Here is a 57671-nt window from a genome sequence, read left to right as displayed (position 1 = left end):
GGCGTGTCTTCATTCTGTCCAGTCGATGAAGGCGCGACGCTCGCAGTCTTCAACTGGGCAGAATTTGCCTGCCCTGTCCGGGATTGAGCGTGATCTGGCAGACCGGCTGTCTGGCGCGTCATATGATCGCTGAATGTTGGCTGGGCCACTGTCCCGGGCAGATCGCCTGTCGATGACTGGATGGAAGACGGGGGACGCCTGGATGTCGCGACAGAAGAACTGGACTTTCCGGATGAGGCTTTGGTTACCTTCAAAGAGGTTTCTGTAAGCAGCGATGTCACCAGACTTGCCATAACTTAATCCCAGTCGAATTATGCAATAAGAGTAGATGCAAATTTCGGGCCAACTTTGAGAAAATGTTTTTAATCGGCATATGGCGAAGATTTTTTTGATCTGATAAATTTATAACATACGGAAAATATTGAATTTTATAAAATTCAAATGGCAGGATAAAAGGAGAAAGTTTTCCTTGGATGTGGAAAGCTGAGGAGGGATGGCAGGAAGGGGGCGGCATTATGCAGGCATGAAAATGCCCTGGTGGGCAAAATATGCCGAGCTGTCGCAGTCTGTTTTTTCTGAAACCAGCAGCCGCAAAGTATAAAAGTAAATATTGATATGACATGACCGCAGATTTCCGGGAGAATTTATTAACATCGATAAAAAAACGTAATCGAATGAAGGTTGGCACGCTTTCTGCATGGATAAGGGGTGTTGAGGTCGTCGGCGCCGCGCTGCCGGGGCCGCCCTTTAGGAGTGATCCATGTCGATTTTCAATTCGCTTACAACGGCTGTTGCAGGTATTAACGCTCAGTCAACAGCTTTTACAAATCTTAGTAATAATATCGCGAACAGCCAGACTGTCGGTTACAAGGCGTCTGACACAAGCTTTCAGGACACGGTTTCCAACAACCTTGCTTCTTACGCGCAGGGGCAGGCTGTTTCTGATGGTGTATCAGCTTACACAACCTCCCAGACCCAGCAGCAGGGCACGATTACAGCCAGTACGAACACGCTTGCTCTTGCGATTTCAGGAAACGGCTTCTTTGATGTTTCGCAGCCATCTGGTCAGGCGACTGCCGGTAAGGAAACATTCTCCAATCAGCAGTATTTTACACGAAACGGTAATTTCTATCAGGATAAGAATGGTTATCTGGTCAATACATCCGGCTACTATCTGAACGGGTATATGGCGGATGCGAAGACTGGCACTCTTAGCAATACACTGACACAGATCCAGATTTCCGATGTGGCGTTTCGCCCGACTGAAACAACGACGCTGACGATGAGTGGTGGTATAACCAGCGGGCAGACATATCCGGTTGATGCGACTACAGGTGCATCCACTCCTCAGACCATTTATGATTCTACATCGCAGGCGCACGGATTGAGCGTCAAATGGGATTCCACGACGACGTCAGCAGACAATACGGGTGGTTCTACTTATACTGTCACGGTTGCAAATGCTGATCCCACCACAGATAAGACCATGATTGTTGGTAGTGGCAGTGATTCGACATCTACGTCTACATACACTGTTGATTTCGACTCAAGCGGAAATCTGAAGGATGTAAAAGACTCTACGGGCGCATTGATTGGTACGGGTTACACAGGGTCAACTGCTACTCTTCCTATTACACTGAGCTATACTAACGGTGCGGCCTCACAGTCGATTGATCTTGATCTTGGTACCATCGGCAGTAGTTCCGGCACCACAACGTCAGTAGCCAATTCGACGACGCCAACAATTGACAGTGACAGCGTAACGACAGGCACTTACCAGGGTATTTCCATGGAGACTGACGGTTCGATTATGGCGACCTTCAGTAACGGTGACACCCAGCTTGTCGGTAAGGTTGCGTTGGCATCCTTCGTGAACCCGGACGGGCTTATGGCTGTTGACGGACAGGCCTACCAGGCAACTTCAGCTTCTGGTTCCGCAACAATCGGGGCTGTGGGATCAAACGGTACGGGCGTTCTGAAAACGTCGTCTACCGAATCTTCCACGACGGATCTGACGTCTGATCTGTCCAGTCTGATCGTCACTCAGGAAGCCTATACAGCCAACACGAAGATCGTCACGACGGCTGACACTCTGCTGCAGGCGACGATTTCGATGATCCGCTAACGGCTCATTAACCTGTTTTTCACCTGAGTGGGTCAAGCTGAGCAAAAGATCGGTAGTCCCGCCCGGTTCAACAAAGCGCCGCGTCGCCAAAAAACTTGGGCGTGGTGCGCCTTGCGCCATTTTGATTGGTGGGCGAGGTTTTGTCGGAGTTCAAGGTCATGGATCTGAACAATGCTCTGTCCATCGCCACCAGCGGGCTGGAAGGCAATCAGTACGCGCTTGGTGTGCTGTCACAGAACGTCTCCAATGCCAGCACGGCTGGTTATGTGGAAGAGGTTGCAAACCTCAACTCTGCAGATACGAGGGGCACGGGTTCCGGCGTTTCGATCGGTCTGACAACGCGTAACGTCAATAATGCGCTGCAGAGCAGTCTTTACACGCAGAATGCGCAGGTTGCTGCATTGACGGTGCAGAATAACTCCCTCTCCGCCATCACGGCGCTTCAGGGATCGACCAGTTCAGATTCAGGATCAAGCGCGACCCTGTCTGACGAGGTCGGCAATCTTTCAAACGCCATCACGGCACTTGTTTCAACGCCTTCCGATGCAACGGCGAGAAGCACTGTCATCAGTAACGCGCAGACACTGGCGACATCCATCAATACGCTGTCGTCAACCTATCAGGCGCAGCGTCAGGCGGCGCAGGATTCAATTGTCTCTGAGGTATCGTCAGTCAATACGGATCTGACGACCATTGGTGTTCTGTCGAAGCAGATCATGTCACTTAAAGTGCAGGGAATGAGCACGGCAGATCTGGAAAACCAGCGTGCCGCCGCCATGTCTGATCTCTCATCGTATATGTCTGTCACATATACCGAGACGTCCAAAGGGGACATGCTGGTCAAGACGGCCGACGGGACGCAACTGCCGACCTATCCGAAAGACAGTAATAACAGCGTTCTGTCGACTTATCCCACGACTGATTCCAATAGTACGGGAACATCCACGCTGGAACCAAGTTCGACCTGGCCGTTGACGACAAGTGATGTAACCATCACTGCGACCTCTTCCATCACGGCTTCGGATACCAGCAGCTATATTCCAGCCATCACGCTGGTTGGCAGCACGACCGATCTTACGTCTCATCTGACGGGTGGTGAGCTTGGCGCCAATATCGACCTGCGTGATAATGTTTACCCCAAGATGCAGGCTCAGCTGGATTCCTTCTCATCTACTCTTGCAACGCGCTTTAACGAGCAAGGGGTTAAACTGTTCACAGACGCTTCCGATGATGTGCCAGGATCAAGCACAACAGCCATTCCTCCTGATGGTATCGTAGGATTTTCCAGCACCATTCAGGTAGGGGCGGCGATTGCTGCTGATCCATCTTCATTATCTGAGGATGGATCGACAGATACTGCTCTGGCCCTATTGCAGACTACACTTGGATCAGACTCTCCTGCGGCTCCAGGTTCGGGGCTTGGTGTCGATGGCAATATTTCTACCGGCTATAGCGGGAGTCAGACACTTGCCAATCTTGCGACCTCTCTGACCTCCGCCCAGGCACAGGTGGCGTCATCTGCGACATCAAATCTCACGACAGCCACGTCCGTGCAGTCTTCGTTGACCACAAAAGTCTCGAATGTGTCGGGAGTGAATGTGGATAATGAGATGTCCAATATTATTGCATTGCAAAATGCCTATACAGCAAATGCAAAAATTGTCACAGCTGTGAAGACTATGTTCACGGCGCTTCTGGATGCGGTGTAAAAATCATGAGCACATCTGTTGGTCTTTATGGCGCAAGTGGCACGGCATATGTGTTGCAGCAGGCAGTCAGCACTCTGACTGACCAGCAGACAGCGCTGGTTGCGCAGGCGACAACGGGAGTGGCGTCCGACACATATGCTGGTCTGGGAAATCAGCGAGGGCAGGCGTTGAGTCTGCAACCGCAGATTACTGCGATTTCCACTTGGCAAACTTCCATCAGTGGCGCGCAGACGAATTTGAGTGTGACCCAAAGCGCTCTGACACAAATCGCATCGCTCAACACCACATTACAAAATGATCTGCTTTCTCTGAATGGGACGTATGGAAAGGAAACTCTGGCTACAGTTGCAGCCAGTGCACAGACAGCCTTGTCTGAATTGGGTGATTATCTGAATACCCAAGGTAGCAACGGCTATGTCTTTGCCGGAACTGATGTCAATAATGCCCCGGTTACCGATGCGGAAGGGCTGGCGAGCAGCACTCTGGCCACGGTGACTTCCGATGCCGTTAGTCAGCTGGATACGCTGGGCGCTTCATCGGTTCTTGAAACAGCGACGGCGTACGCCGCAAGTGGTGGAACTTATACGTCTGAGGACGGCACAACGGTCGATCTGTCGGTGTTTTCTTCTGCTCTGTCCACCGATCCCAGTTCCGCAAAAGGGCTTGAGACAAAAGCTGTTGTCGGACAATCGGCAGTCACCAGTGTGGGAATGGTTGCTACCGAAGGCACAACGCCGACGAGTTCTCAAACGACAACAACTGGATCCGCCATCCGGGATCTGATGCGTAATCTGATGATTGTCGCGTCTCTTGGTAATGCTGATACGTCCAGCAGCAACTTTTCTGATCTTGTGAAACAGTTGAAATCATCAACCGACACGGTGGGAACTGAGTTGAGTAATCAGGAGGGTTCTCTTGGACTTATGCAAAGCTCCCTGACCACGCAGTCGACAAACCTCTCAACAATGAGCACCATGCTCACGTCTCAGTTGTCGAACATCAAGGATGTTGATATTGCAGCTGTTTCTGTTCAGACAGGTAATGTTCAGGATCAGCTTCTTGCATCTTATACGCTGATCTCTGATCTCAAAGGTATGACGCTCGCAAGCTATATATAATGAATGGCTTTTGAGAATGGTTTGTGGAAGGGCGTTTTTGAGTTCTTCTGCAGACTGTTCAGAAGCCAATCATGGCGTCTCCACCGAACGTGAACATTCCGCTGTTGCGATTATCATTGAATGGTGTCGTTCCATTCAGTGAACGATCGAAGCGGACTTCCGGACGGATTGCGAAATAACCATAGTCTTTGCTCAGTGATGTTTTGTAGGTTACGCCTAACGTAAGCGCACCGTAAGTGGTGGGCGGAGCGCTCTCTGTTGGTGCTGAACGTCCTGCAATGGCGTTCATGTAGCCTTCATTGCTCAAAAAATTGGCGACCATCAGTCCTGTATTGTCGCGATAAATCTCACCTCGATAATTGAAGGTCAGGTTTTTCATGAAATTCCAGCTGAGATAAGAAACAAAACTTTCTGTGTCAGCTCTTAGCCCGTCGTCATGCATATAGTTGAATTCACCAGTCAAAGTAACAGTGGGTGTAATTTTATAGATAGCTGTAAGGTCATTCCAGAAACGCAGGTCTTCATTTGCGCCATGTTCAAAGGCTATACGTGAATCCTCAGAGCCAAAACGGCTTAATTCCGTTATGGTCAGTTTTCCGTGCGCAAGATTGTTCAACGTGATGCCCGCATACCCAGCCGGCGCGCTGTTATTGTCCCGTCGTCCGAATGTCGTCTGGTTGCCGGTATCAATACCAGTGAGAACGTCAATCATCGGTGTGACGTGAATGGTGGCCATCATGCCGACATGCTGGAAAGGCACTGAATACTGGCCCGTATAACTGAATGTATAAAATGGCCGTGCGGTCGGGTCGAAAGCTTCCAGCCCCATGGGCGCCTGCAGGATGCCGGCGTGCATATCGACGCCCAGCTTGGTGAACCACGGGAGATGGGCGTCCACCTGGGCATGGGAAGGGATGATCTGATAACGCGAATTGAAAGCCCGGTCAGAAATACCGAGGAGATGGTAATATCGTGAGTCCGAACCGTAGGAGGCTTCGAGGGTAAAACCGAAGCTATATCCATCGGTCGTTGTATCGATATCGTGCGCCAGTGTCAGAGCAAACTGATTGAGCTGCGCCTGATTGGCATGGTCGCCGATAAAGTTGCCGAAATTGATGCCATTATCGGGTCGGGCCGGGTTGGCGGAAATGCCGCCATCGATACGACCAGCCAGAGTGATGCCTCTCCACCATTCCTCGAAGCCTGTTGCTTCAGTGCTTTTGGTAAATAATGGAATGGCGGCGTAGCCGGAAACGGAACCGCCTGTCGTCAGAAGGGCCAATGCAGGGAGAAGCGCTGATTTCCATTTTGATAGCGGCATTTCTATTCCTGTGTCGCGTAGAAAATGCAGTTATCGACGGGTCGCGCATTTCCGTATGACACGACCATAAGGAACAGTGCGTTTGGACGCGAAGAAAAAATATAGATAATATCTCCTTATATTATCTATAGATATAAAAATACTATTGGCTATGACTTCTGATGTCAGGCGTTGCTTCCGAGCATTCGGGTGGTTTTCACTGATGTCTGATTTCCCTTGCGCCTCTGCTGTGAAGGCGCATTTTTTCAGATGGTGTCTGGCTGAGTTTATGAAGGGAAATCGTTCAAGGCCTGGGAGGTGATTGCCTCTGGCCATCCAACAGTAAGGCCAGAGGCGCTCGTGAGCCCTGCGTTATTCAGAAGCGGGCTGTTCGCCAGTGTCTTCTTCGGTCTCAGTCGTCGTAGAAATCTCTGTCTTACCAACAAGACCCCGCGCAAACTCCTGCGCGGAAAAAGGACGCAGATCCTCAGCCTTTTCCCCGACGCCGACAGCATGGATCGGCAGTTTGAACTGGTCTGCCAGCGCCACCACGATGCCGCCACGAGCCGAGCCATCCAGCTTGGTTACGATCAGACCTGTGACGTTCACCAGTTCGCGGAAGACGCGCACCTGTTCAATGGCGTTCTGTCCGGTCGTCGCATCGAGCACAAGAATGACGGAGTGGGGCGCGGTCTCATCGAATTTCTTCATCACACGGATGATCTTGGCCAGCTCTTCCATCAGAGCGCCCTTGTTGTGCAAGCGTCCGGCTGTGTCGATCAGAAGTAGGTCCGCGCCTTCTTCCTTGCCACGCTTGAGGGCTTCGAAAGCAAGTCCAGCAGCGTCGGCCTCAGGCTTACCTGCAATGACCGGCACACCTGTCCGCTCACCCCAGACCTGAAGCTGCTCGACAGCTGCGGCGCGAAAGGTATCGCCCGCCACCATGATGACTTTCTTGCCCTGCTCGCTGAAATAGCGACCCATCTTGCCGATGGTGGTGGTTTTACCGGTGCCGTTGACACCAACCATCAGCACGACATGAGGTTTGAGCTTCGGGTCCGGTTCAAAGGGGATCGCCACTGGCGTCAGGACGCGGGCGATTTCATCCGCGAGTGTCTGCCGGATTTCATCATCGGTCACTTCCGCCCCGAAACGGGTGCTACGGAAGGACTCGATCACGCGCTCGGCCACTTCCGGACCAAGATCGGCAGCGATCAGGTGTTCTTCCAGATCTTCCAGTGCCGCTTCATCAAGCTTGCGCTTGGTGAAGACGCGGCTGAGTTTCTGAGTGGAGCGCGACAGCCCCTGCTTGAGACGGGAGAAAAATCCGAGTGCCATGACTATACGATCTCCGCCACAAGGCCTTTTTCGTCAACCGCTACCGGACGCAGAACCTCAATGCGTCCCATCTCGGACTGTCCCTGCGCCAGTCTGACCGGCGCAAATTCCTCGCTGTGGCCGCTTTCCGGAGTTTCCATCAGGACGCGCAGTTCACGACCGAGCAGGCTCCTGAAATAAGTCTGCGCCGACTGCTCACCCACCGCACGAACCCGGGCGGCGCGCGCCTTGCGCTCGACAACCGGCACGGCGGGCATTTTCGCCGCAGGGGTGCCGGGACGGGCGCTGTAAGGAAAGACGTGCAGATAGGGGAGGGCGGCCTGCTCAAGGAAGGACAATGTTTCCTCGAACAGAACCTCGTCTTCGGTCGGGAAGCCGGCGATCAGGTCCGCGCCGATACCGATCTCGGGACGGATCGACCGCGCCCGTTCAATGACAGACGCCGCATCCGCGACCAGATGACGCCGTTTCATCCGCTTGAGGATCATGTCCGACCCGGCCTGCAGGGACAGATGCAGGTAAGGCATGAAGCGCGGTTCGTTTTCCAGCAGACGCCAGATATCCTCGTCGATCTCTACCGGATCGACCGATGACAGCCGCAGTCGTTCCAGTTCAGGCACCAGCGCCAGCAGGCGACGGCACAACTGGCCGAGTTGCGGCGTGCCGGGCAGGTCGTCACCCCACGAGGTGATGTCTACGCCGGTCAGTACGACCTCACGGTAGCCGGACGCCACGAGCGCGCGCACCTGCTCCACCACCACCCCCACTGGCACGGAGCGGGAAGGCCCACGTCCGTAGGGGATGATGCAGAACGTGCAGCGATGGTCACAGCCCTGCTGCACCTGCACGAAGGCGCGGGTGCGTCCGGCGAACTCAGTCACCAGATGCGCGGCTGTTTCCTTGGCGGCCATGATGTCGGACACGGCGTTACCCGAACCGAGAGCAGGCAGGCTCCAGCTTTCCGCCTTCAGCTTGTCCTCGTTGCCGAGCACCCGCGTCACGCCGGGAATGGACGCCCAGCGATCCGGATTGATCTGCGCGGCGCAGCCGGTCACGACGATGCGGGCATCCGGACGCTCACGGTGAGCGCGGCGGATGGCCTGCCGCGCCTGCCGCTCGGCCTCGTTGGTCACGGCGCAGGTGTTGACGATGATGACATCCTCCAGCGCCGCCGCGTGGCCACGCATCACCTCACTCTCGTAGGTGTTGAGGCGGCAGCCGAAAGTCAGGATATCCACGCCCTGTGTTGCATTGGGCGTGTCGTCCACCGGCATGTCCGGAGGGGTGTCAGTCATTTTGGATAGGCCTCGAGATCGACGGTCCCTTCAAAGGCAAGCTGGGCGGGACCGGTCATCAGCACATGATCGTCAGCATCCCATGCGATAACCATCTCCCCGCCGTCAACCTCTACTGTCATCCGGCGTTCACCCAGACCACGCCGGGCCGCGTTCACCACGGCCGCGCAGGCCCCGGAACCGCAGGCGAGTGTAAAGCCCGCGCCACGCTCCCAGACCCGCAGCCGCATCCGGTCCGGCGCGTCGATGCGGGCAAAACCGATATTGGCGCGGTCCGGGAAAATCGGATCGACCTCCAGTTCCGGACCGCGTTCCGCTTCGGACAGGTCTTCTACAAAAAAAGTCGCGTGCGGATTGCCCATGGACAGGGCGGCTGGCTCGCCCGCGAGGGGGAGGCGGAGTGTGTCGGTGGCTTTCGCCAGTGGCACCGCCTGCCAGTCAGCCTGGGGACAGCCCATATCGACCGCGACGACAGCGCCTCCCGTCGCGTCGCGGGAAAGCACTTCTGCTTTCAGGAGGCCGTTGCGTGTCTCAAAAGTCAGTCTGTCAGTCTCGCGTTCCTGTCCAAGCAGACTGGCGACGCAGCGGGACGCATTGCCGCACGCGCCTGCTTCGCTTCCGTCAGGATTGAAAAAGCGCACAAAGACAGCGGCTTTGCTATCTGCTGGCGCAGAGAGAGTGACGAACTGGTCGCAGCCGATTCCACGCCTGCGATCGGCCAGGCTGGCGATCCGCGTGGGTGTCAAGTCAAAAGAGCCTGACCGTTCGTCGATGATGACGAAGTCGTTGCCCAATCCATGCATCTTCTGAAAAAATGTCTTCATGTGTGACATTTAGGTCAAAAACCTCTGGAATGCACGGTTTTGTCGGAAAAAATTACCTTTGACACATGTCGTGACCGGCTTCTTAAATTTTTTTTTGAATGACATTTCGCGGGTGGTTTATTATCGAATGTCTTTAATAAGAAATACTTTGACGTAAAACTCTTGCGAGAAAACGGACGCCGCTCCTCCATGCCCCAATGCCCGACGTTTTTCCGCCGGACCACTTCTTCTCTGGCTTTCCTGCTTTGTGCCGGGGCAGCATTTTCCCCTCTCGCAGCTTATGCTGATGAACAGAGCGAATCACTGGAGCTCATGGAGCAGCAGATTGCGCGAATTCAGCAGCAGCAGGCGCAGCTGACCAAAGCGTTGGTGGGGCTGCAGAAACAGCTTGTCGCCCGAAAGACTGCGGCGGCCAAAACGACCACCAGTCACGCCGGTCTGAGCAAGGCCACCCGCCAGAAGATCATGACGGCCAACAATGAAACCGTTCCCGTTCCCGAGACGGAGATTGAGGAACCGGTGCGGGTGACGCCACATGGGCACGAACCGGAGGTGCGTCCGACTTTCGTGACAGAGGATGTGCCGACGATCAAAACAGTGACGGCGCATCGAGCGGAAGATACAATTGCTCATACGGCTGAAAACGGCGTTGGTCCGCACCCGCGTGAAACGGTGGGCGCGCAGGCAGCCGGTGCTGTGGGTGATCACGGTGTCTTTCATGTAGGGCCGGTGACGATCGCCCTCGGTGGATTTGTCGATGCCGCCACCGTGCTGCAGAACCGCCAGATGTCCTCGGGCACCTTCACATTCTGGTCCGGGCTGCCTTACAGGAATAGCCCGAACTATCACACCAACAGCTTTGAAGGCAGCGCACGATACAGTCGTCTGTCGCTTATGCTCAGAGGCAATATCGATCAGTACGAAACCATCTCCGGCTTCTTTGAAACGGATTTTGGTGCGGGTGCCGATACGACGAACGCCTACGAGAGTAACAGTTACTCCCCGCGTCTCCGGCAGGCTTACCTTGTCTATGATAACAGCAAGGAAAATTTCCATTTTCTGGCGGGGCAGGCGTGGAGCATGCTGACGCCGGGTCGTATCGGTATCGTGCCGCGGCAGGAAAGTTTGCCGGAAACGATCGATGCCGCGATGCTTGCCGGCCAGACATGGGCGCGTCAGTGGCAGGTCCGCATCACGCAGGATTTCTTCAAGCACAAGCTCTGGCTGGGTCTGTCCATCGAGAATCCGCAGACTCTGTATGATACGACCGGTTACACGACACAGGGTGACGAGCGGGTGGTCCTGCCGGGCGGCAAGGTGGCGACCATCAACAAGGATGGCACGGGCCTGACCAATAACGGACCGTTCTCGAACGAGATTGCGCCGGATGTCATCGCCAAGATCGCCTATGATCCTCACTGGGGCCATTACGAAATTGAAGGCATCGCCCATTTCGCGCATGACCGCGTGTCATGGGAAGGTGGAGGACACAACTACACGGCGCCCACCGGCGGTGGTGGCGGCTCGATGATTCTTCCTGTCATCCCTCACAAGGTGGAAGTGCGTCTTGCTGGTCTGGCGGGGTATGGCATTGGTCGATACGGTTCGGTTCTGCTGCCGGATGCGACCATCAATGCTCAGGGCAAGCCGCAGCCGCTGTTCTCGGCACAGGGGACTGCGGGCATCATCGCTCATCCCAGCCCGAGATTCGATGTCTATGGTTATTTCGGCACCCAGTGGGCCGGGCGTAACTATTCTAACCTGAATGGGTCCGCCTATGGTTATGGCAACCCGAATGCGATCACTTCGGGCTGCAATATCGAAATGTCCTCTATGCCCTGCACGGCCAATATCCATAGTGTCATGGAAGGCACGATCGGCGCTTGGTGGCGTTTTTTCAAGGGACGGTATGGGACTGTCGAATTCGGAACCCAGCTGGCCTATTCCCGTGTGCAGGCATGGGAGGGGGTAGGTGGAAAACCCCATACATCTGAAAGTCAGCTCTTCTTTGATTTCCGGTATTTGCCATTTCAGTAAATATGGCTGCATACAGGACATGCGGGCGCTCCTCTCCGGGCGCCCGTTGTTTTTTATGAGCTGACGCTGGCTTTTCCAGAGATTTCTCTTTATGTCCGGCTTCCAGTCTCCCGTTCCAGGACCAATCTAAACCATGCCTTTTCCGGACACAGTCCCCACGCTTGCGCACGCTCTCGCCGAACGCGGTTATCAGGAGCCAACGCCCGTTCAGGAGGCTGTGCTGGATGAAAAGGCAAAGGGGCGGGATCTTCTCGTCTCGGCGCGTACAGGTTCCGGCAAGACAGTCGCCTTTGGTCTGGCTATGGCCAATGAACTGCTTGATGAGCAGGGCAAGGCCGCTCATGCCCCCACACCTCTGGCGCTGGTCATCGCGCCGACCCGCGAACTCGCCCTGCAGGTGAAGAGCGAGCTGGAGTGGCTTTACGCTGGCACTGGCGCACGCATTGTGTCCTGTGTCGGCGGCATGGAGCCACGCAAGGAAGCGCGTGCGCTATCCATGGGCTGTCACATTGTGGTCGGTACGCCGGGGCGTCTGTGCGATCACCTTTCGCGGAAGAATCTGAATCTGTCCGGCCTCAAGGTCGCCGTGCTCGACGAAGCCGACGAGATGCTGGACCTTGGTTTCCGCGAAGAGCTGGAGACACTGCTCGACGCAACGCCTCAGGACCGTCGCAGCTTCCTGTTCTCGGCGACGATCGCCCGTGAAATCGCCCGTCTCGCCAAGCGCTACCAGCATGATGCGCTGCGTATCGACACGATCGGTGATAACGAGCCGCATACCGACATCGAATATCGCGCCATTCTTGCTGACCAGAATGACACGATCGGCGCCATCATCAATACGCTGCGGCTGATCGAAAGCCCATGCTCGATGGTGTTCTGCCATACACGTGAAGGCGTGCGTCAGTTACACGCAGCCCTTCTGCAGCATGGCTTCTCTTCCGTCGCGATTTCCGGTGAACTGGGGCAGAACGAGCGCAGTCGCGCCATCGAAAGCCTGCGTAATGGTCAGGCCCGAGTCTGCGTAGCCACCGATGTGGCGGCACGCGGCATTGACGTTCCTTCTCTGGGACTGGTGATTCATGCCAGCCTGCCGGGCAGCCCGGCCACGCTGCTGCATCGGTCAGGACGTACCGGTCGTGCGGGCCGCAAGGGCATCTGTGTTCTGGTGACCGTGCCGTCGAAGAAGCGTCAGGCCGATCGCCTGCTTCAGGCTGCCGGAGTCGATGTGACGTGGAATACGGCTCCGACGCTGGATCAGATTCATGAAGCGGATACGGAGCGCCTGATCACCAGCGAGGCTCTGACGCGCGAAACACCGGAAAATGTAAAGCCGCTCGTGGAACGTCTGATCGCTGAGAGGACGCCTGAGCAGCTGGCGGCGGCATTGGTGTTCCTGTGGAACAAGGGTCTGCCCCAGCCCGTCAAAGTGCGGCCGATCACGCCTTCCAGCGCGCCTGCCCGTGCTCCGCGGGAAGGCGGACGCGAACAGCGTGAGCCTCGCGAGCCGCGGGAACGGAAACAGATGGTTGGCGGAAGCTGGTTCAAGCTTTCTGTCGGTCGTGCCGATAAGGCTGATCCCAAGTGGCTGGTGCCGGTCATCTGCCGTCTTGGCGGTGTGACCAAGAAAGATATCGGTTCAATCCGTATCGCGCCGACTTACACGCTTGTAGAAATCTCGCCCGAAAAAGCGCAGCGGTTTACCGAATGCGCTTCCGCTGCGGATGCGGATGAAATCCGGATCGAGCCCGCCAAGGCGCCTTCAGGTAACGAAGCGCCTTCGCCGCGTGGACGGGCGCCAGGCTCACGCACGGCGAAGCCTCGCCGCTCCGGTGGTGATCCGGCTCGGGATTCTTCGCGCAAGCGTCGGTAATTTTTACGACATCTGCAAGAGTTGTGTGGGGGAGGCTGCCGAAAGGTGGCTTCCCCCATTACGTTTGGAGGCTAGCGAAAATTACTCACGCAGTCTGTTGGCAAGCGCCGCTAAAGCGCTGATTTGACGGGTCAGAAACTCCCGCGTTCCGATGTCGGTGAGTTGCAGACTCTCAGGATCTATTTTTTGCGCGGCCTGGCTGATCATGGCTTCCGGTTTGTTGAGAACAAACGCGTCCAGAAAGACCAGTGACTGGCGGAGATGATACTGGGCGCGGGCTCCACCGATGAGGCCCGGCGAGGCTGTCTGAATCGCCACCGGTTTGTTGGCGAAGGGCTGCGGCGACAGGCGGGAAAGCCAGTCGATCGCATTTTTAAGAACGCCCGGAATGGAGTAATTGTATTCCGGCGTCACGATGATGACGCCATCCGAAGCGGCGATCTGTTGCGCCATGGCGAGGACCGGGGCTGGGAAGCCTTCTTCCTGCACGTCCGCGTCATAATGCGGAAAATCCCCGATTGATCCCAGAGAGGTGATCGATATGCCCGGAGGAGCCAGATCAGGCAGAGCGCGAGCAATGGCCGCATTGAGCGAGGCTTTGCGCAGGCTTCCCAAAAGAATGACAAAATTCAGTCTGGACTCAGTGTTCATGACGGGGCCTCTCCGGGTAACTGACGTCTGTATGTCAGTTGATGATATGGATAATCATCAAAATTGGAGCAGAAACGTAACATTCCTGTTCATTACAAAGGGTATCACGATTGCAGTGTGCTTTGGGTGATGAAGGGCACGCGGCGGGAGTTCAAGGCAATGAAGGATGCTACTCTTTCTTTTGGCATCGGATATCCGAAGAGATAACCTTGTACTTCAGTGCAGCCCTTGTTGCTTAGCCTATGAAAATACTCTTCTGTTTCAACGCCTTCTGCTGTCACAGCCACACCCAGATCGCCCGCCAGGGCAATCACGGCGCTGACAATGGCGGCGCTACGGGAGTCCGAAAGCATGTCCCGCACGAAACTTGCATCAAGCTTGATCTTGGAGAACGGAAAAAACCTCAGATACCCAAGAGAGGAATAGCCTTTTCCGAAATCATCAAGAACAATCCGGACGCCGAGCGCATCCAGTTCCTGCAGGACGCCATAGGTGGCGGCATCCGATTCCATGAAAATGGTTTCGATGACCTCAAGCTGGAGCCGTTTTGGGGGGTAGGACGTCTCTTTCAGGATTTTTCTGACTTCCTGGACGAAGCTCCGATGATAGAGCTGATCGACAGAAATATTGACTGATACCCACAGATTCTGCGGCCATGTCCGCGCCGTGCGGCAGGCTTCGGCCAGGAGCGCGTACCCCAGATCGTGCATCAGACCGGCTTCTTCTGCGAGGCGTATGAAGCGGTCGGGAGGGATGGGGCCCAGAATGGGATGGGTCCAGCGCGCCAGAGCTTCAAAGCCAGCCAGATGGCGCGTCTGCGCATTGATGATGGGTTGATAATACAGCGTAATGCTTTGTGTCTGGATGGCTTCACGCAGATCACGAATCAGATCCCTGCGGGAATCAGCTACGGCCCTGTAGGAGGGGACGAACACCCGGTGAGTGTTGCCGCCATGTCGTTTTGCCTCGTACAGGGCCAGATCAGCTGCTTCCTGCAAGGCGCTTTCATTGGAGCCTGCTACTGGCGCCAGCGCAATGCCGGCGCTGATGGAACACTGGATGACGGTCTCGGCAATGAAAAACGGGTTCGCCACTGTGGTGACGAGTTGCATCGCCAAATGAGTTGCTGAATCGAGGGAAGCGTGATGATGGATAAGAATCATTTCATCGCCGCCAATGCGGAACAGCGTGTCGTTATTCTTCAGGCAGCTTTGAAGACGTTTTGAAATCTCGATTAATGTCTGATCGCCAATCGCATGTCCCAGTGTATCATTGATGGGTTTGAACTTGTCGAGATCCAGAGCCACAAGTGCAAAAGGCGTTTGTTCACGAGACAGTTTCACAAGAACTGCACGAAGGGAATCTTCGTAGGCATAACGGTTAGGCAACCCGGTAAGGCTGTCATGCGCCGCTCTGAAAGAGGCCTGCTGGTCCAGGGTGTAGTCTCTGGTGATGTCCGCGCCGATACCGCGATATCCCGTGAATTCATCATTGTTGAAAAGAGGATGGCCGGTGAGTGAGAGAACGCGGATCGAGTGTTCACTCTTGAGTGAAACGATCAGATCACGAAAAAACAGATGCGACTGCATGCATTCTGCAAGATGATGCCACTGGGCATGTGCCGTTACATGCTCTTCAAGTGTTTGCAGGAACTGTTTTCCTGCGAGACTTCCTGCGTCCTGAAATATGGCCTCAAGGGCCGGAATGCTGCTGGTAAGGTGTCCGCTGACATCGGTTTCCCATACCCACTCGCCAACGCTCTGGTCTGAACGCCGCAGCATCAGCCTTACGATTTCAGTCTGCTCCTCAAGTTCCAGACTGGTGATGATGTAACGCTTAAGAAGAATGGAAACGGCGCGACCCAGTCCAAGAATGAAGGCTGCATAGATGCCCAGCAGCATCATGAGCACCACATACAGTGTGTCCGGTTGCAGGAGCCACGCCAGGGACAGCGCAACGATGCAGCCAGCAATCATGGTGGTGGAGAGAGCGACTGTTCCGCAGAAAAATGGAGATATGGACAGAGACGTTGCAATGAGAGCAACAATATCGCCTGCGATCAGCGTCTGTTCCTGATCGGATCCGTTGGGAAACACGATCACGGGGAGGCTTGCCCAGCAAAATCCAAGCAGCATATTGAAGATCGTAAAGTTTTTTCTGGAAAGGGCTGTGTTCTGAAAGAGCCATACACAGAAAGTGTAACTTAAAACGAGCGTTTCTATGATGACAAGAAGCGCAATCCCGTAAAAGGGATGACGTCTTTCAATGAAAGACAGTGTCAGTGGCGCGCTGATTATGTTGGCTATCAGATGAAAAGGCAGCAGACGCAGAAGCGTCCTGCGTTGCTGCCCTCTGACGATCCCCCGCAGACGTGGGGGTATAACCGGCCCTTTCAGCAAAAAGGGAATGTTTTTGATTTTTTTCCAGAGACTTATAAAAACAGCCGGTTTCGTCATATTTTTTGGACGAAGATCTCATTCTGTCGATTTTTCATGCCTTGTTTGCCTTCCTCATGTTTTGGCAATGCCTCTATTTCCTGTCAGACAAAGAAATAGAGGCATTTTCTCTTGAAAAAACGACACAATCATATTAAAATGATATTAGCACTTCATTAAAAGATCTGTGATTTTTAGGAAACTTTTTCCGGTTGAACAAGGGTTTCCTGGATCTGATCTGCTGCCCTATCGAAAAGATGAATACAGCGGCGGATGTTGGCGCTCAGGGTTGCTCCCACAATTTCTGGATCACTTGACGGATGATAGGCTCGTGCAAGGTCTTCATCTATTTCAAGATGTGACGGACCATGATGATCATGGGCATTATGGGCTTCTCCCCAGATCCAGCGTCCCGACGGAAAAGCGCTGGTGAAGCGGGGGGCATGGCAGAGATAGGCCGAGAGCTCTTCTGCAAGGTACTCCACACCGGCCAGCCACGAGAAAAACTCGACAGGGTCATCGCTGGTGGACGCCTGAATAAGATTTTCAACTGATGAGAGCTGCGGATATTCATCTGCATTCAGGTCAATTCCCAGTTCTTTCGCGCCTGCGACCCAAAGCAGTGCATGCGAACCTTCCTCTTCCTTCATCTCTCTGACAGCCTCACGTGCTTCCGTAAAAAACGTCTTTACGCGTGACTGCCCGAAACGTTCCACGAGTGGACGCAACGGCAGATGTCCGACACGCTGATCAATGGCGCGTTCAAAGGCCTGCACGAAGGGCCAGAACCCGATCAGCAAGGCGTGTATGGAGGCCCGATCGCCCTGAGCGCAGGCGCGGATCAGAGGGGACGAAAAGATACCTTCTCTGGTGCCGACACGGACAACATCACGATCAAGAACGGGTTCTGCAAACAGTAAGGCGTACATGGTGTAATCCTTGAATAAATATCCCGGAGTTCCGGTTGATTTGAGTATTGAATATTTTTTGTTTGATAAGTACTTTGTTTTTATTAAATAATATTATGTAAAAACACTAAATTTTATTTTCTATAATTTGCATTAAATATTTCGATATCGAAATGAAAATGACGAATATAATTTATGTATATTGAAAAAGTCTTTTTTGGAATTGGATTTATTCGGAACTCAGGAGGGGGTGTGTTTCCTGTAGTCCCGAATATAAATTATTCGAAATAAATAAGATTATTTCCTGATGAACTCTGAGAGTCCGGCAGCCTTGAGGACTTCAGCCTGACGGGCAGCCAGAGTATCCTCATCAAAGTCAGCGATAAGATCCTGGAACATTCTGTGCCAGTTCAGTTTCGCTCCAATCCGCATGAAGACGGAACCGAGGCCAATTGCTGAACGATCGACAAGAACAAATTCGCGTGGTGGTTTGACGCCGCCCGTTTTTTGCAGGCCGGTATGAACACGTCCGGCTATGTCGCGTCCAAAGATCGTTTCGGCATTTTCATTGATGGTGCGTTCGCGATCTTCCATGAGCGGCTCATAGAGGAAGCTGGCCCACTCGTTGAGCACGGTCATCGTCTCACGGGACAGGCCATCGAACCCCCACATCTCGTAAGCATGGGCTGCGCGATCTTCATCTTTTGTGCGGAGGGCTTCACAAAGTTCGATGATGCCCCGGATGAAACGGGGACGGAAGACACGGATCGTGCCGAAATCGAGCAGATTGAATCCGAAATCATCACGAACAGTGAAATTGCCCATATGCGGGTCGCCGTGAATGACGCCATAGCGATACAGCGGCACGTACCACGCTTCGAAAAGCGCACGCGCCATGGTGTTGCGCTCTTCCTGCGAAGGGTTGGTGTCGAGAACTTTCTGTAGCCCCTGACCATTGACCCATTCCATGGTCAGAAGACGATGGGTGCAGAGACTGTCAACAGTTTTTGGAATGGTAACAGAAGCCGAGTTCTTCAGCATGATATCGTAAAGCCGAAGGTTTGCAGCTTCACGCTTGTAATCAAGCTCTTCTCTCAGGCGGTCTGTCAGTTCCTCAATCACGTCGTCCTGACGAATGGCGTTGTCCAGCTTATGGTAAACGCCCATGGCCATACGGAACTGCTTGAGATCGGCCTCGACCGTTGTCGCCATGTCCGGATATTGCAGCTTGCAGGCAACAACTTCACCATTCTGCAGGACCGCTTTGTGGACCTGACCAAGGCTGGCCGCCGCAGCCGCCTCCCGACCGAACTCACGAAAGTTCTTTTGCCAATCAGGGCCAAGTTCGGCTGCCATGCGTCGACGCACAAAACTCCAGCCCATCGGCGGCGCATTCGACTGAAGCTGCGCCAGTTCCGTCGCATATTCGTCAGGCAATGCGCCGGGGATGGTGGCGAGCAGCTGCGCCGCTTTCATCAGTGGTCCCTTGAGGCCGCCAAGAATGGCTTTCAGATCCTCTGCATGGGCCGCGCCATCACCTTTGAGGCCAAGGCGATGCCCCGCCATGCGGGCTGCGATGCCTCCGACAGTGCCGGTTGTGCGGACCATTCGACGAAACTCACCAAACAGACCTGTGGTGTCGAGATCTTTCTCCGCCATGGTTCAGGCTTCCTCCAACTGATCAATAAAGCCCGAAATCACATCCAGCCCCTTGCGCCAGAAGGCGGGATCACTGGCGTCAAGGCCGAAAGGCGCCAGAAGCTCGCCGTGGCGTTTGGTGCCACCGGCTTCCAGCATTGCGCGGTATTTCTCCCGGAATCCCGGTTCGCCCTGCTGATAGACGCCATAAAGTGCATTCACGAGGCAGTCTCCAAAAGCATAGGCATAGACATAGAACGGCGTATGCACGAAATGGGGCACGTAAGCCCAGTAGGTGTCATATTCAGGTGTAAAGTTGAAGGCGGGGCCAAGACTTTCTGTCTGCACCTCGCGCCAGATGGCGCCAATCTGTTCGGGTAGCAGTTCGCCCTCACGGCGGGCGTGATGTACGCGGCTCTCAAACTGATAGAACGCGATCTGACGGACGACCGTGTTCAGCATGTCCTCAACCTTGGAGGCGAGAAGAAGCCTTTTCTGAACGGGGTCCTTTTCCGCATCGAGCAGATACTGGAAAGTCAGCATCTCGCCGAACACGCTGGCCGTTTCCGCCAGAGTCAGGGGTGTCGATGAGAGAAAGTAGCCCTGTTTCGAAGCCAGTTTCTGATGCACGCCATGACCGAGTTCATGCGCCAGCGTCATGACGTCACGCGTGCGTCCACGATAGTTCATCAGGACATAAGGATGAACCGATGGCACGACCGGATGGGCGAACGCCCCCGGCGATTTTCCCGGAACAGGGGCGGCATCGATCCACGGTTTGTCAAAGAACTCGTCGACAATCTTCCCCAGTTCAGGATCGAAGTTTTCGTAAGCCTGATGGACGATCGCCTTGGCGTCTGTCCATGGGATCTCTTTTTCGCGCATTCCGGGGAGGGGAGCGTTGCGGTCCCAGTGTTCCAGCTTTTCCAGACCGAGCCATTTGGCTTTCAGGCTGTAATAACGATGAGACAGGCGAGGGAAGTCATCCGTAACAGCGGAGACAAGCGCATCGACAACGTTGTCCTCCACAGTGTTGGAAACATTGCGGTAGGACTCGGGACGGGGATAATGGCGCATCCTGTCGGAGATGGCCTTGTCCTTGACCAGCGTATTGGTCACCAGAGAAAACAGCCGGATATTGTCGCCCAGCGTCTTCCCGATCGCCTTGCCTGCCGCTTCCCGTCGGCTGCGGTCCTGATCCGACATCTGGTTCAGGGCTTCGCCAAGCGGCATTTCCCGTCCGTCCAGTGATACACGCAGAGCCGTGATCTGCTCGTCGAACAGACGGCACCAGGCGGATGCGCCGGTCACGGATTTTTCCAGCAGCACCTGTTCGATGTCGTCCGGCAACTGATGCGGGCGGAACATCCGGTGATCACGCAGGAACGGCCGCCAGTGCGCCAGCGCGGAGGAAGAAGACAGCTTTGCTTCCAGCACGTCTTCCTCAATGGTGTTCAGTTCCAGCGTGAAGAACAGCAGGTCAGCCGAGATATCGGAAATGCGTTCGCGCACGGCCTGACTGAACTTGCCCGTCTCGGGGTCGGTCATATCGGCGGAGAAGGAAAGGGACGCGAAGGAGCCGACCTTGCCGAGAATCTCGTTGATCGCTTCGCAGGTCTCGATCGCTTTCGCCAGATCAGCGCCGGAGAGAGAGGCGATGGCGCCTTTATACTGGCCCGCAAAAGCCTTTGCCTCGGCAGCCGCACGGTCCAGATCAGCCTTTATCGCAGGCGAGTCGGGGTTCGTGTAAAGATCGGACAGGTCCCACCGAGGTGGGGAAACATCTGTGCTCTGCCCCGATGATGTGGTGTTCGCTGCAAGCGAAACCTGAGCGGAAAGAGGGCGCAGTCGAGCGTGCGGAAGGGGGAAGGGAGCCTGATCTACCATGTGTGGAATTGTAGCGCGGGTGCGTGCGGGTGGCGAGGCCGATTGATTCTTTGCGGCAGGCTGCATTTCCCATGCTTTCCCGTGCTGACTTTTCCCGCTTTATCCCCTATGGAGCGGGCATGACCGATACGCCTCTTTCCCTGATCCGTAACTTCTCGATCATCGCCCATATCGACCACGGCAAGTCCACTCTTGCCGACCGGATGATTCAGGCCTGCGGAGCGCTGACCGCCCGCGAGATGACGAATCAGGTGCTCGACAACATGGAGTTGGAGCGCGAGCGCGGCATCACCATCAAGGCGCAGACCGTGCGTCTGACCTACCCGGCCAAGGACGGCAAGACCTACATCCTGAATCTGATGGACACACCGGGCCACGTTGACTTCGCCTACGAAGTCAGCCGTTCGCTCGCTGCCTGTGAAGGCTCGCTGCTGGTCGTGGACGCTTCGCAGGGTGTGGAGGCGCAGACGCTGGCCAACGTGTATCAGGCCATCGACGCCAATCACGAAATTGTGCCCGTTCTCAACAAGATCGATTTGCCCGCAGCCGAGCCCGAGCGCGTGAAGGCGCAGATCGAGGAAGTCATCGGTATCGACGCTGAGGACGCCGTGGAGATTTCGGCCAAGACCGGCATCAATATTGAAGGCGTGCTGGAAGCCGTGGTCACCCGCCTGCCGCCGCCGACCGGTGAAGCTGATCTGCCACTCAAGGCGATGCTGGTGGATAGCTGGTACGACGCCTATCTCGGCGTCATCATTCTCGTGCGCATTAAGGAAGGCCGCCTGAAGAAGGGTGCGCGTATCCGTATGATGTCCTCAGGCGCGACCCATCTGGTCGATCAAGTCGGCGTGTTCGCGCCGCGCATGGTGCCGGTGGATGACCTCGGGCCGGGCGAGATGGGCTACATCAACGCCGCCATCAAGACCGTCGCCGACTGTAATGTGGGCGACACCATCACCGATGACCGCCGTCCGGCTGCCGAGCCGCTTTCAGGCTTCAAGCCCTCCATTCCGGTGGTGTGGTGTGGCCTGTTCCCTGTCAACGCGGATGATTTCGACAAGCTGCGCGACAGTCTCGGCAAGCTGCGTCTGAATGATGCTTCGTTCCACTATGAGGCCGAAACGTCTGCCGCTTTGGGCTTCGGATTCCGGTGTGGCTTCCTCGGTCTGCTACATCTCGAGATCATTCAGGAACGTCTGTCCCGCGAGTTCGATCTCGATCTGATCGCGACGGCACCGTCCGTTGTGTATCACCTGAACATGAATGACGGCACGAAGGAGGATTTGCATAATCCGGCCGACATGCCTGATCCCATGCAGATCGAAACCATCGAAGAGCCCTGGATCAAGGCCACGATCATGGTGCCGGATGAGTATCTCGGCGCCGTGCTGACACTCTGCACCGAGCGGCGTGGCGTGCAGATTGATCTGACCTATGTCGGCAACCGTGCGATGGCGGTCTATCGTCTGCCGCTTAACGAAGTGGTGTTCGATTTCTATGACCGTCTCAAGTCTCTGACCCGTGGCTATGCCAGCTTCGATTATCAGATGGATGGTTACGAAGAGAGCGACCTCGTGCGGATCTCGATTCTCGTCAATCAGGAGCCGGTGGATGCGCTGTCCTTCATCGCGCACCGGTCGGCAGCCGAGAGCCGTGGCCGCGCTATCTGCGCCCGACTGAAAGATCTGATTCCTCGCCAGCTCTTCAAGATCGCCATTCAGGCCGCCATCGGCGCGCGCGTCATCGCGCGTGAGACCATCGGCGCTCTGTCCAAGGACGTGACGGCGAAGTGCTATGGTGGTGATATCTCACGTAAGCGCAAGCTGCTGGAGAAGCAGAAAGAGGGCAAGAAGCGGATGCGGCAGTTCGGCAAGGTCGAAATTCCGCAGAGCGCGTTCCTTGCTGCTTTGAAGATGGATCGTTGAGCTGAAGACGTGCCACATGGGAAGAAGGAAGGGCTGCTTTTCAGTCTCTCCGACTGCTACAGGAGTGAATCCTGATTGGATGGATGGGCGCTCACGGCCTTAAAAGATGCATATAAATAGAATGATTTAGGCGTGATCTGAACACGACATTCCCGATGTCAGAAAGGATCGCGTCGGAAACCGGATTGGGTCGCATGAACAGTTCTCTGCCGCTATGACCGCAAAAACAGTACGCCCATCCGGAGTAGGGAAGGCTGCGACCAGCGGTTTTCTCTGGCTTGCAGTTCAGAGTCTCGCCGCTCGGGGCATTGGATTTATCTCGCAACTTTTTCTGGCGCGATTACTTCTGCCGGAAGATTTCGGCACGATTGGTCTTGCGCTGACGGTTACCGCCATCGCCAACTCCCTGATCAGCTTCGGGATCGACGAGGTTCTGCTCCAGCGTCAGAAAACCATGACGTTGTGGGAGCCGCTGGCGTTCTGGATGTCGGCGGGAGTGAGTGTGGCAGGCATGCTGGGCATGTTCATCGCAGCGCCATTCGCCGCACACTGGTACCATTCCCCAGCTCTTGTCGGTCTCATCATGGCGATTGCGGTTGCTACGCCCATTCGTGCGCTGAGCACGGTGTCGGCCGTAAAAGTCCGGGCGGAAATGGATTTCCGCTTTCTGGCCGCCTGCAACACATTCGACATTGTTGCGCTTCAGGTCCTGACCATCATTCTTGCCGCGCTGGGAGCCGGGGCATACGCCTTCGCCATCCCTTATCCCATTGTCGCCATAGTGCGGACAGCCTGGCTCTGGAAACGCGCCGCACCTTCCATCAAGGGACGATACAAGGCCATACAGGCCCGTTATCTGGTGGGTAACAGCACGCTCATTCTGTTGAACCGGACCTGTATCGAATTCATCAATCAGGGTGATTACATCGTGCTTGGGCTCATCGCATCGAAGGCGATGGTCGGCTATTACTTCTTTGCTTTCCGGTTTGCCGCCCAGCCCGTCCGCATGCTGGCGGGCAATGTGAGCAATGTCGTGTTCCCGGCTCTTGTGCAGTTCCGCAATGAGCCAGCCCGTCAGACTGACGCCGTTCTCCGTGCATGCCGTCTTCTGGGTTATCTTGTCATGCCATTCTGCTTTTTGCAGGCGGGGCTGGCGAAACCGGGACTGCATCTGCTGTTCGGTGATCGCTGGATGCCTGCGGTGCCCTATGTCATCATCCTGAGCATCGGGCTGCCGTTTGATGCAATAAGCTGGATTACGGGCGCTCTCCAGAGCGCAAGGCGGGAGTTTGCACGCTCCTGTCACTATCGACTCATTGCGTTTCCATTGTTTTATATCATGGTCGGTCTTGGCGGATACTGGGGCGGCGTTATGGGTGTCGCTCTTGCTGTGGCGGCCTATTATTTCGTGTGGCCTCCCATCACCTCTTATCTGATCCTGATCGGGTCAGGTGTGTCTGCTCTGACTGTGGCTGAATTCTACTTCCTGCCCATGATCTTCTCCTGCATCGCCATAGGAGCCGGCATGTTTCTTGCCCAGACAAGCCTGTTTCACGGCAACGATTTCGTGGAATGCATGGTCATCGGCATTGTGACCTGCATCGTCTATCCGGCGCTGCTGGCGGTGTTCCGGCCCGAGATGTTCAGAGAAATCGTGAACCGGTTCGGCGGAAAGCTCAAAAAGCGTCGCCAGACGGAAGAAGCTAGCGCCTGACCCATTCCCGGCAGGCTGACTGGCGCTGTTCCCAACCGAGCCGCTCCAGTTCCGGCGTGTCGTGGCGCTCACTCGGGTATCCGACGCACAGATAGGCGATGAAGCGCCATGAAGCCGGGCTTTCCAGCGCCTGTCGCACGGCTTCAGGCTCAAGAATGGACACCCACCCCACGCCGATCCCGCGAGCGGCGGCGGCCAGCCAGAAGGTGTGGATCGCCATGACCGTGGACCACACCGTCGTTTCCGGCATGGTGCGGCGACCAAGGCCGCGCCCCTGTATGGGATCTTCCACCGAAAACACCGCAATATGATGGGGTGCGTCGTCCAGTCCCGCCAGTTTCAGACGGGCATAAGCAGCGGCGTCCTCGCTTTCGCGTTCCGCGAGGGCATCGGCCTGGCTGCGTGCGAAGATACCCCGCACGGCGTCGCGTCGGGTGGGGCTGTCCACCTGCATGAAACGCCATGGCTCACTGAGGCCGACCGACGGCGCCATGCTCGCGACCTGTAATAACTCGTCGAGTGTGGCCTCGGCCACCGGATCGGGACGAAAGTGTCGGACATCCCGCCGCCAGCGAAAGACGTCCTCAAGAATGGCGGATGTCGTCATCCTTTATAGGCTTCGCCCGGCGGCAGAAGCTTGCCGGGGTTGAGAATCCCGCGTGGGTCCATCGTCTGCTTCAGTGCGCGCATCACGCTGAGCGCACCCGCTCCATGTTCCGGCTCCAGAAATTCCAGCTTACCAATCCCCACGCCATGTTCGCCGCTGCATGAGCCGCCCAGCGCCAGCGCACGGCCCACAATCCTGCGATCCAGTTCAAGCAGCCGCTCACGTCCCTTCGGAGAATTCTCGGTGAGAATCAGGGTGTGGAAATTGCCGTCGCCCACATGCCCCAGTATGGCTGCGCGCAGACCGGAAGCGGCGATATCCTCGCGTGCGCTGTCGATCAGTTCGCCAAGACGCGAGATCGGCACGATGCAGTCGGTCGAGATGACAAGCGCCGAGTGGTCGATGGCGCGGGCCGCCCAGAATGCGTCGTGACGGGCCTTCCAAAGACGGGTGCGTTCCTCGGGAGTGTCAGCCCACGCAAAGCCGAGACCGCCATTGTCACGGGCGATGCTTTCCGTGGCTTCCACCTGCTCGCGCACGGACGCGGGACCGCCGGAGAATTCGAAGAACAGTGTGGGAAGCGGCTTCAGTTCATCGAGATGGGAGAAAGCGATGCTGGCCGCCATCTGCACCTCATCCAGAAACTCAACGCGGGCGACCGGGAGACCATACTGGATCATCTCGACGGCCGTGGTGATGGCCTCGTCCACCGTGTTGAACTGGCAGATGGCGGCGGCGATGCTTTCCGGCAGTCCGTAGAGACGCAACTGGATCTCGGTGATGATGCCCAGCGTGCCTTCCGAGCCGATGAAGAGCGAGGTCAGATCATAGCCCGTTGAGGATTTACGGACCCGGCCACCTGTGCGGATCACTTCGCCCGTGGCGAGCACCACGGTCATCCCGAGCACATTTTCCTTCATCGTGCCGTATTTCACGGCCGCCGTCCCGGAAGCGCGGGTGGCGCACATGCCGCCGAGCGTGGCCTCTCCGCCGGGATCGACAGGGAAGAACAGGCCGGAATCGCGGATGCGGGCGTTGAGGTCCTGTCGCGTCACACCCGCCTGCACACGGCAGTCCAGATCTTCCGGATTGAACTGCACGATGTCCGTCATGCGGGAGAGATCAAGGCTGATGCCCTCCGCAGGCGGTGTGACATGACCTTCAATCGACGTGCCCGCGCCGAATGCTACGACCGGCACACGATGTTCATGACACAGCGACAGCACGCGGGAGACGTCGTCCGTGCTTTCCGCAAAGACAACGGCGGCGGGCAGACAGGAGACATCCAGAGCCTCGCCGTGACTGTGTTCCTCGCGCACGGAGGCCACGGTGCTGATCTGGGCGCTCATGGTCTCGCGGAGAGTGGAAAGAACAGTTTCCACGCCGGTCATCGGGGCGGATAAGGTGTCGGACATGCGGGCAGCCTGATCAGTGAAGACGGAATTTACACGCTTGTATCCGCTGTTCGTGTCTTCGACTACCGATACGGGAACGCGGCAGGGTTTCCGGTGCAGGTGAGAAATACGCCGCTGTTCATGCCTGTGAAACCTCTCCGGGCTTGACATGAGCGCCCGTGACCGGCTTCCTCCGCCCCTGAATTTTCACATTGTGGCCGGACGGCTCCCCGCTGTCCGCGCCGCGTTCCAGCCGGGCAGGAATTGACCACATGCATCCGTATCGCACCCATAGCTGCGCCGCCCTCCGCGCCGAAGACGCCGGAAAGACCGTGCGCCTGTCCGGCTGGGTCCACAGCAAGCGGGATCACGGCGGCCTGCTGTTCATCGATCTGCGCGATCAGGACGGTCTGACGCAGATTGTCATTCCCGCCGAATCCCCGGTCATGCCGGTCGCCGAAGAAACCCGCGTCGAGAGCGTCATCACCGTGACGGGCGAGGTCGTGCTGCGTGAGGAAACCACACGTAACCCGAACCTGCCGACCGGCGATATCGAACTGCGTGCAAAAGAATTCACGGTGCAGTCCGCCGCCGCTGTCCTGCCGTTTCAGGTGGCCGGCAACGAGCATTATGGCGAAGAACTGCGGCTGAAATACCGCTACCTCGACCTGCGCCGTGAGAAGATTCACCGCAACATCCTGCTGCGCTCGCAGGTCATCGCCAGCCTGCGTCGTCGTATGGTCGAGCAGGGTTTCACAGAGTTCCAGACCCCAATCCTGACGGCCTCTTCTCCGGAAGGCGCACGCGACTTCCTCGTGCCGTCCCGTCTGCATCCGGGTAAGTTCTACGCGCTCCCGCAGGCTCCGCAGCAGTTCAAGCAGCTCGCCATGGTCGCGGGCTTCGACCGCTACTTTCAGATCGCACCGTGTTTCCGTGACGAAGCCGCCCGCGCCGACCGCAGCCCCGGCGAGTTCTATCAGCTCGACTTCGAGATGGCCTTCGCCACGCAGGAAGAGGTGTTCGCAACACTTGAGCCGGTCATGGAAGGCGTGTTCCGCGAGTTCGGCAATGGCCGGGCTGTCACCCCCGCGCCGTTCCCGCGCATCCCGTATGCCGAGGCGATGGCCGTTTACGGTTCCGACAAGCCGGATCTGCGCAATCCGCTGAAGATCGCCAACGTCACCGAGCAGTTTGCCGGTTCATCCTTCGGTCTGTTCGCCAAGATCGCGGCTGGTGGTGGCGAGATCCGCGCCATTCCGGCTCCGGGTGCTGGTCCGAAGCCGCGTGGTTTCTTCGACAAGCTGAACGCATGGGCGCGTGAGAACGGCGCTGGTGGCCTCGGCTACATCCAGTTCGACGAGGAGGGCGGCAAGGGACCGATCGCCAAGAACCTCGAAGCCGACCGCGTGAAGGCCATTCAGGACAAGCTTGGCCTGAAAGCCGGTGACGCTGTGTTCTTTGCCGCAGGCAAGGGCGATGAAGTGGCGAAGTTCTCAGGACAGGTCCGCACGAAAATTGCGACCGAACTGGAACTGATCGAAGAAGGCGAGTTCCGCTTCTGCTGGATCGTCGACTTCCCGATGTATGAGAAGAACGAGGAAACGGGGCAGATCGATTTCTCCCACAACCCGTTCTCCATGCCGCAGGGTGGTCTTGAGGCGCTCAACACGCAGGACCCGCTCGACGTCAAAGCCTATCAGTACGACATCGTCTGCAACGGCATCGAACTGACCTCCGGCGCGATCCGTAACCACCTCCCGGACCTGATGATCCGCGCCTTCGAGATCGCGGGTTATCCGGAAAGCGTGGTCGAGGAGCAGTTCGGCGGTATGCTCAACGCCTTCCGCTTCGGCGCTCCGCCGCATGGTGGCGCGGCACCGGGCGTCGACCGCATGGTCATGCTGCTGGCCGATGAGCCGAACATCCGCGAGGTCATCCTGTTCCCGCTGAACCAGCAGGGCGAGGATCTGATGATGGGCGCACCGTCCACCGTCGAGCCTGCGCGTCTGAAGGAACTGTCTCTTGCATTGAACCTGCCCAAGCCGAAGCCTGTCGTGAAGAAGGATGCGGCGGAGAAGGAGTGAGGCGCTTTAGCGTTTTTGATGTGAGGTGAGTTTGAGGCCGGGAGCAGGTTTGTTCCCGGCTTTTCTTTTTGAATTAATGTAATCGGAACGTGGTAGCCGGAGCTGGCAGGCCGTTCGATTACATCTTCGCCCATGATGGTGATGACTGGTTTTTCAGCCAGATAGAAGAAGCAGTCTGGTAAACCTATTTGCGTTATCGGAGAATTGAGCGGCATATTTCAGAATATGGTCTGTTTGCAATCGACAGTCAGTCTAGGATTGCCGTTGCACTGCTTGCCCCGATGCGTGTTCGTGGTGACGTCAATGCCTGTTCAGAAGGACTGCATCATTGACCAATGCTCCTTTGCCGTCTCCAGAAATTTTTCAGCATGTTCGCATCATCATGGGTATGGTCGTGGGTCTGAGCATGACCCGTCTGCTCAATGGTCTGGTGCGCATCATTCAGCATCCCGGACAGACGCGGATCTACCCGGTTCATATTGGCTGGGTACTGACCCTGCTGCTTATGCTGATGCATTTCTGGTGGTGGGAGTTCTGGCTGGTCACACTGCACTTCTGGACATTCGAGATTTATCTGTTTCTGATTATTTACGCGATAATCCTGTTTTTTCTGAGTGCGTTCCTCTTCCCTGATTCCATTAGTGATTACACGGGATATGAGGATTTTTTTATTTCAAGACGAAAATGGTTTTTTTCGTTCTTCGCTCTGAGTGTCATATTCGACCTGATCGATACACTCCTCAAGGGAGCGGCTCACTATGCCATGTTTTCGGCTGAATACTGGTTTCGGGTGCCGGTCTATATTGTCCTTTGTGGCATAGCCATTGCTTCCACCAACCGCCGCTTTCACATGGCTTTCGTCAGTCTCGGGCTGGTGTATGAAGTTTCCTGGATTCTCCGGCATTTTGAAACATTGAGCTAAAGGAAATAAAGTCGGAAAATCGCCTCAAGCCTTGGAATAAAGGGGAGCGCGGCTACAAAAGGCAGGTCATCATTGATGTGCTACAAGAAAACTGCGCCTCGTTGTTTTGATGCCTGTAATAACTTAGGCTCTCTTCCATATTCTCACCTTTCCTCACCGCTTTTTGTAGAGGTGAGGCTGGCCATTCCCTCTTCCACTTTTCCCACAGGCACCGCCGAGATCAACGTCTCCGCCGGTGGTGGCTCAGGCAACTGCGGCAGATCGTTCAGTTCCATCAGGAACTCCTGCTCCCGCACATCCAGCTGACGCCCGATCGCGCGTTCCGTCAGATCGTTGATATTGCGGTCCGTCAGCAGCGAATGCAGCACGCGCCTTTGTAGCCGCACAATGCGAAGGCGCAGCATCAGTTCATCGCGTTTCCTCTGCACGCTGCCGCTACGTTTGCCTTCCCCGTCGTCAAGTGTCGGGTCCAGACGGCGCAGACGTTCGTTGAACTCGGTCATCAGCAGGCTGACCGTGTCGTTGGTGCGGTTGGCGTCCGGCGGCAGGCGTGCCTGTTCCGCCTGAAGCTCGGCGATGCTGGAGCGGATCAGGGTGATGCGGGTTTCGAGAAGCTCCCGCTGCGCCGGGGTTTCGCCGTCATTGCGCGGCAGCAGTTTCAGAGCACGGGGCAGACCGAACGTGGTCAGCAGCAGCGATGTAATGATGACGCCGGTCGCCAGCACGACCATCACCGTCCGCTCCGGCATGTCGCTTTCCGATGGCAGGGAGATGATGGCGGCCAGTGTGACGGCCCCGCGTGCACCCGCCAGCGTCATGACCAGCACATTGCGCCATGACGGCAACGCCTGCGGGCGGTGTATCAGTTTTCCGACGCCGTAGAAGACCAGTCCGTTGGCGACCATCCAGATCGCACGCAGAAGACTCATGGCGCACTGGATGCCGACAATGGCCAGAGGCAGCATCCACGGTGTCAGCCCGGCAGAGCGCACGATATGCGCGGCCTGTTCAACCTGTCCGGGAAGCTGCTGTCCCAGCATGATGAACACCAGCCCGTTCAGGGTCGAACAAAGCTGGTCCCACAGGGTCGCCGCCCGTAGCCGCGTCTCGATCTGTGTTTCCGACATCACGCCGGTCAGACGGATGGAGATGCCCGCCGCGACCGAGGCGAGGATGCCTGAACACTCAACGGAGTCTGCAATCAGGTAGATGATGTAGGGAACGAGCAGCGAGATCAGGATATGGTTCGATGAATCATCATAGCCGCGTCTGAGCGCCATTAGTTCGATCCTAGCGAAGAGCCAGCCCAGCCCTGCGCCAATCAGCACGCCGCCGAACGAGACATACACAAAGTTGCTGGAGGCCGCCTTCAGGGAGAACAGCCCGGTCGTGGCGGCGGCGACAGCGAATTTGAAGCAGACAAGGCCGGAAGCGTCGTTCAGCAGGGCTTCGCCATTGAGGATCTGGGTCAGACGGGCCGGAGCCTTCGCCGTGGCGAGGAAGCTGTTGACGGACACGGCGTCCGTTGGCGAGAGAGCCGCCGCCAGCGCCATCCCGGCGACGGGCAGGATCGCGGGCATGATCCAGTGCACGGCGTATCCCCCCGCGACGGTGCTGAAAATGACCAGTCCGACAGCGAGCGAGAGAATGACGGTCCGCAACTCGCCGAATTCGCGCATGGGAATGCGATAGGCGTCGATGAACAGCAGCGGCGGCATCAGAAGGAGCAGGAACAGCTCCGAGGAGAGTGGCACGGAGAACCCGAGAAGGCTGACGGCGCTCCCCGCCGCGATCTGCAAAAGTGGCAGGGGAATGCGGATAGGGAGCAGTCGTCCCAGCAGACCCGACAGGGCAGTCATGGTCAGCAGGGCGAGAACGGTAAGGGCGACTTCCATCAGAACTCTCGCTTGGAGGGGCGGGGCCGCCTCTTTCGGGGAGAGATATCGCTGACGGAGGAGAGGGCGGCAAATGAAAAATCGGTCGAGAGGTGAGGGATGTGAAAGACTTGTGTCTCTTCCCATTGACCCGACAGGTTTGCGTTCCCATTATTTTATAAAGAGTAGGTGCAACCTATCGGCGCGTTGTCCATGAGGAGACGTGGCGGGCTGCATCGTAACAGAGATCCGTGCGGGTGCGTCACAAGGCGGTCCGGAACCGGGTCTGCAATATTGCGGCGCGGGTTACGACCGTTCCGGATCAGGTGGAGCAGAACCATGGCGACTGAAGGCCCCGAGGCACAGTTTCTCAAGCCGCGTCTTAACGCGCTGGTAGCTGAAGCCGCGAAGAATGGCTTTTCGACGGATGTAACAATCGCCGTTCTGATTGATCTGCTGGATACGGAGAGTTTTGGTGTGACCACGCCTGAAGGAGAAGATGAGTGAGCGCAGGCGATCCATATCAGGTACTGGGTGTCGCGCGAACCGCGAGTCAGGACGAGATTCGCAAGGCCTATCGCAAGCTGGCCAAGAAATATCACCCGGACTTCAATCCGGATGACAAGGAAGCTGAGGAGAAATTCAAGGCTGCCAGTCAGGCGAATGACCTGCTGTCCGACGAAGCCCAGCGGGCGCGTTATGACCGCGGTGAGATTGATGCTGCCGGACAGGAACGCGCGCCTCCGGGTTACGGAGCGCATGGCGGGTATCGTGACTTCGGGGAAGGCATGGGCGGCTTCCGTCAGGGTGCCGGAGGTGCTGGTGGTTTCTCGACCGAGGATCTGAGCGATCTGTTTGGCGGCATGTTCGGTGGTGGACGAGGTGGTGCTGGCGGTTTCAACCGTCGTCCTTCCGGTCCGCAGCCGGGGCAGGACAGGTCCTATAATCTCACGGTTTCCTTTATTGATTCCGTGCTGGGGACGACATCGCGTGTTTCGTTGCCGGGCGGCTCCACGCTGGATGTCCGCATTCCGCCGGGCATTGAAAGTGGTCAGGTTCTCAGACTGCGCGGAAAAGGCGGCGAGGGGATTCAGGGCGGACCCGCTGGCGATGCCCTTATCACCGTGACCGTATCACCGGATGCACAATATACCCGGGAAGGACGGGATCTCCGGCAGACCCTGCCGGTCGATCTTAAGACGGCCATTCTCGGTGGCCCCATCACGGTGCCGACGCCATCCGGTGCGGTGCGCATGAATGTCCCGGCTGATTCAGACACGGGCACTGTCCTGCGTCTGAAAGGACGGGGTGTGAAGGAGCACGGAAAGCACGAAGCCGGAAATCTGTATGTCCGGCTGGAAGTGCATATCGGAAAGGCCGATGAGAAGCTGAAGGCCTTTCTCAAGGGACAGGGGGCTGAAGAAGAAGCCGCCCCTTCAGCCGGATAAGGTGCTGTCTCTGCTGAATGAAAAACACCCTCTGCCTGTGTGACAGAGGGTGTTCTTATATCAGAGGCTTAGTATCCGGGACCGCCCACCATACCGCCCGGAGCCACGCCACCTGGCCCCATACCGCTGACTACACCGTTCACAACCACGGCGGAGATGATGCCGGTGGCGATGGCGGTCAGAAGGAACTGATTGCCCGACTGGATCCAGCGATATCCGTAGGGAGGCGCATAAAGGCCACGGTAGGACTGCCAGTTGTTGATCCATGGGTCACCGCCCCAGTAACGTGCGCCGGGACGCCAGTTGTTCATGGGTGGTGGTGGTGGCGCTCCGCGACGTCCATAATTGCCGCCACGGAAATCACGCTGTCCGCCGGGACCGCCGCGTGCCGGGCCACCCCGTCCGGGACCACCATTGTCACGTCCGCCGCCGCCTCGGTATTCTCCACCTTGATGGCCGCCACCGGGCATGGGCTGAGCCATCGCGCAGACAGGCGCAATGCTCAGAACGGACGCCATGATGAATGCGATATGTTTTATCCGCATAAGGAACTCGTTTCCTGAGCTGTGTTGAAGATCAATCTGACACGAAAACGATGGCGCTAACATGGCACCGATTCAAGGTGAAGCTGGTCCAATGGACGCCGTTTTTATCGTAAGGCGTGTTTTTCTTTGCTCTGATTTTTCCTGCATTTCTCAAAGATGGAGAGGAGACAAGAGAGAGCGGGAAAGCACAAAGGAACCCGCCAAATGGCAGGGCGGTTTTATCATAAAGAAAAACAGATTTTCACAGAGTGTAACTCTGCATCAAAACCAAGATCAGGATTTACGCTTCTTCCTCATCTTCTTCGCCAAATCGGGAGTTGCGATGGACCCAGACGGACATGAGCAGTCCGAAGCCAAGCATTACATTGATCAGGGCCGAGCCGCCGTAGGACACCAGAGGCAGGGGCACGCCGCCAACAGGGATGGCCCCCATCACCATGGAGAGATTGACCAGACAATACAGGAAGAAATTCACTGAAATACCCAGAGCCAGCAGTCGTCCAAAACGGTTTCGGCTGCGAATGGCCATCACCATGCCACCGAGAATGAGGAGAAGAAGCAGGCCGATGACCAGCGTTCCGCCTGCGTAACCCCATTCTTCGGCGATGGTCGTGAAAATGAAATCTGTCTGTTTTTCAGGAAGAAAGTTCAGTTGTCCCTGTGTGCCATGCAGATAGCCCTGACCCCACATGCCACCCGATCCGAGGGCGATTTTTGACTGGATGATATTGTAGCCGGCTCCCAGAGGATCGCTTTCCGGATGGAGGAAGGTGGTGATACGCGCCCTCTGGTAATCATGCAAATGGGCGTAGGCAATTTTCAGAAGGAAGGGCACGGGCAGCAGAAGCAGGACAATCTGCCATAGCCGCATCCCGGCAGCGAAGAACAGGGACGCTCCAATGCCGCCGATAATCACCGCCGTGCCAAGGTTGGGCTCCTTGAGAACCAGACCGACGGGAACCAGCACCATGAGCGCCGGAATGATCAGACGGAGTGGATTGCCCATCTTGCTGTAGGGAATGCGGGAAAACCATGTCGCCAGCATCAGGACCAGAGCGACTTTGGCGTATTCGGACGGTTGAACCTGTGTGCCGCCGATCATGACCCAGCGTTCCGCACCCTTACCGACATGACCCATCTGCAGCACGACTACCAGCAGGGCCAGCGAGACGAGATAGAGAGGCCATGCCAGCCGGACAAGAAACTTGGGTGGCAGCATGGCGACAGTCAGCGTCAGGATCAGACCGAAGCCGAAACGGGCTGCCTGTGGCCCGGCGAAGGGGCGGGCTGAGCCGCCTCCTGCCGAATAGAGCGCAATATAGCCGATGCCCGCCAGCGTGCAGATGAGAAGGATGTACAGCCAGCTGACCTGCCAGAGCTTTGACAGCGTGCGGAAATTCGGTTCGGCGCGTAGCAACCGCTTGCGAAAACGCCTCATCGGCATCCGTGAATCCACGGTGATGCTCTCCTTGAAAATCAGATCGGGGCCAGTTCAGGCAGCGTGCAGGCTACTCTGCATCCGCGACTGTCTGTCCCGGCGCGCTCTTGTGATTGACCGGATCGCGCAGCAGGGTGTCGGTCATGATGTCCCGGGCCAGCGGCGCTGCCGCATCGGCGCCCGCGTTGCCATGTTCTATCACGACCGAAACCGCATAGCGCGGAGAGTCATACGGCGCAAAGCAGATGAACAGCGCATGCGGACGAAACTCCCACGGAAGCGTGGCGGAATTGAAGTGACCGCTCTCACGAAGGGCTCTGGAGACACGCCGCACCTGCGCCGAACCCGTTTTACCGGCCATTTCGACGCCCGGAATGGTCAGGCGCGCCTTGGGGGCTGTGCCGTGACTCTCGTTCACCACGGCAAACATGCCCTCCCGTACGGCTCGCAGATAACGATCGTCCATTCCCAGTTCCGGCCAGTGCTGCGGATCGACCTGAGCGCCGATATCCCCGTTTACTGCCCGGACCAGATGCGGTTCGACCTTGCGGCCTGTGGCGATACGGGAAGTATAGGTCGCCAACTGGAGAGGCGTGACCTGCACGAATCCCTGACCGATGCCGCTGACGACAGTATCGCCGCCATTCCAGTGATGTTTGTGTTTCCGTCGCCATTCGGGCGTGGGGATGAGGCCCAGACGCTGATGCGGCAGTTCGATGCCCAGTTCCGTGCCGAGCCCCAGGTCGTGAGCAGAAGCCGCCAGCCTGTCCATGCCGACTTTCATGGCCACTTCATAGAAGTAGACGTCACAGGAATATTTCAGGGCAAGATGCAGATCGACCGAACCGTGACCATGTTTCGCCCAGCAATGGAAACGTGCCCCGCCCAGATCGAAGTGGCCCGGGCAGAAAAACCGGTCGGCAGGAGAAATGACGCCTGCGTTCAGGGCCGCCATTGCCACGGCAGGCTTGAAGGTTGAACCCGGCGGATAGACGCCCGAGACGGTTTTGTCGATCAGGGGCGTGCGCTGGTCGCTGGTCCATTCAATCCACTGGGAGCGACTGACGCCGCTGTCGAAAAGGGACGGGTCGAAGGAAGGCGTGCTGCACATCGCCAGAACTTCACCATTACGGCAGTCCATGACGACAGAAGAGGCGGCGAGGTCGCCGATCCGGTTCTGGATGGTCTGCTGCAATCCCACGTCGAGAGTCAGCGCCAGTTCATCGCCCGGCGTGCCATCCTGCCGGTCGAGTTCCTTCATGACGCGACCGACGGAGTTGACCTCCATCTCCACGGAACCGGCCTGTCCCCGCAGCATGGCGTCCTGACTCTGCTCGATGCCAGCGCGGCCGATCCGCATGCCCGGCAGGGCGAACAGCGCGGACTTGGCGACGTCCTGTTCGTTGGGAGGAGCGACATAGCCGATCGTGTGGGCCAGAAGCTCTCCGAACGGGTAGGAGCGCGTGGTGCCGACATCGATCAGAACACCCGGCAGCGAGGGTGAGTTGAGTTCGATACGGGCCATATCGTCCCAGGAGAGAAACTCCCTGAGTACGACGGGAATGAATTTGCGTTTGTGCCGGATCTCGCGGGCGATACGGGAACGGTCGTGTTCATCGAGCGGTACGAGCTGGGAAAACCGCTCGACACTTCCCTCGACGTCGGTTGTTTCTTCGGAAAGAAGCAGAGCGCGCCAGTTGGTTTTGTTGGCGGCAAGGATGGTGCCGAAACGGTCGGCAATCAGTCCGCGCGGTGGAGCGAGCAGACGTTTGCTGGTCCGGTTCTTGTCGGCCAGTCTGGCGAAATGGTCACCGCTATTGACCTGAAGGTCGTAAAGACGACGGCTCAGTTCTCCGAGCGCGGCTGTCTGGACCGCCATGAGAAGCAGAGCACGCCGGGTGAAGACACCTTTGCCGGGATCTTTCTGTTCACGGGCAGGCAGAAGCCTGTTCAGCTTTTCCCTTTTTTTCCGTCCACGGAATTTCATCCGAAGGATGCTCCGCCGACAGACGCTCCGGTTGTGATTTCAGATGCCATCACAGTTGCGGCTCCGGATTGGAAAACCTTCGATGCGCCCAGTTTCCGAGAGCGGCGAAAGGAGGATAGATGCCTGCGGTGAGCATACATTCGAATATGACCGGGGCTGTCGGCATTATTCTGAATGATAGTGAAGAAACCAGAAACCACAACAGCCAGCATACGCAGCTTTCCAGGAGCGTGAAGGCCAGCCAGAGCGTGACGAAATTCAGGCGCATCAGGCCGAAACGCATGTGCACGGCGGTTCCATGCAGCAGCAGGAAAGCGAAGGCGCTGACCCCAAGCGGTGCGAAGCCGATCAGGTCGAGCAGAAGGCCCAGACAGAATACCACAGGCACGGACATTGAAGCCGGTCGCCAGACGGACCAGAAAAAGACCGAGGCCATCGCAAGTCCCGGAATCAGCGCGATAGCGCCGGGAATACCGGTCGGGGCTGCAAGCAGAATGGCGGCGAGGGCTGTGAGACCTCCCGGCAGCAGACGCATGGCCAGCCGGTCAAGACGCTGCGCAAGGGCGGGCGCGGAGCGGACGTCAGGGTGCCAGTGGGACTGGGGATGAGAGTGAGGGTCGGAAGACATGCCGGGCTCTCTCATCCGCGTCCCGCTGGAGGGAAGTGAAAAGACGAATGAGGACTGACGGAGCCTGATTTCTGTAGCGGCGAATGATCGCTTTGCGTGTTGTCATCCTCGTTCGTGCGGGATGAATCCGGTTTTTCGCTGTCCTGATTGTCCTGACGTTGCGGCTGGTAGCCGGCAGGCGGATGTCCGGTCGCGCTTTCGACCACGCCGCCAAGGGTCATGCCGTCGAGCGGATTGTCTTTCTTGCCATCAGTGCGGACGCTGCGACTGGATGTCACGGGTACACGACCCGGCGCATCCGGTGACTCGATTGTCCCGGTTTCGAAATTGAAGACCCGCAGGATGCTCAGATGGTTCAGACGCGCATAGGGAACCACAACCGGCGTTCCGGCGTGGATATAATGAACGGTGCCGACCGGGATGCCTGTCGGCAGGAGATCCGCCTGTCCGGAGGTGACGACACGTTCTCCTTCCACCGGATGATTGTCCTGAGCATAAAAGATCAGTCTCGGAGTCGAGGAATTATCACCCGACATGATGGCTGTTCCATGACTGGATTCCAGCAGAACGGGGATGCGGCTGGCGACATCACTGATCAGAAGGATACGGGCGGAATGTTCGCCGGTTTCTGTCACTCGTCCGGCAAATCCGTCAGCGGCCAGCGCCACATCTCCGACCCGGACACCATTGGCGGGTCCAGCGTTGATGAGAACGGCATGGGAATATAGTCCCCCGACATCGCCGACCACACGGCCCGTCACGAAGGACGGCAGCGGATCAGGCATCCAGTGGAGATTTTCCTTCAGCATGGCGTTTTCCTGCGTCAGGGAGACGGCGACGTCATACCATCCGCGCAGGGTTTCGTTCTCGGAGCGGAGCTGTGCGTTTTCGTGCGCGAGGTGCCCGATGCTGTGCAGTTCGGAAACAGCTTCCGAAAATTCATGACCGGGCAGGGCTACGAGCGACCACAGAGGCGAGAGGACATCGGCTGTCGCCATGCGCGCCGCCACTGTGACACGCTGATTGGCCCATCCCAGAAGCATGATCGCGATGGACAGCAGGAGCATGGCCGGCAGCCAGAGCCGGTCCAGCGCCTGACGAATCTGGATCGAGACAGGAATCATGCCGCCGGTCTTTCCAGCAGTGCTGACCGGCAGGAAAGCAGAACCAAGGCGGCTGTCATGTCAGACAGCGCTTGTCCGGAAACCTGTCCTGATTTTTCCTCGCAGCCGCTCGCCAAGGAACCCCCATATTTTGGGGGCTGTATCCCCAATCTACGCTCTTCGAGCCATAATCCTTCAGCTCTCTGCTGATATAATGGCAAAAAGCTGCAGAGAGTGCATGGTTATTTTTCGTTAATACATTGTCGTAAGGACATTGCGCAGGCGCTTCATTTCCTCGAGCGCACGTCCAGTCCCCAGCGCGACGCAGGATAGCGGGTCTTCTCCGACCGTAACCGGTAGTCCTGTCGCCAGTCGCAGCACCTCGTCGAGGCGATAGAGCAGAGCACCTCCGCCCGTCAGAACGATGCCTTTGTCCACAATATCGGCGGCCAGTTCCGGCGGCGTGTTTTCCAGCGTCAGCTTCACCGCCTCGATGATCTGCGTGATCGGTTCGGCGAGGCTGTCCGCAATCTGAGCCTGCGAAACGACGACTTCACGGGGTGCGCCTGTGATCAGGTCACGTCCCTTGACGTTCTGGAGCGGACCGGGATCGTTCGGATCATCCGGCATCATGGCCGAGCCGATGGACATCTTGATCCGTTCGGCGGAGCTCTCGCCGATCAGGAGATTATGCATCCGACGGATATAGGAGATGATGGCTTCATCCATCTTGTCACCGCCCACGCGCACGGAGCGGGCATAGACGATTCCACCAAGAGAGATGACGGCCACTTCCGTGGTGCCGCCACCGATATCGACAATCATGCTGCCGGACGGCTCAGTGACCGGAAGACCGGCGCCGATGGCCGCCGCCATCGGTTCCTCGATCAGGAAGACCCGACGGGCTCCGGCGCTCTCGGCGCTTTCCTGAATGGCGCGGCGTTCGACAGCCGTGGAGCCGGAGGGGACGCACACGATGACCTGCGGGCTGGCGAAAATGCTTCGATTGTGCACGCGGCGGATGAAGTGCTTGATCATCTCTTCCGCGACTTCGAAATCAGCGATCACGCCATCACGCATCGGGCGGATCGCCATGATGTTGCCGGGGGTGCGTCCGACCATCTGCTTGGCTTCTTCACCGACGGCGAGAACCTGTTTTTTGCCACGTGAGTCGGCAATGGCCACAACGGACGGTTCGTTCAGAACGATACCGCGGCCTTTGACATACACCAGCGTATTGGCAGTGCCGAGGTCGATTGCCATGTCGGCCGACATGAGACCCAGCAGGCGAGCGAACATCCAAAACTCCTGGCCAGCAGTCATGCGCGCACTGAAGTCGTGCGGCATAATAAAACCCGCATGACGTGAGGGACGCCAGTTTTCCAGGTGCGATGAACGCGGGAAGCATGTGTCGGTCGCGCATGCAGGTCGGTTGCGACGATTAGCGAGGCTGTGATGACACCGCAAGGGCTGACATGCAGAAACTACGAGAGAGATGAAGCGTTCCTGATTTAGCCACAAATCTCTTTCAGACTGTTCTGAAGCAGGAAGCCGGATCTGCGTGCGGCTTTGGGTTTTCTGCCTCCCGTCAGGTTGCAGGGGAACTTCCGGAAACGCCTTGCCGTTCTGCTTGTCCTGCACCTGACGAGTCTCTGGGGAGGCTGTCGACACGGTGTGCCATGAAATCAGGGGCTGGTGCCATGATAGAGAACTCAATTAAAAAATCAGGGTGTGGTCGATGGGGTGTGCGTCTGCTGGCCGCTGTCGGACTGATGTCCGTGTCCGTTCTGACGGGGTGCGGCAGTCCCTATGATTCCGGTGCCCGCGCCGGGAGTGGGGCTCTGATTGGCGCCGGTGGTGGCGCGGCGATCGGGGCTCTTGCCGGTGGTGGAAGCGGTGCGCTGATCGGAGCGCTGGCGGGCGGAGGAACGGGGGCGGCAGTGGGAGCCGCGACAACGCCCAATCCTCCGAAAGCTGGTAATAGGCGTTGATGCCTGCCGGTTTTCAGGGCAGGCGAGATGCTTCAGGAAAAGGCATGGGGTGCAGCGGCCCTGATAGTCCGCAGCACATAGCCTTATAAAACGAATGGATGCGATGACGGTGAACAGACAGAAAGCGTGCGGCATTGCGGTGCTGGCTCTGCCTCTTTTTCTATCCGCTTGTGGTGACCCGTACAGTCCCGGACAAAGGGCCGGGAACGGCGCTCTGATTGGCGGAGGCTCCGGTGCTGCGATTGGAGCACTGGCTGGAGGAGGTCGTGGAGCGGCCATCGGTGCTCTTGCCGGTGGTCTGCTGGGGGCAGGAACCGGCGCGCTGACCACGCCCAATCGTCCGGGTGGCGGTTATACTCAGGGATATCAGCAGCCTCAGGCCGCTTATCCACAGCAGCAGTATCCTCAGCAACAGTATCCCGCCCAGCAGCGCTATCAGCAGGGGGGCTATCCGGCCGGAACCAATGGTGTTCCCCAACAGGGAGCGACCTACCCCCGCACCTATGGCGGTTATCCTGCCGGTTACACCCCTCAGCAGGGCTACTAACAGGCCGAGAGGCTGAAAAGACGCCGGAACGCGCTGCCGTTCCGGCATTTCTGTTGCGTCGTTACTACATTTCCGCTAAAGAGCGCGCCTCGCGTCGGCACCCCTGGAGGCCGGCGTCCGTTCGCATACTCAGGAGTTAACACAGTGGCGACGAAACTGATTCCTCTCGAAGCATCCACGCGCGCGAAAGCAGGTAAGGGGGCAGCGCGCGCAACCCGACGCGCAGGGCTGGTCCCGGCTGTCGTGTACGGTGCAAAAGCCGAAGCCTCCCTCATTGCGCTTGATCCGCGTGTCATCATGCGTGAGCTGCACAAGCCGGGCTGGCGTTCGCACGTCTATGAAATCAAGGCTGGTGATCTGAGCGAGCGCGCCCTGATGCGTGACATTCAGTTCCACCCGGTTTCCGATGCTCCGATCCACGTTGACTTCCAGCGTCTTGCGCCGGGCCAGAAGGTCCATGTCGAGATCGTTGTGCAGGTCGAAGGTGAAGACAAGTCTCCGGGCATCAAGCGCGGCGGCGTGCTCAATGTCGTCCGTCACACGATCGAAGTGACGGCTGACCCGGCCAACATCCCCGAGTTCTTCACGGTTGATGTTTCCGAACTGGACATCAACGACAACGTGCGCTGGGATGATCTGAAGGGCACCGAAGGCGTGACGCCGGTTCTGCAGATCCCGAACTTCGTCGTTGCAACGATTGCGGCTCCGACCGTGGACGTTGAGGAAGATGAAGCAGCTTCCGCAGAGACGGAAGCGACAGCAGAAGAGAAGTAAGGAGGCCCGGCGGGTCGGGGGGTAAACCTTCGGCCTCGGGATAGACCGCCATGCAACCGGCGATCCAGCTCTGGGTGGGTCTTGGAAACCCCGAGACATCCATGAGCCACAACCGCCACAATATCGGGTTCATGGCGGTCGACTCCATCGCGAGACGTCACGGTTTTTCACCATGGCGCAAGCGCTTTCGCGGTGAAGTCGCGGAAGGACGGATCGGCGCCAGCAAGGTGCTGCTCCTCAAGCCGATGACCTACATGAACGCATCGGGCGACAGCATTCGCGAAGCCGCGACGTTCTACAAAATCCCCCCTGATGCCATTACTGTCTTTCATGACGAGCTTGATCTTGCGCCCGGCAAGGTCCGCATCAAGAAAGGTGGGGGAGCCGCCGGTCACAATGGCCTGCGTTCGACCGACCGACAGCTCGGCACACAGGATTACTGGCGCGTGCGCCTCGGTATCGGTCATCCCGGCTCGAAAGAGCGCGTCCACGGATGGGTTCTCGGAGACTTCGCCAAGGCCGATCAGCCCTGGCTCGAAGACCTGCTCGACGCCGTTGCTGATACCGCCCCATTGCTCGCTGCGGGGCAGCGCGAAGACTGCATGACGCGCATTGCGCTCCTCACGGCAAACAGCCCCAAACCAATAATTCCCGGCCCGAAGGCAGGAGAAACAGGAGTGAAAGACTGATGGGCTTCAACTGCGGCATCGTCGGACTGCCCAATGTCGGCAAATCTACCCTGTTCAACGCCCTGACGGCCACGGCCTCGGCACAGGCGGCGAACTATCCGTTCTGCACCATTGAGCCGAATGTTGGCCGCGTCGCCGTGCCTGATCCTCGCCTCGCGGAGCTGGCGCGCATCGGCAAGTCGCAGAAAATCCTGCCGACCAGTCTTGAGTTCGTGGACATCGCCGGTCTTGTGCGTGGCGCTTCACGGGGTGAAGGGCTGGGCAACCAGTTCCTCGCCAACATCCGCGAAGTGGACGCCATCATTCACGTTCTCCGCTGCTTCGAGGACGACGATATCACCCATGTCGAGGGTGGCGTTGACCCGGTTCGTGATGCCGAGATCATCGAGACCGAGCTGATGCTTGCCGATCTCGACTCTCTCGAAAAGCGGATCGTGCCTTTGCAGAAAAAGGCCAAATCCAACGACCGTGACGCACAGGCGCAGGTCGAGGTCATGGAGCCCCTGATCGCAGCCCTGCGCGAAGGCAAACCTGCCCGCACGGCCATCCCGGAAGGCAAGGAGCTGATTGCCGAGCGCCTCCAGCTCATGACGACCAAGCCTGTGCTATATGTCTGCAATGTCGAGGAAGGCTCTGCGGCAACGGGCAACAGGTTTTCCGCAGAGGTCGAAGCGCGGGCGAAAGCCGAAGGCGCGGCCTGCGTGATCGTGTCTGCCGCGATCGAGGCGGAAGTCAGCCAGCTTCCGCAGGAAGACCAGAAGGAGTTTCTTGAGGGGCTCGGCCTGTCGGATAGCGGCCTCGATCGCGTCATTGCTGCGGGATACCAGTTGCTTGGCCTGAAGACCTACTTCACAGTCGGCCCGAAAGAGACCCGTGCCTGGACCATTACGGCAGGCACCAAGGCTCCGCAGGCCGCCGCTGTCATTCATAACGACTTCGAGCGTGGCTTCATCGCCTGTGAAACGGTCGCTTATGACGACTATGTGAAGTACAATGGTGAGGCGGGCGCGAAAGAAGCGGGCAAGATGCGCATCGAAGGCCGTGACTATATTGTGCAGGACGGCGATGTGCTGCTGTTCCGTTTCAACGTCTGATACATCAACATCATAGAAGAAGAGGGTAGGGGACCATAAATGAGCGCCAGCATGAAGGCGGAAGCGACAGACTCCAATGCGATTGCGGGCATGGCCCGGGCCGCACGGATCGCAGCGCGGACGCTGGCCCAGTCTCCAACCGCCCTTCGCGACAAGGCTCTCTGGGCTGCCGCCCATGCCCTGCGTGAGCAGAAAGACACCATCCTTGAAGCCAACGCGAAAGATCTTGCCGCCTATACGGGCAGCGAGGCTTTTCGTGACCGCCTGACGCTGACAGCCGAGCGCATCGAGGGCATGGCGAAGGGGCTGGAGGATATGGCTGATCTCTCCGATCCTGTCGGCCGCATCCTTACGGAATGGACGCGTCCCAACGGTCTGAAGATCCGTCGTGTTGCGACTCCCATTGGTGTGCTTGGCGTGATCTACGAAAGCCGTCCGAATGTTGGTGCGGATGCCGCCGGTCTCTGCATCAAGTCGGGTAACTCTGTGATTCTGCGCGGTGGTTCGGAGAGTTTCCACTCCGCGCAGGCTATTCACAAAGCCATGGCCGCCGGGCTCGAAGCCGCAGGTCTTCCCGTCGACGCCGTGCAGGTGGCGCCCAGCGCCGATCGCAAGCACGTTGCCGACATGCTGGCCGCTTCCGGTCTGATCGACCTCATCATTCCCCGTGGCGGCAAATCCCTTGTTGAGCGCGTGCAGAACGAGGCGCGTATCCCCGTTCTCGCCCATGCCGAGGGACTCTGCCACACGTACATCCATGCCGCCGCCGAGCCGCAGATGGCCCGGCGCGTCCTCGCCAACGCCAAAATGCGGCGGCCGGGCATCTGTGGCGCTACCGAGACGTTGCTGATCGACAACGCCATCGCATCAGAACTGCTGCCCGAGATTGTAAATGATCTGCGGGAACTGGGTTGCGAGTTCCGTGCGGATGAGCGCGCCCGTCACATCGTTCCCGGTCTTGAGCCTGCTGCCGATGAGGATTTCGCTACCGAGTGGCTGGCTCCGGTCCTGTCCATTGCCGTCGTGGATGGCGTGGAAGCTGCGCTCGCCCACATCGCCCGTTATGGCAGCGGTCATACCGAGGCGATCATCACCTCAGACGAGTCCGCCGCTACCTGCTTTCTGAATGGTACGGACAGCGCTGTCGTCATGTGGAACGCCTCCACCCAGTTCTGTGATGGTGGAGAGTTTGGATTCGGTGCGGAAATCGGTATCGCCACCGGCCGTATCCATGCGCGGGGTCCGGTGGGACTCGAGCAGCTCACGACCTTCCGTTATGAAGTCCTCGGGACAGGTCAGACGCGTCCGTAAGCATATCGTGGCCTCTCATCACGATACGATCCCGATCCGTGGTGACCGCCGCGCCGGACGGATTGGCCTCCTCGGCGGATCGTTCAATCCGGCGCATGAGGGGCATATCCAGATAGCTCTTCGGGCGCTGCATCTGCTCGGTCTTAATCAGGTCTGGCTGATGGTCTCGCCGGGCAATCCGCTCAAGCCGAGCCAGGGTATGGCGTCTCTTGCCACACGTCTGGCGTCGGTCGAGCAACTGGCGACCGACCGTCGGCTTATTCCCACGGATATTGAAGCCTCTCTCGGCACGCGCTACGCTTTTGACACCATTCGGGCGCTCAAACGTCGTTTTCCCCGTGCGCGCTTTGTCTGGTTGATGGGAACGGACGTCTTTGCGGAACTGCCCCGCTGGTACCGCTGGCAGGCATTTCTCAGGCAGGTTCCACTGGCTGTCATGCCGCGTCCGGGCAGTAATGCGGCGGCCCTGCATGGCAAGATTGCGGGACGTTTGAGTCACTGCCGCCTGCCGGTTGGAAAAATTCGACAGCTTCCCGATAAAACGCCCCCAGTCTGGGCTTTTCTTCCTGGCCCGCAAAACGGTATATCGGCAACAGCCCTGCGACGTGCGGGACACACAGAATCCTTATTCCGGACAGATCGGGCAGCCACCCGGCAGGAGACACGGTCATAGCCAGAAAGCCCCCCACCGATACGGAAACGACGGATCGTCGCCCGGTCGCAGCTAAAGCTGGTGCGTCAAAGACGCCGGCAAAACCCAGAGCGCCCAAGGCGGTCGATCCGAGTCTTGCCGCTGTGGCAAAGGCCCCGGGCACGCCGCGCAAGAAAGCTGCGGCAGCAGGACCTGTCAAAGAAGGCAAGAAACGTCCTCACGCTCCCGCTGATGAACTCGAGAAGTATCTCGGTATCATCACGGAAAGCATCGATGACGATAAGGGTGAGGACATTGTCGTCATTGACCTGACCGGACGTGCGTCCTTCGCAGACCGTATGGTTATCGCGACGGGCGTGGCGGATCGTCAGATTGCCGCGATGGCCCAGCATATCGAGCGCAAGCTGAAAGATGTCGGTCTGAAGCGCATTCTCGTTGAAGGAGCCAATGGTTCCGACTGGGTGCTGATCGACGCAGGCGATATCGTGATTCATCTGTTCAAGGCCGAAGCGCGTGAGCTTTACGGTCTGGAGCAGATGTGGGGCACTGACTTCGATGGCGCCGATGGGGAAGAGATTACATCTCTCTGAAGAACGTTTCGGATATCGGGAGAAGCGAGGCCTTCTCCCGCTGTCGTTTAATCTTCAGGTCTGTAGTAATTTATCTGAAAACAATATCTGCGCTGTATCGACAACAATATCCAACTGTTTGGAAAGATTATTTAGATTTTTCAGTATCACCTCAATATTGCTTGCTCCAACAAGCAGGCAACTCGCACTTTTGTTGCACGGGAGTGGCGCCTGTTCGTAATTGCTAAGTGATACCTGAATAACCCTTTCCATCAGGTCTGCTGCGGCAGATAAGCCCGGTGAATTGGGCCGATTATCTGTAGTCACGCAAATCCATAAGACTTTGTAGGGACCGTAGCGCTCTGATGCTCTTTGCGACTCAGGATCGCGGCGGGATTTTGTATTAAGATGTTTTGAAAGACGACTTTTTAAGAAGCCAGACTGGCCCAGTCTACTGCCGGCAGACCCGTATCGAATGACATCAGGGTCAGAAAGAGATTGTAGAACATAGACACCATACCGATGTGGTTTGTTAATTTCTTCTCCAAAATTAGAGTAAGTATAGATTTCTATCCACTTCATGTGCAGCCCTTGTGAGGATGAAATTATCAGTCACACCCGTCGCACCACGTAATGCTCCCGCAGCGCCTCGGTGATCTGTTCGGCGTGCTGAGGGTCGCGCGCCTCGATCATCACCTCAAGTTCCGCTGCCTGCACGGACGGCGCTGCAAACAGGCGCTGATGCGACACTTCGATAATGTTGCCGCCAGCCTCGCCGATCGTTTTTGAAATATCGGCGAGAACGCCCGGACGATCTGGGATTTCCATGATCAGCCGCAGCAGTCGTCCGTCACGGAGCATGGCGCGTAGCAGCGTATTGGCGAGAATGCGTGTGTCGATGTTGCCGCCACTCACGGGGAGCGCAAGACGTTTGCCTGCGAACAGGGCAGGGTGGCTCATCACAGCCGCCAGCCCTGTCGCTCCCGCGCCCTCGGTGACCTGCTTGGCGCCCTCGGCCATCAGGGTAATGGCGTTTTCCACGTCGCGCTCGGACACGACCACAACCTGAGAGACAAGCTGCTGGATCACCTCATGCGTCCGGCGGCCGATCTTCATCACCGCAATACCCTCGGCGATAGTCGCACCCCCACACGGTGTGACTTCAGTTCCGGGGAAAGCGGACAGGGAGGAATAACTCTCCACCTGTACGCCGATCAGTTCTATCTCGGGACGCATGGCTTTTGCCGCAACGGCCATGCCCGACAGGAGGCCGCCACCGCCAAGCGGCACCACGAGTGCATCGAGCGGTCCGGCATCTTCCAGAAGCTCCAGCGCGCAGGTGCCCTGACCGGCCATGACCGCATCATCATCGTAGGGATGAATGAAAACCCGGCCTTCGCGCTCCTGCAGATCCTTGGCGAACAGAGAGGCTTCGGCGAAATTGTTGCCCTCAAGCACAACCCGTGCGCCCCAGCCTTCGGTCCGGGTCACCTTGGAGGCAGGCGTGAAGCGCGGCATGACGATCACCGCGTCAATGCCCAGCAGGCTCGCATGACGCGCCACGCCCTGCGCGTGATTGCCAGCCGAAACTGCGATCACGCCACGAGCCCGTTCTTCCGGCGTCAGCAGCGCCAGCTTGTTCGCTGCCCCACGTTCCTTGAAAGACCCTACGGCCTGAAGATTTTCAAGCTTCAGCGTGATCTCCGCGCCAACCGACTTGGACAGCGAATGGGACGGCAGGGTTGGCGTGCGCAGGACACGCCCTTCGATCCGCCGGGCGGCGGCCGTGATGTCTTCGAACGTGATCACGCGGGCAGCTTTCTTCAGGCGTAAACGACGGAGGTGATTTCATAGCTCCGGTCACCGCCCGGCGCAGGCACGGAAACCGTGTCACCCAGCGACTTGCCGATGAGTGACTTTGCCAGCGGAGAAGAGATGGAGAGAAGCCCCTGCTTGATGTCGGCTTCATACACACCGACGATCTGGTAGCGCACTTCCTTCTCCGTTTCCTCGTCAATCAGGGTGACACGTGCGCCGAACTTGACCTGGTCGCCGGACAGCTTGGAAGGATCGATCACCTCGGCTGTCGAGACGATTTCCTCAAGTTCCAGAACGCGTCCTTCGATGAACGACTGACGCTCGCGCGCGGCGTGGTATTCCGCGTTTTCCGAGAGATCACCATGCTCGCGTGCTTCAGCGATTGCACGAATAACGGCGGGACGTTCTTCAGATTTGAGATGACGGAGCTCGTCCTCAAGTCGCTGCAGGCCGGACGCGGTCATCGGGGTTTTCTGCAAGGTGCCAATCCTCGGAAAGCGGAACACAAAAAGAGGACCAGACCAGCATGAGCGCCAGTCCAGCCCCGGATGAAGAGGGATAGTCCCTCACGATCTGCTGAAGAGCGTAAGCCTTCCATCAGATCGTTTCAGAGCGGTAAACATACCGGAAGCAGATGAGGGACGTTCACGAGAAACGTCCCACACCTGCTCAGAACGATCCACTAAAGTAGGACTGAAGCGGCGCAACTTCAAGCGGACCCTCGCGCATCGCTGCAATCGCATGGATTGCGGCACGGGCTCCGGCCATCGTGGTGAAGTTCGGTACGCCCATCGTCAGGGCCGAGCGACGGATGTCGTAGCTGTCCTTCACGGACTGTCCGCCCTGTACCGTGTTGATGACCATCTGGACTTCGCCGGAGCGGATGGCGTCCACGCAATGCGGACGGCCTTCCAGCACCTTGTTCACGATTTTCACTTCAATGCCCGCATCACTCAGGCACTTCGCCGTGCCGCGTGTCGCCAGAATGGTGAAGCCCATGTCGGCCAGCATCCGTCCCAGACGCGGCAGATGCGCCTTGTCACCGTCACGCACCGACAGGAATACCGCACCGGACATTGGCAGCTTCACGCCAGCAGCCAGCTGTGATTTGGCGAAGGCCCGCTCGAACGAGGAGTCGAGACCCATCACCTCACCGGTGGAGCGCATTTCCGGACCAAGGATCGTGTCCACGTCCTGAAAACGATGGAACGGGAAAACTGCTTCCTTCACGGCGACATGCGGCACTACGGCCCGGTCATCCAGCGTGAATTCGGACAGCTTCGCGCCCGCCATCACCCGCGCGCCGATCTTCGCCACCGGAACGCCCGTCGCCTTCGCCACGAACGGCACGGTGCGCGACGCACGCGGGTTCACTTCCAGAACGAAAATGTCCTGACCCTTGATCGCATACTGCACGTTCATCAGACCGACGATGCCCAGTTCTCGGGCCATGGCTTCCGTCTGCGCCTTCAGCTCCGTCACGATGGCCGGGGAGAGCGTGTAGGGCGGCAGGGCGCAGGCGCTGTCACCCGAATGGATACCGGCTTCCTCAATGTGTTCCATGACGCCCGCGACATAGACCTCGTTGCCATCGGCGATGCAGTCCACGTCGGCTTCAATGGCGTCGTTCAGGTAATGGTCGATCAGAACAGGACCATTCGCCACTTCCGCACCGGCAAGCTGCAACGCGACTTTCATGTAGCGCTGGAGGCTGGCGCGGTCATGCACGATCTCCATCGCGCGGCCACCAAGAACGTAGGACGGACGCACAACGACCGGATAACCGATCTGCTCGGCGATATCCTCGGCTTCGGCGGGAGAGCGGGCAATGCCGTTGGCAGGCTGACGCAGGCCGAGCTTGCGGAGCAGCGCCTGAAAGCGCTCGCGGTCCTCGGCGCGGTCGATGGCGTCGGCAGGCGTGCCGAGCAGCGGAATGCCCGCTTCTTCCAGCGCACGGGACAGCTTCAGTGGAGTCTGGCCGCCATACTGCACGATGCAACCCAGAACCTCGCCTGTCTCCTGCTCGCGACGGATCAGGGCGACAACGTCTTCACCGGTCAGCGGCTCGAAATACAGACGGTCGGAGGTGTCATAGTCGGTGGAAACCGTCTCGGGGTTACAGTTGACCATGATGGTCTCAAGACCGGCTTCACGCAGGGCGTAGGCGGCATGGACGCAGCAATAATCGAACTCGATGCCCTGACCGATCCGGTTCGGACCGCCGCCCAGAATGACGACCTTTTTCCGTGATGTCGGATCGGACTCGCAGACCGGCTGGCCGAAGCGGTTTTCGTAGGTCGAATACATGTAAGGCGTCGCGGAAGCGAACTCGCCCGCACAGGTGTCGATCCGCTTGTAAACCGGCTTCACGCCTGCTTTCTCACGCAGAGCGGCAACTTCGCTGGCCTGTGTGCCGGACAGACGGGCAAGCTGCACGTCCGAGAAGCCCATGGCCTTCAGGCGACGCAGTCCCTGAGCGTCTTCCGGCAGCCCCTTGTCGAGCACGTCCTTTTCCGCCTGCACGATCTTTTCAAGCTCACGCAGGAACCACGGCTCGAACTTGCAGGCCGCTGCAATCTCATCAACCGAGAAGCCTGCACGGAGCGCCTGCGCCGCCATCAGAATACGCTCGGGGCGTGGCTGCGACAGTTCGGCGCGGAATGCGTCCACGCCACCGTCGCCGGGAGCTTCGACCGGGTCCAGACCGACAAGGCCGGTCTCCATGGAGCGCAGACCCTTCTGGAGCGCTTCCGGGAACGACCGACCAATGGCCATCGCCTCACCAACCGACTTCATCGAGGTGGAGAGCAGGGCAGGGGTGCCGGGGAACTTCTCGAACGTGAAGCGGGGGATCTTCACGACGACATAGTCGATGGTCGGCTCGAAGGAAGCCGGGGTCGAGCCCGTGATGTCGTTGGTCAGTTCGTCCAGCGTGTAGCCCACCGCCAGCTTCGCCGCGATCTTGGCGATCGGGAAGCCTGTCGCCTTGGAGGCCAGCGCGGAAGAACGCGATACACGCGGGTTCATCTCGATGACCACCATGCGGCCATCCTTCGGGTTCACACCGAACTGCACGTTCGAACCACCCGTCTCGACGCCGATCGCCCGCAGACAGGCGATCGAGGCGTCGCGCATCCGCTGATATTCCTTGTCGGTCAGCGTCAGGGCCGGGGCGACGGTGATGGAGTCGCCCGTATGTACGCCCATCGGGTCGATGTTCTCGATGGAACAGACGATGATGCAGTTGTCCGCCTTGTCGCGGACCACTTCCATCTCGAACTCTTTCCAGCCCAGCACGGACTCTTCAACCAGCACTTCCGTCGTAGGCGAGGCGTCGAGGCCACCCGTGACGATCTGGTCGAACTCTTCCTTGTTGTAGGCGATGCCGCCGCCCGCGCCGCCCATGGTGAAGGACGGACGGATGATGGCCGGGAGCCCGACATTCTTCAGCGCGTCACGCGCTTCTGCCAGCGTGTGCGCAATGAAGCTCTTCGGACTTTCGATGCCGATGGCGTCCATCGCCTCGCGGAACTTCTGACGGTCCTCGGCGCGGTCGATCACGTCCGCCTTCGCGCCGATCAGCTCAACGCCATGCTTCACGAGGAAACCCGACGCATCCAGCGCCATCGCCGCGTTCAGCGCCGTCTGGCCGCCCATCGTCGGCAGGATCGCATCCGGCTTTTCCTTGAGGATGATCCGTTCCACGAACTCCGGCGTGATCGGCTCGATATAGGTCGCATCCGCCAGTCCCGGATCGGTCATGATCGTCGCCGGGTTCGAGTTCAGCAGGATGACGCGGTAGCCTTCCTCACGCAGCGCCTTGCACGCCTGCGCGCCGGAGTAATCGAACTCGCAGGCCTGACCGATAACAATCGGACCGGCGCCGATGATCAGGATAGAGCGAATATCTGTCCGTTTGGGCATGATCAGTCCTTTTGGTCAGTCGTCTGAGTCGGTTGGGTCGGTGCCCATGGTCCGAATACGGTGAAGATAGTTTTCAAAAAGCGGCACGGTGAACGCCGTTTCGCCATGAGCCGGGCTGTAGACCATGCCCTTGCGGATCAGCGTCGCCCGCACAGGAGCCACGGCCTGCGTGCGCGAGCCCATGCGTTCGGCGATTTCGCCGGAACGATGTGAGCCGTCACCCAGCTCCGCCATGGCCTGACAGTATTCCCGTTCGCGGGGGGTCAGACGGGCGTAGCGCATCCGGAAGAAGCCCCCGTCCAGCGACGTCAGGGACACTTCCGTCGCCACCTGGATATCGCCTTTGAGAATACGGTCGCCATGCGCCACGTTCCACGCGTGGTAGGCCCATTCCTGAAGGAAATAGGGATAGCCACGCGTGATGCGCACGACTTCCGCGACGGCTTCCGGCGTGAAGTCCACGCTTTCCCGTTCTGCGGGAGTGCGAAGGGCGTCTTCACATTCGGCAGGAGAAAGCGGGCCGAGAACGGGAAATTCGAACAGGCGCTCGGCATAGGATTTGGCCTGACCGATCAGTGACACCAGATGCGGCAGTCCCGCGCCAACCAGCACGATCGGCAGGCCTTCGCGCATGACACGGTGCATCGCCATGATGAGAGCCGAAAGATCGGACTCGGACAGGTTCTGGATCTCGTCGATGAACAGCGCCACGCCGGTATGACGGGACTGCGCGGCATGACCGAGAGCCGAGATCATGTCTGGCAGATCGGTCGTCAGATCGCCCGTGTCTGCTGTCCCGTGTTCAGGCTCCACATCCAGTTCGATGCTGAAACCAAGCACTGACTGGATACGCAGGCCGCTGGCGAAACTTTTCAGAACGCGCAGGCCGCGTTTGACCTGTTCCGTTACTGCTCCGAGACGATCCAGTTCCAGCATCATCCGGCGCAGGTGAGGAGCCAGTGTCGCGCCAAGCGGTTTTTCTTCCTCTGCTTCGACAAAGCAGGTCAGATAGCCAGCACTTTTCGCGAGCTGTTCGACACGCGCCAGAACGACGGTCTTGCCCACGCCCCGCAGACCGGTGGCGATGAAGCTACGTGCGCTTTTTCCACCAAGCGCACGCTGCAACACGATTCCGGCCTGTGTGAACAGGTCTTCCCGCCCGGCAAGTTCGGGAGGAGACGCGCCCGCTCCGGGGACGTAAGGGTTACGGACAGGATCCATGCGGGAAGGCTCAGGCGGCCTTTCCGTGTGAGTCGATCAGCGCCACAAACCGTTCGAACAGATAGAAGCTGTCGGACGGACCGGGGCTGGCTTCCGGATGATACTGCACGGAAAAGGCCGGAAGCGTGGTCGAGGCGATGCCTTCGTTCGACTTGTCGAACAGGCTGATGTGCGTGACCTTCACATCGTTCGGCAGCGACTTCTCATCGACGGCGAAACCATGGTTCTGGCTGGTGATCTCGACCTTTCCGGTCTCGATATCCTTCACGGGCTGGTTCGCGCCGCGATGACCCTGCGCCAGCTTGTAGGTCTTGGCTCCCAGCGCCTGTGCGAGAAGCTGGTGGCCGAGGCAGATGCCGAACACGGGAATGCCCGCATCCAGAACGCCGCGAATGGCGGGGACGGCGTAGGGAGCCGTGGCTGCCGGATCGCCGGGGCCATTGGAGAGGAAGACGCCTTCCGGCTTGAGCGCCAGAATTTCCTCGGCGGACGTCGTTGCCGGAACGACCGTGACATCACAGCCCGCGGTGGTCAGGCAGCGGAGAATGTTCCGCTTCGCACCGTAATCGACCGCGACAACCTTGCGACGCTTGGTGGGCAGCGGTGTGGTGCCGGACGGCCAGTTCCACACGCCTTCCGACCATGTGTAGGGCTTCTCGCATGTCACGGTCTTGGCGAGGTCCATGCCTTCCAGACCCGGCCATGCGACGGCTTTCGCCCTGGCGGCGTCAAGGTCGATCTGGCCATTGCTGACAGCCACGAGAACGGCAGTCTGGGGACCGCCGTCACGGATGCGAAGGGTCAGGGCGCGCGTATCCACGCCGCAGATGCCCGGCACGTTCCGTTCTTTCAGCCAGGCGTCGAGGCTTTCCGTCGAGCGCCAGTTGGCCGGCTCCGTCAGGTCCTGCTTCACGACAAGGCCACGTGCGGCAACGCGCAGGGCTTCGTCATCTTCGGCATTGGTGCCGACATTGCCGATGTGCGGGAAGGTGAAGGTGATGATCTGTCCGGCAAAGGAAGGATCGGTCAGCGTTTCCTGATAGCCGGTCATGCCGGTGGAGAAGCAGATTTCACCGATCGCCTCGTCGGTTGGCGCAGCGCCAAAGCCGATTCCCCAGAACACCGTGCCATCGGCGAGGACGAGGGCGGCTGTCGCTCCCTCCGGAACATCAGTGGCGGAGCTTGCACGCTGTTCAGACATGGTCGGTTTCCGGTTAGGGGACTCGGGAAAAGAGGGAGTGGATTCTGGCTGAAGCTCATCAAGCGAAATGCCGGCAGCCCGGGCCACAACAGGCCAGTGCTTCGGGGGAATCGCCCGCGCCTGACGCCACTTGCGTACGGCTTCAGTGCCGACGCCGGTCAGCGCCGCGATCTTTTCAGGACCGCCGATCCGTTCAATGATGGCTTCGACAGACAGAGACATGGCTTGCTTACTCCCTACCGAGAGGTCTTCTAGCAGTCTGAAACGGCGGTGGGAAGAAAATTCCCAGCCCGGAAATTATGGTGGGAATTTTCTTCTCTCTGGCAAAATCCATGAGAGAGCAGTTCATCGTGCCGCGCAGTCGATGCCTGCCGCAAAGCTTTCCCAAGTTAAATAGCAGATACTGAAGCCTGCTTTCCTGTTGATTGGATAGGGAGGCGATTGCGCTATGGGCGTTGGTCCAAAGGCGTGTGAGAATCAATCAAGTGTATCAGTTGAGGAGAGACGGCCATCCAACCGGAACGCTTCGCCATGTCGATGTGAATACATCCAGATTTATCGATATAATGTTCTGAACATTTTGATACCCATAAAGACATCACGCCTCTAACCTGTTTCGGTAACGATATGATGGGGTGCGTGATGAAGTCACTCAAAGTGCTTGCGGTTGTTCTCGGTCTTGGCTGTGCGACAGCAGCGCATGCTGACGATACAATTCGAATCATGGCGCCTGTCTGGACAGGTTTTGCTCCGGTTCTGGTCGCTCAGGATCTGGGATATTTCAAGGATGCCCATCTTTCCGTCGATCTGAAATTCTCCGACGAACGCTCCGATGTCATGGCCGCCATGGCGCATGGCTCCATCGAGATGGAGATGCGCGCCCTCAATGAATATCAGGGGCGGCCGCGTGACGAGAACACGCCGGGTATCGTCATCGGTTCAATTGACCGCAGTCTTGGTGGGGATGGGGTGATTGTTGACGGCTCCATCCATAACGTCAGTGACCTCAAGGGCAAGACTGTTGCCTCGGAAAGCAATATTCCGGGTCGTCTTCTCCTGCAGATGGAACTGCACAAGCACGGCATGACTCTGGCCGATCTCAAGATGAAGGAAATCCTGACTTCCGACAGTGTGGCGGTATTTGCGGACCCGAGCATTGCGGCGGTCGTGACCTATCAGCCTTTCCTGCAGCAGATACTGGGCATTTCAGCAGACCGTCATCCAAAGGAACTGGTGTCGTCGGCTGATTATCCTGATTACATCGTGGATGTTCTTGTGGCCCGCAATGACGATCTGAAGGCCAATCCCGACAAATACAAGCGTTTCCTGACGGCTTTGTACAAGGCTGTGGCCTATTACAAATCCAATCCGGAAGATTTTGCGAAGATCGCAGCGCCTCACTTTGATCTTTCACCTGATGACTTCAAGAAAAGCGTCGTGGGAAGCCTTGAATATACAGATCTGGCTCAGTCAAAGGCTTATATGGGCACGCCTGAAAAGCCGGGAAAGATTAACGAGATTTTCGTCACTCTCATGGGGCTGAACATCGAAAATGGAGCTGCCTCTGTTCGTCTCGATCCAGCGCATTCTATCGATAGCAGCCTGATTGCCGAGATTTCTTCTCCATGACGGCAGTGGCTTCTTCTTCCCGGAAGGGCTCCGGCGGCCTGTTTCGTTTTCGGGCATCAATTCCACAGAGCGCCACACTGTTGGCTGCAGTGACTGGGGCAGCGGCTTTTCTCGGAGGCTGGCAGTTACTGGTGTCGCTGCATGTGGTGGCGCCCGTCTTCCTGCCTACGCCGCTCAAGGTCGCGCAGACTTTCATCCGGATGTGCACGGATGGCTCGATGCTGCCCAATACGGTGGTGTCCGTCAGACGTGTGTGGCTGGCCTTTCTTCTTTCGGCTTTGCTGGCCGTGCCGCTGGGTATCCTGATGAGCGGATATCGCATCATCGGCGCGACATTGGAGCCAATGATCGACTTTATCCGTTATCTTCCGGTGCCGGCGCTTGTGCCGCTCGCGATCATCTGGTTCGGGGTAGGGGAGTCAACCAAGATCTTTTTGCTGTGGCTTGGCACATTCTTCCAGCTCGTTCTCATGATCGCTGCTGACATGAAGCGTATTCCCAACGAATATTTCGAAACGGCTTACACACTGGGCGCCCGGCCAAGGGAGACGCTTCTACCTGTGGCGCTTCCGGCCATGCTGCCCCAGCTCATGGACAGCATGCGTATAAGTCTTGGCTGGTGCTGGACCTATGTCATCATCGCGGAAATCGTTGCTTCCGATAGTGGTCTTGGCTTCGTCATCTGGACGGCGCGACGCTTCATGAAGACCGATCAGGTCATGGCTGGTGTCATCATGATCGGCCTGATCGGTCTTGTGACCGACCAATGTCTGCGCCTGCTGCACCGCAAGCTCTTCAGGTATCAGTGAACATGGAACAGATTTCTCCCTATCTCCAGTTCCGAAATGTCACGAAATTCTTCGGAGACGTTCCGGTTGTGCAGGAACCATTCAATCTTTCCATTCCTGCAGGTCAGTTCACGGTCTTTCTCGGTCCCTCCGGATGCGGAAAGACCACGCTCATGCGGATGATCGGTGGTCTTGATACGCCGACTTCCGGGGAGATTCTGCTTCAGGGAAGGCCTGTAGGTGAGCCGGATATCCGGCGTGGCATGGTGTTTCAGTCCTATTCTTCTTTTCCATGGCTGACTGTCCGCAAGAATATTGAATTCGGCATGCGTTTCCGCAAAGACCTTTCATTCGGCCAGAAAAAGGACCGTGCGGAACATTTCCTGAAACTGGTCGGGCTTGGCGACTTCGCCACAAGTTATCCTTCGCGCATTTCTGGCGGGATGCGTCAACGTGTCGCCATCGCCCGAACCCTTGCCGCCGATCCGGATGTGCTGCTGATGGATGAACCTTTCGGTGCACTGGACGCCAATCTGCGCGAGGATCTTCAGTTCGAACTCCGGAAAATTCAGAAAAATTCTGGAAAGACCACGATCTTCGTTACGCATGATGTTGAGGAAGCCGTTTTCCTTGCTGATCGGATCATCGTATTCGGA

General features: G+C 57.8%; 47 protein-coding genes (2 of these 47 cut by a window edge). 22 read left to right on the top strand and 25 right to left on the bottom strand.

The window, feature by feature from the left end; translation table 11 throughout:
- Window positions 1–149, bottom strand: the 5' end (the start) of a protein-coding gene (locus tag GVI59_RS06045; RefSeq protein ID WP_206752365.1) for a hypothetical protein. 2257 nt of this gene lie to the left of the window's left edge; only the first 149 of its 2406 coding nucleotides appear in the window; it begins with the start codon at window positions 147–149; the stop codon falls past the left edge of the window.
- Window positions 150–760: 611 nt separating this feature from the next.
- On the opposite strand from GVI59_RS06045, the gene GVI59_RS06040 reads away from it, so the two are divergent.
- The 3 genes from GVI59_RS06040 (at window position 761) to GVI59_RS06030 (ending at window position 4952) form a co-directional block, all read left to right on the top strand.
- Window positions 761–2125 (top strand): flagellar hook protein FlgE, encoded by a 1365-nt coding sequence (locus GVI59_RS06040; protein WP_173573403.1) that lies wholly within the window; start codon window positions 761–763, stop codon window positions 2123–2125.
- Between the two features lie 158 nt (window positions 2126–2283).
- A complete protein-coding gene (gene flgK / locus GVI59_RS06035; protein ID WP_173573402.1) occupies window positions 2284–3834 on the top strand; it encodes a flagellar hook-associated protein FlgK in 1551 nt (516 codons plus the stop codon).
- Between the two features lie 5 nt (window positions 3835–3839).
- Window positions 3840–4952 (top strand): flagellin, encoded by a 1113-nt coding sequence (locus tag GVI59_RS06030; protein WP_173573401.1) that lies wholly within the window; start codon window positions 3840–3842, stop codon window positions 4950–4952.
- 58 nt (window positions 4953–5010) lie between these two features.
- Here the strand turns inward: GVI59_RS06030 and GVI59_RS06025 are convergent, their stop codons facing one another.
- From GVI59_RS06025 to dapF, 4 genes are all read right to left on the bottom strand, one after another.
- Window positions 5011–6273 carry an outer membrane beta-barrel protein gene (locus tag GVI59_RS06025; protein ID WP_173573400.1) on the bottom strand — a complete coding sequence of 421 codons (1263 nt, stop codon included), beginning with the start codon at window positions 6271–6273 and terminating at the stop codon, window positions 5011–5013.
- A gap of 351 nt (window positions 6274–6624) precedes the next feature.
- Window positions 6625–7590: a signal recognition particle-docking protein FtsY gene (gene ftsY, locus GVI59_RS06020; protein WP_173573399.1), complete on the bottom strand. Its 966-nt coding sequence runs from the start codon at window positions 7588–7590 to the stop codon at window positions 6625–6627.
- Window positions 7591–7592: 2 nt separating this feature from the next.
- Window positions 7593–8864 (bottom strand): tRNA (N(6)-L-threonylcarbamoyladenosine(37)-C(2))-methylthiotransferase MtaB, encoded by a 1272-nt coding sequence (mtaB, locus tag GVI59_RS06015; RefSeq protein WP_173573558.1) that lies wholly within the window; start codon window positions 8862–8864, stop codon window positions 7593–7595.
- 17 nt (window positions 8865–8881) lie between these two features.
- Complete coding sequence (dapF, locus tag GVI59_RS06010) at window positions 8882–9709, bottom strand: diaminopimelate epimerase (protein ID WP_173573398.1); 828 nt, start codon at window positions 9707–9709, stop codon at window positions 8882–8884.
- Between the two features lie 189 nt (window positions 9710–9898).
- Between dapF and GVI59_RS06005 the strand changes: the two genes are divergently transcribed.
- Together GVI59_RS06005 and GVI59_RS06000 are read left to right on the top strand one after the other, a co-directional pair.
- The gene (locus tag GVI59_RS06005) at window positions 9899–11746 is read left to right on the top strand and encodes a hypothetical protein (RefSeq protein ID WP_173573397.1); all 1848 of its coding nucleotides are present in this window, start codon (window positions 9899–9901) and stop codon (window positions 11744–11746) included.
- A gap of 133 nt (window positions 11747–11879) precedes the next feature.
- Window positions 11880–13619, top strand: coding sequence for a DEAD/DEAH box helicase (locus tag GVI59_RS06000; protein ID WP_173573396.1), 1740 nt, complete (start codon window positions 11880–11882; stop codon window positions 13617–13619).
- An 81-nt stretch (window positions 13620–13700) separates the two neighbouring features.
- On the opposite strand, the gene GVI59_RS05995 is transcribed toward GVI59_RS06000, so the two are convergent.
- The 5 genes from GVI59_RS05995 to GVI59_RS05975 all read right to left on the bottom strand — a co-directional run bounded on the left by GVI59_RS05995 (window position 13701) and on the right by GVI59_RS05975 (window position 21138).
- Window positions 13701–14270: an NADPH-dependent FMN reductase gene (locus GVI59_RS05995; protein ID WP_173573395.1), complete on the bottom strand. Its 570-nt coding sequence runs from the start codon at window positions 14268–14270 to the stop codon at window positions 13701–13703.
- A gap of 104 nt (window positions 14271–14374) precedes the next feature.
- Window positions 14375–16405, bottom strand: coding sequence for a putative bifunctional diguanylate cyclase/phosphodiesterase (locus tag GVI59_RS05990; RefSeq protein ID WP_173573394.1), 2031 nt, complete (start codon window positions 16403–16405; stop codon window positions 14375–14377).
- Window positions 16406–16899: 494 nt separating this feature from the next.
- Entirely contained in the window at window positions 16900–17634 is a 735-nt protein-coding gene (locus GVI59_RS05985; RefSeq protein ID WP_173573393.1) for a hypothetical protein, read from the bottom strand.
- A 276-nt stretch (window positions 17635–17910) separates the two neighbouring features.
- Complete coding sequence (locus GVI59_RS05980) at window positions 17911–19272, bottom strand: ABC1 kinase family protein (protein ID WP_173573392.1); 1362 nt, start codon at window positions 19270–19272, stop codon at window positions 17911–17913.
- A 3-nt stretch (window positions 19273–19275) separates the two neighbouring features.
- Window positions 19276–21138, bottom strand: a complete 1863-nt coding sequence (locus GVI59_RS05975) for a M3 family oligoendopeptidase (protein ID WP_173573557.1) — start codon at window positions 21136–21138, stop codon at window positions 19276–19278.
- Window positions 21139–21257: 119 nt separating this feature from the next.
- On the opposite strand from GVI59_RS05975, the gene lepA reads away from it, so the two are divergent.
- Both lepA and GVI59_RS05965 read left to right on the top strand, forming a co-directional pair.
- Complete coding sequence (lepA, locus tag GVI59_RS05970) at window positions 21258–23063, top strand: translation elongation factor 4 (protein ID WP_173573556.1); 1806 nt, start codon at window positions 21258–21260, stop codon at window positions 23061–23063.
- Window positions 23064–23277: 214 nt separating this feature from the next.
- Window positions 23278–24777 carry an oligosaccharide flippase family protein gene (locus GVI59_RS05965; RefSeq protein WP_173573391.1) on the top strand — a complete coding sequence of 500 codons (1500 nt, stop codon included), beginning with the start codon at window positions 23278–23280 and terminating at the stop codon, window positions 24775–24777.
- On the opposite strand, the gene bluB is transcribed toward GVI59_RS05965, so the two are convergent.
- Complete coding sequence (gene bluB / locus GVI59_RS05960) at window positions 24767–25384, bottom strand: 5,6-dimethylbenzimidazole synthase (RefSeq protein ID WP_173573390.1); 618 nt, start codon at window positions 25382–25384, stop codon at window positions 24767–24769. The genes GVI59_RS05965 and bluB overlap by 11 nt on opposite strands.
- Window positions 25381–26799: an FAD-binding oxidoreductase gene (locus tag GVI59_RS05955; RefSeq protein WP_173573389.1), complete on the bottom strand. Its 1419-nt coding sequence runs from the start codon at window positions 26797–26799 to the stop codon at window positions 25381–25383. The genes bluB and GVI59_RS05955 overlap by 4 nt, the downstream gene beginning before the upstream one ends.
- Window positions 26800–27050: 251 nt before the next feature.
- Between GVI59_RS05955 and aspS the strand changes: the two genes are divergently transcribed.
- Both aspS and GVI59_RS05945 read left to right on the top strand, forming a co-directional pair.
- On the top strand, window positions 27051–28862 hold the full coding sequence (gene aspS / locus GVI59_RS05950; RefSeq protein WP_173573388.1) for an aspartate--tRNA ligase: 1812 nt from the start codon (window positions 27051–27053) through the stop codon (window positions 28860–28862).
- A gap of 328 nt (window positions 28863–29190) precedes the next feature.
- The gene (locus GVI59_RS05945; protein WP_198912149.1) at window positions 29191–29784 is read left to right on the top strand and encodes a hypothetical protein; all 594 of its coding nucleotides are present in this window, start codon (window positions 29191–29193) and stop codon (window positions 29782–29784) included.
- A 143-nt stretch (window positions 29785–29927) separates the two neighbouring features.
- Here GVI59_RS05945 and GVI59_RS05940 read toward each other — a convergent pair whose 3' ends face one another.
- Window positions 29928–31679, bottom strand: coding sequence for a Na+/H+ antiporter (locus GVI59_RS05940; protein ID WP_173573387.1), 1752 nt, complete (start codon window positions 31677–31679; stop codon window positions 29928–29930).
- 318 nt (window positions 31680–31997) lie between these two features.
- On the opposite strand from GVI59_RS05940, the gene GVI59_RS05935 reads away from it, so the two are divergent.
- Window positions 31998–32165: a hypothetical protein gene (locus GVI59_RS05935; protein ID WP_173573386.1), complete on the top strand. Its 168-nt coding sequence runs from the start codon at window positions 31998–32000 to the stop codon at window positions 32163–32165.
- Entirely contained in the window at window positions 32162–33106 is a 945-nt protein-coding gene (locus tag GVI59_RS05930; protein WP_173573385.1) for a DnaJ C-terminal domain-containing protein, read from the top strand. Before GVI59_RS05935 ends, GVI59_RS05930 begins: the two co-directional genes overlap by 4 nt.
- A 68-nt stretch (window positions 33107–33174) precedes the next feature.
- Here the strand turns inward: GVI59_RS05930 and GVI59_RS05925 are convergent, their stop codons facing one another.
- The 6 genes from GVI59_RS05925 to GVI59_RS05900 all read right to left on the bottom strand — a co-directional run bounded on the left by GVI59_RS05925 (window position 33175) and on the right by GVI59_RS05900 (window position 40106).
- Entirely contained in the window at window positions 33175–33651 is a 477-nt protein-coding gene (locus GVI59_RS05925) for an RcnB family protein (protein ID WP_173573384.1), read from the bottom strand.
- A 280-nt stretch (window positions 33652–33931) separates the two neighbouring features.
- Complete coding sequence (gene rodA / locus GVI59_RS05920; protein WP_173573554.1) at window positions 33932–35095, bottom strand: rod shape-determining protein RodA; 1164 nt, start codon at window positions 35093–35095, stop codon at window positions 33932–33934.
- A 64-nt stretch (window positions 35096–35159) separates the two neighbouring features.
- A complete protein-coding gene (gene mrdA, locus GVI59_RS05915; RefSeq protein ID WP_173573383.1) occupies window positions 35160–37076 on the bottom strand; it encodes a penicillin-binding protein 2 in 1917 nt (638 codons plus the stop codon).
- 49 nt (window positions 37077–37125) lie between these two features.
- Window positions 37126–37704 carry a rod shape-determining protein MreD gene (mreD, locus tag GVI59_RS05910; protein WP_232878685.1) on the bottom strand — a complete coding sequence of 193 codons (579 nt, stop codon included), beginning with the start codon at window positions 37702–37704 and terminating at the stop codon, window positions 37126–37128.
- An 11-nt stretch (window positions 37705–37715) separates the two neighbouring features.
- Window positions 37716–38828: a rod shape-determining protein MreC gene (gene mreC, locus GVI59_RS05905; protein WP_173573381.1), complete on the bottom strand. Its 1113-nt coding sequence runs from the start codon at window positions 38826–38828 to the stop codon at window positions 37716–37718.
- Between the two features lie 231 nt (window positions 38829–39059).
- Window positions 39060–40106: a rod shape-determining protein gene (locus tag GVI59_RS05900; RefSeq protein ID WP_077814381.1), complete on the bottom strand. Its 1047-nt coding sequence runs from the start codon at window positions 40104–40106 to the stop codon at window positions 39060–39062.
- A 401-nt stretch (window positions 40107–40507) separates the two neighbouring features.
- On the opposite strand from GVI59_RS05900, the gene GVI59_RS05895 reads away from it, so the two are divergent.
- From GVI59_RS05895 to rsfS, 8 genes are all read left to right on the top strand, one after another.
- On the top strand, window positions 40508–40798 hold the full coding sequence (locus GVI59_RS05895) for a hypothetical protein (RefSeq protein ID WP_173573380.1): 291 nt from the start codon (window positions 40508–40510) through the stop codon (window positions 40796–40798).
- Window positions 40799–40901: 103 nt separating this feature from the next.
- Window positions 40902–41345 (top strand): YMGG-like glycine zipper-containing protein, encoded by a 444-nt coding sequence (locus tag GVI59_RS05890; protein WP_242012970.1) that lies wholly within the window; start codon window positions 40902–40904, stop codon window positions 41343–41345.
- Window positions 41346–41489: 144 nt separating this feature from the next.
- Window positions 41490–42119, top strand: coding sequence for a 50S ribosomal protein L25/general stress protein Ctc (locus GVI59_RS05885; RefSeq protein ID WP_173573378.1), 630 nt, complete (start codon window positions 41490–41492; stop codon window positions 42117–42119).
- 62 nt (window positions 42120–42181) lie between these two features.
- Window positions 42182–42808, top strand: a complete 627-nt coding sequence (gene pth / locus GVI59_RS05880; protein WP_173573553.1) for an aminoacyl-tRNA hydrolase — start codon at window positions 42182–42184, stop codon at window positions 42806–42808.
- Window positions 42808–43902, top strand: a complete 1095-nt coding sequence (gene ychF / locus GVI59_RS05875; protein WP_173573377.1) for a redox-regulated ATPase YchF — start codon at window positions 42808–42810, stop codon at window positions 43900–43902. The genes pth and ychF overlap by 1 nt, the downstream gene beginning before the upstream one ends.
- Window positions 43903–43941: 39 nt before the next feature.
- Entirely contained in the window at window positions 43942–45213 is a 1272-nt protein-coding gene (locus GVI59_RS05870; RefSeq protein ID WP_173573376.1) for a glutamate-5-semialdehyde dehydrogenase, read from the top strand.
- Window positions 45179–45886, top strand: a complete 708-nt coding sequence (locus tag GVI59_RS05865) for a nicotinate-nucleotide adenylyltransferase (protein ID WP_173573375.1) — start codon at window positions 45179–45181, stop codon at window positions 45884–45886. Before GVI59_RS05870 ends, GVI59_RS05865 begins: the two co-directional genes overlap by 35 nt.
- 122 nt (window positions 45887–46008) lie before the next feature.
- Window positions 46009–46455 carry a ribosome silencing factor gene (gene rsfS / locus GVI59_RS05860; RefSeq protein ID WP_173573374.1) on the top strand — a complete coding sequence of 149 codons (447 nt, stop codon included), beginning with the start codon at window positions 46009–46011 and terminating at the stop codon, window positions 46453–46455.
- Window positions 46456–46509: 54 nt separating this feature from the next.
- Here rsfS and GVI59_RS05855 read toward each other — a convergent pair whose 3' ends face one another.
- The 6 genes from GVI59_RS05855 to carA all read right to left on the bottom strand — a co-directional run bounded on the left by GVI59_RS05855 (window position 46510) and on the right by carA (window position 54820).
- Window positions 46510–47016, bottom strand: a complete 507-nt coding sequence (locus tag GVI59_RS05855) for a hypothetical protein (protein ID WP_173573373.1) — start codon at window positions 47014–47016, stop codon at window positions 46510–46512.
- Window positions 47017–47046: 30 nt separating this feature from the next.
- On the bottom strand, window positions 47047–48243 hold the full coding sequence (locus GVI59_RS05850; RefSeq protein ID WP_173573372.1) for a threonine ammonia-lyase: 1197 nt from the start codon (window positions 48241–48243) through the stop codon (window positions 47047–47049).
- 14 nt (window positions 48244–48257) lie between these two features.
- A complete protein-coding gene (gene greA / locus GVI59_RS05845; RefSeq protein WP_010666570.1) occupies window positions 48258–48731 on the bottom strand; it encodes a transcription elongation factor GreA in 474 nt (157 codons plus the stop codon).
- 190 nt (window positions 48732–48921) lie between these two features.
- Window positions 48922–52176 carry a carbamoyl-phosphate synthase large subunit gene (gene carB, locus GVI59_RS05840; protein WP_173573371.1) on the bottom strand — a complete coding sequence of 1085 codons (3255 nt, stop codon included), beginning with the start codon at window positions 52174–52176 and terminating at the stop codon, window positions 48922–48924.
- Window positions 52177–52191: 15 nt separating this feature from the next.
- Window positions 52192–53397: an ATP-binding protein gene (locus tag GVI59_RS05835; RefSeq protein ID WP_173573370.1), complete on the bottom strand. Its 1206-nt coding sequence runs from the start codon at window positions 53395–53397 to the stop codon at window positions 52192–52194.
- Window positions 53398–53407: 10 nt separating this feature from the next.
- Entirely contained in the window at window positions 53408–54820 is a 1413-nt protein-coding gene (gene carA, locus GVI59_RS05830; RefSeq protein WP_173573369.1) for a glutamine-hydrolyzing carbamoyl-phosphate synthase small subunit, read from the bottom strand.
- Between the two features lie 420 nt (window positions 54821–55240).
- Between carA and GVI59_RS05825 the strand changes: the two genes are divergently transcribed.
- From GVI59_RS05825 to GVI59_RS05815, 3 genes are all read left to right on the top strand, one after another.
- Window positions 55241–56227, top strand: a complete 987-nt coding sequence (locus GVI59_RS05825; RefSeq protein ID WP_173573368.1) for an ABC transporter substrate-binding protein — start codon at window positions 55241–55243, stop codon at window positions 56225–56227.
- Between the two features lie 89 nt (window positions 56228–56316).
- Window positions 56317–57036: an ABC transporter permease gene (locus GVI59_RS05820; protein WP_232878715.1), complete on the top strand. Its 720-nt coding sequence runs from the start codon at window positions 56317–56319 to the stop codon at window positions 57034–57036.
- Window positions 57037–57038: 2 nt separating this feature from the next.
- Window positions 57039–57671 carry the 5' portion of an ABC transporter ATP-binding protein gene (locus tag GVI59_RS05815; protein WP_173573366.1) on the top strand. Its footprint extends 156 nt past the window's final position, so the window shows 633 of its 789 coding nt (coding positions 1–633); its start codon is at window positions 57039–57041; the stop codon falls past the right edge of the window.

The organism is Acetobacter sicerae, assembly GCF_011516765.1.
In the GTDB taxonomy this organism is placed as follows: domain Bacteria; phylum Pseudomonadota; class Alphaproteobacteria; order Acetobacterales; family Acetobacteraceae; genus Acetobacter; species Acetobacter sicerae.
Note: the sequence above shows the minus strand (reverse complement) of the source record. Positions and strands in the feature narration are given on the sequence as shown.

Bases quoted from the DNA above. Each gene is read 5' to 3' on its own strand.
- GVI59_RS06030 (WP_173573401.1), top strand. From the start codon at position 3,840: ATGAGCACATCTGTTGGTCTTTATGGCGCAAGTGGCACGGCATATGTG.
- mtaB (WP_173573558.1), bottom strand. From the start codon at position 8,864: ATGCCGGTGGACGACACGCCCAATGCAACACAGGGCGTGGATATCCTG.
- mreC (WP_173573381.1), bottom strand. From the start codon at position 38,828: ATGATTCCTGTCTCGATCCAGATTCGTCAGGCGCTGGACCGGCTCTGG.
- GVI59_RS05975 (WP_173573557.1), bottom strand. From the start codon at position 21,138: ATGGTAGATCAGGCTCCCTTCCCCCTTCCGCACGCTCGACTGCGCCCT.
- mrdA (WP_173573383.1), bottom strand. From the start codon at position 37,076: ATGAAATTCCGTGGACGGAAAAAAAGGGAAAAGCTGAACAGGCTTCTG.
- GVI59_RS05990 (WP_173573394.1), bottom strand. From the start codon at position 16,405: ATGCTGCTTGGATTTTGCTGGGCAAGCCTCCCCGTGATCGTGTTTCCC.
- rodA (WP_173573554.1), bottom strand. From the start codon at position 35,095: ATGCCGATGAGGCGTTTTCGCAAGCGGTTGCTACGCGCCGAACCGAAT.
- carA (WP_173573369.1), bottom strand. From the start codon at position 54,820: ATGTCTCTGTCTGTCGAAGCCATCATTGAACGGATCGGCGGTCCTGAA.
- GVI59_RS06005 (WP_173573397.1), top strand. From the start codon at position 9,899: ATGCCCCAATGCCCGACGTTTTTCCGCCGGACCACTTCTTCTCTGGCT.
- ftsY (WP_173573399.1), bottom strand. From the start codon at position 7,590: ATGGCACTCGGATTTTTCTCCCGTCTCAAGCAGGGGCTGTCGCGCTCC.
- bluB (WP_173573390.1), bottom strand. From the start codon at position 25,384: ATGACGACATCCGCCATTCTTGAGGACGTCTTTCGCTGGCGGCGGGAT.
- GVI59_RS06025 (WP_173573400.1), bottom strand. From the start codon at position 6,273: ATGCCGCTATCAAAATGGAAATCAGCGCTTCTCCCTGCATTGGCCCTT.
- mreD (WP_232878685.1), bottom strand. From the start codon at position 37,704: ATGTCTTCCGACCCTCACTCTCATCCCCAGTCCCACTGGCACCCTGAC.
- GVI59_RS05965 (WP_173573391.1), top strand. From the start codon at position 23,278: ATGACCGCAAAAACAGTACGCCCATCCGGAGTAGGGAAGGCTGCGACC.
- GVI59_RS05870 (WP_173573376.1), top strand. From the start codon at position 43,942: ATGAGCGCCAGCATGAAGGCGGAAGCGACAGACTCCAATGCGATTGCG.
- GVI59_RS05835 (WP_173573370.1), bottom strand. From the start codon at position 53,397: ATGGATCCTGTCCGTAACCCTTACGTCCCCGGAGCGGGCGCGTCTCCT.
- GVI59_RS05925 (WP_173573384.1), bottom strand. From the start codon at position 33,651: ATGCGGATAAAACATATCGCATTCATCATGGCGTCCGTTCTGAGCATT.
- ychF (WP_173573377.1), top strand. From the start codon at position 42,808: ATGGGCTTCAACTGCGGCATCGTCGGACTGCCCAATGTCGGCAAATCT.
- GVI59_RS06040 (WP_173573403.1), top strand. From the start codon at position 761: ATGTCGATTTTCAATTCGCTTACAACGGCTGTTGCAGGTATTAACGCT.
- GVI59_RS05955 (WP_173573389.1), bottom strand. From the start codon at position 26,799: ATGTCCGACACCTTATCCGCCCCGATGACCGGCGTGGAAACTGTTCTT.
- GVI59_RS05865 (WP_173573375.1), top strand. From the start codon at position 45,179: ATGAAGTCCTCGGGACAGGTCAGACGCGTCCGTAAGCATATCGTGGCC.
- lepA (WP_173573556.1), top strand. From the start codon at position 21,258: ATGACCGATACGCCTCTTTCCCTGATCCGTAACTTCTCGATCATCGCC.
- dapF (WP_173573398.1), bottom strand. From the start codon at position 9,709: ATGAAGACATTTTTTCAGAAGATGCATGGATTGGGCAACGACTTCGTC.
- aspS (WP_173573388.1), top strand. From the start codon at position 27,051: ATGCATCCGTATCGCACCCATAGCTGCGCCGCCCTCCGCGCCGAAGAC.
- GVI59_RS05980 (WP_173573392.1), bottom strand. From the start codon at position 19,272: ATGGCGGAGAAAGATCTCGACACCACAGGTCTGTTTGGTGAGTTTCGT.
- GVI59_RS05855 (WP_173573373.1), bottom strand. From the start codon at position 47,016: ATGAAGTGGATAGAAATCTATACTTACTCTAATTTTGGAGAAGAAATT.
- GVI59_RS05825 (WP_173573368.1), top strand. From the start codon at position 55,241: ATGAAGTCACTCAAAGTGCTTGCGGTTGTTCTCGGTCTTGGCTGTGCG.
- GVI59_RS05895 (WP_173573380.1), top strand. From the start codon at position 40,508: ATGATAGAGAACTCAATTAAAAAATCAGGGTGTGGTCGATGGGGTGTG.
- flgK (WP_173573402.1), top strand. From the start codon at position 2,284: ATGGATCTGAACAATGCTCTGTCCATCGCCACCAGCGGGCTGGAAGGC.
- GVI59_RS05935 (WP_173573386.1), top strand. From the start codon at position 31,998: ATGGCGACTGAAGGCCCCGAGGCACAGTTTCTCAAGCCGCGTCTTAAC.
- GVI59_RS05995 (WP_173573395.1), bottom strand. From the start codon at position 14,270: ATGAACACTGAGTCCAGACTGAATTTTGTCATTCTTTTGGGAAGCCTG.
- GVI59_RS05940 (WP_173573387.1), bottom strand. From the start codon at position 31,679: ATGGAAGTCGCCCTTACCGTTCTCGCCCTGCTGACCATGACTGCCCTG.
- GVI59_RS05890 (WP_242012970.1), top strand. From the start codon at position 40,902: ATGACGGTGAACAGACAGAAAGCGTGCGGCATTGCGGTGCTGGCTCTG.
- GVI59_RS06000 (WP_173573396.1), top strand. From the start codon at position 11,880: ATGCCTTTTCCGGACACAGTCCCCACGCTTGCGCACGCTCTCGCCGAA.
- GVI59_RS05900 (WP_077814381.1), bottom strand. From the start codon at position 40,106: ATGTTCGCTCGCCTGCTGGGTCTCATGTCGGCCGACATGGCAATCGAC.
- GVI59_RS05985 (WP_173573393.1), bottom strand. From the start codon at position 17,634: ATGTACGCCTTACTGTTTGCAGAACCCGTTCTTGATCGTGATGTTGTC.
- carB (WP_173573371.1), bottom strand. From the start codon at position 52,176: ATGCCCAAACGGACAGATATTCGCTCTATCCTGATCATCGGCGCCGGT.